Source organism: Ochrobactrum sp. AP1BH01-1, from assembly GCF_018066705.1.
Lineage (GTDB): Bacteria > Pseudomonadota > Alphaproteobacteria > Rhizobiales > Rhizobiaceae > Brucella.
Genome location: NZ_JAGPOU010000004.1, coordinates 573,974 through 626,425, shown reverse-complemented (window position 1 = coordinate 626,425; position 52,452 = coordinate 573,974). Strand labels below are relative to the sequence as shown.

Genomic DNA, 52,452 nt, shown 5'->3' with positions numbered 1-52,452 from the left:
AGTTCATTGCAACAGTCCGATCTCTCGGACCATCCGCAGACAATGCCGCCCACGTTTCTCTTTCTTCTGTATAAAATTGTCAAAGAACAGACAGTCTCTAAACCGTCAAAAATCTCAATCCGCTCACCAAGTCCGCTGCCAACCACCCAACCCGAAGGTCAAATCCCTGTCAGCGCCTCGTCTGCGGTGCCGGGCTTCTAGATCAGTCAGACCAACCTGTCAACCACTTTTTTCAAAGAAAATCACAAACTTACAAGCTGCTCTTTCCTTCCAACATCAACAGGACTTCCGCCCCACCAACGCCGCCGGTCTAATCAAATCAGACATCACTGTCCAACCCGCTCAACCAACCCAAGGGACGCATCAGTCTGCCGCTAGCAGCGTCGCCGCCCTCGTTGTGGCGCCATATAGACCCCACCTAACAAAACTGTCAACGCAGTTTCTCAAAAAATCAGGAATTTTCTTTCCACAGCCAATATGGTCCTTTTTAACCAAATTTCAACCGTGAAAAACGGGCGATTCGAACAGTTGCGACGATTCCGTGACGGTTGGCATGACAATTGGATGAATGAGCATGAAGCCTATGCCTTATATTCTGGCGGTCGACGGCGGCGGCACCGGGTGCCGGGCGCTTCTCGCCGACCGCAACGGCGCTGCCATCGGCCGGGGAACGAGCGGCCCTGCCAATATCGGCGCCGACCCGTCAACGGCGCTGGATAATATCATGTGCGCAGCGAAACAGGCCGCGCATGATGCGGGGCTGGACCACTCCATATTGGGCGAGACCTGCGCTGTATTGGGGCTCGCGGGCGCAAATTCGCTTGCCGACAAGGACAGCGTTGAACGCCAGTTCCCCTTCGGCAAGGTGAAGATTGTTTCAGACGCGGTTACCGCCCTGCAAGGCGCACTCGGTGAAGATGACGGGGCCATTGTCATTCTCGGCACCGGTTCCGTCTTCGTGAGAAGAAAGCGAGATGCATTCGAGATTGTCGGCGGGCGCGGCTTCATGCTGAGCGACCATGCGGGCGGCGCACGGCTGGGCCGGGAGCTTCTTGAAGAGACGCTGCTTGTGCTGGATGGCATGGCGGAGCGTACGGCGCTTGCCAATGCCGTGCTGACACAGTTCGGCGGCGAGCTTCGCCAAATCATCGCCTTCTCACGCACGGCGACGGCTGCCGACTACGCCGCATTCGCTCCCCTCGTTTTCGACTATACACATAAGCGCGATGCGCTCGGCCTTTCGATCCTGCAACGCGCCTGCTCCTATATTGCACGAGGTCTGGGCCGGCTCGACGTCGAGACGCTTGGCCGGTTCAGCCTGACGGGAGGTCTAGCCTCATCCTATGCTGCGCTGCCCTTCCTGCCGCATCGGGGACTCTATCGGCCTGCGCTTGGCGACGCATTGCAGGGCGCATTATCGCTCGCCTTGCGGGAGAACGGACGAGATTGAAGCTATCGAACCCGCGCATCGTGCTATCCGGAAATCGATTGCGGCTAACGGAGCGAAGCTGCGGCGGCAAAAAGACTTGTCGCAGCCGGGTTTAGCGCCTAACTTCCGGTGGACGGGTTTTGGCCTGATGTTGCGAACGGCGCCAGTTCTGCTGGCGGCGTGTGTTGCGTATTCTTTTCGTGCATTTCCGGACGAAGGCGGCTTCGATTCTTCGAGGAAATGCCCCACAGGGGTGGCATGCTGACTAAAAAGGGCAAATACGGCCTGAAAGCCATGGTGCATCTGGCGGGTGTTACCGATGGACAACTGGTTTCCGCGAGCGAGATCGCCGAAAGACACCATATACCCCGCAAGTTTCTCGACAATATTTTCACCGAGCTTCGCAATGCCGGGTTTGTCCTGAGCCGCAAGGGCAAGGGCGGCGGCTTCTGCCTTGCCCGCCCGGCCAACGAGATTGCCATCGGCAACATCATCCGCGCGCTCGACGGCGCGCTTGCGCCCATCGCCTGCGCCAGCAAGACGGACTATCGCCCGTGCGACGATTGCGACGAGGACGAATGCGAGGTGCGCCAGATGATGCTCGATGTGCGCGAAGCCATCGCCAGCGTTCTGGATCACCGAACGCTGGCCGACAGCAGGGCCATGGATATAGCCTCACTGTCGGAATAGGCTTCAGGCTGGCGACCAGTTCGGAAACGGATCGTTCAGGCCCGACCAGCGCTCCGGCACGAAGTCTTCTTCCTCAAGGAGACACTGGTCCAGCTCATCGACAAGCGCATCTTCCTGCATCGGATCGACGCCGATGAAAACGATTTCCTGACGCCGGTCGCCCCAGACCTTATGAAAATACGGCTCCATGGCGCGTTGCCATTCGGGCTCCGCCGGCCAGTATTGCTTCGGCACGGATGACCACCAGCGCCCTCTTTTACCGGTGCGCACCAAGGCACCCGCCTGGCTGATCTCTCCAACAAAATCGGGCCTTGTCGCCAGCCAGAAGAAGCCCTTCGCCCGCACGACGCCCGGCCAGCCCTTGTCGATGAACGACTGGAACCGCTCGGGATCGAAAGGGCGCCGCGCGCGATAGACGAAGGATCGAACGCCATATTCCTCGGTCTCCGGCGTGTGCGCGGCAAAGCCGTGCAGCTCCTTGTACCAGAGCGGATGTTCATGCGCCTTGTTGAAGTCGAACAGCTTCGTGTCCAATAGGGCGTCGAGCGGCACCTGGCCGAAATCGGCCTCCTCAATGCGGGCATCGGGATTGAGCGAGCGGATGACCTTGTGGGCCAGATCGCGCTCTTCCCGGGAAGCAGTCGATATCTTGTTCAACACGACGACGTCGGCAAATTCGATCTGCTCGACCAGAAGATCGACAAGCGTGCGCTCATCTTCTTCGCCCAGCGATTCGCCGCGATCGCGCAGAAAATCATTCGACGCATAGTCCTTCAGCAGATTGGAGGCATCGACAACCGTCACCATCGTATCGAGCCGCGCGACATCGGAAAGGCTGTTGCCCTTCTCGTCGCGAAACTCGAACGTCGCGGCGACCGGCAAGGGCTCGGCTATGCCGGTCGATTCGATCAGCAGATAATCGAAGCGCCCTTGTGCCGCCAGTTGCGAAACTTCCTTCAGGAGATCGTCGCGCAATGTGCAGCAGATACAGCCATTGGTCATTTCGACCAGTTGCTCATCCGTCCGGGAGAGATTGGCGCCGCCCTCACGAACGAGGGCGGCGTCGATATTCACTTCGCTCATATCATTGACGATCACCGCAACGCGGCGGTTCTCGCGATTATTGAGCACGTGGTTGAGCAGTGTCGTCTTTCCGGCTCCGAGAAAACCGGACAGGACCGTAACGGGCAGTCTCTTTCTCATGGCTCCATTCCTTGTTTGAACCGGATGGGATCAGTCGTGGTGATGGTGATCGAGATTGAAGGTCAGCGTCGTGAAATAGCTGAGCTTGTCGGCTTCCTTTGAATCCGAAAGCGGGCTGGAATAGGCAGCTCCAACGACATTGAGACCCGCATTGCGAATCTTGATTTTGGCAATGCCCTCCGCGTCGGTCCTCGCCGGCGCCGCGTGGCTGTCATTGACATAATCCGCCACGACCTCCACGCCTTCGACCGGCTTTCCGTCAACCAGAACCTGCACGGGCAGTTCGTTGCCCGCCTCCAAAATTGTCGGGTCCATCAGCGGCACGATTTCAAACGGCAATCCCTGCGGTTCAGGCTTCCTGCGCAGATGGTCCAGAATGGCGACGGCAAACTTCCGGCTCTGGCTGGACTGCTTGGCGCCCGGCACCTCGGATTTCGGCTTGTTGACCCACTTGCCGTCCGGACCCTCGGCCCAGAAGCCATTGTCGAGCATGCCGCTGACCACAACCGCATTTCCGGGCACGCCGAGCAGGGCATGATCTTCCTGCCGCTTGATCTCGACGGCAACTTCCTTGCCGTCCACGTCCTTCGCCGTCACTGTCTTCAGCTTCTTCGGATCATAGGCTTCGTCGCTTGCGCCATGACCGTAAACAACGGCCTGCGTCCCATGACGCTCGGCAATCCAGATGCCATGCGCACCCGCGACCGCGGGCGCAAGAAAAGCCAAAACGGCACCAGTCTGAAGTGCCCTGACAAAGCTACGCATTCTCTTCTCCTTAATGTTATATCATAACAATCGTGTTGATAAAAATGGGCGGTTGAAGCCGCCCGTGAAGTGTCCCGGTAATTCCGCAAAATGCTTTGCGCTTGACGCGCCTTGAAGCGAAGGACGAAGCCTGTTCCGCTTACTTCGGTTCTGGAGTGCCGGGCTGCCGGCAAATTAAAGCAGGTTGCAGCCCGGCACATTTGCAGCCGCGTTCTGAATGCGCAGGCATCCAGCGAAGGGAAGCGGCTGCGGCTGTTATTTCGACAGGCAGGTTTTCAGGGAATCCGCCAGATTGCGGATAAGCTGCGGGTAGAGATCCGGCCCGTCCTTCAATTCCGCCCCTAGCGGATCGAGAACGCCGGTTTTGGCGTCCGTCCCGTCGATAACCGTCTTCACCAGCCTCGGCTCGAACTGCGGTTCGGAAAACACGCAGGCTGCCCCAAGCGATTTGATCTTGTCGTGGATTTCCTTGATACGCGCTGCACCCGGCGCCTTTTCAGGGCTGACCGTGATCGACCCGGCGGCCTTCACCCCGAAGCGATTTTCAAAATACTGGTAAGCGTCATGGAAGACGATAAACGGCTTGTCCTTGACCGGCTCGAGTTCGCTCGCGATTTCCCTGGTCAGCGCGTCGATCTTCTCGCCATAGTCCCTGGCGTTCTTTTCATATTGCGCGGCATGTTCCGGGTCGCTTGCGCTCAGCGTCTTCGCAATATCCGTTGCCAGAACCTTTCCGTTCTGCGGGTCCAGCCAGAAATGCAGATCATATTCATCGTGACTATGGTCATGCCCGGCTTCGGAAGCTTCAGCGGCATGATCGTGCTTCTTGTCATCATGGGCATGGTCGTGACCTTCTTCATGCCCATGGTCATGCGCTTCGAACGGCCCGCCTTCCCGGAACTTCAGCCTGGTCAGGCCATCTGCCTCGCCAAGCGCGACGACCTTGGCGCCCTCACCCAGCGTATCGATAGGCTTGTCGAGAAAGGTTTCCATCGACGGCCCCGCCCAGAAAATCACCTTGGCGTGTTCGATCGCCTCGGCGTCGGAAGGCTTGAGGCTGTAGACATGCTCCGAACCCGCTCCCTGTACGATCAGCTTCGGCTCGCCCACGCCCTGCATGACCGCCGACACAATGGAATGGAGCGGCTTGATCGACACGACGACGCCTTCGCGCTCTGCGGCAAGCGAGATATTCGTCGCACCGGCCAGAAAAGCCGAGGCGAGGAGGAGGGAGCGGAGATGTTTCATGGTCTCTCTCTTGTGCGGTTGGGAAGGGACATTATATTCAAGTGATATGTTATTTTATAACGTCTGTTGCGTTATGCTATAACGTCTGCCATAAGGTGAGGCAACCCCCAATTTGCAAAAATTGCAGCCGGGGTGGTGCAACGGCAATGACACTCAGAAAAGCCCGGACAGATGAGCAGGAAGACCGCCCTCCCCGCCCAAAAGGCGCGGGAAACATTGATCGAACTGAAGGATGCCGGCGTCTGGCGCGACGGGCGCTGGCTCGTGCGCAATGTCGACCTGAGCGTCGAGCGCGGCGAGATCGTGACCCTGATCGGACCGAATGGCGCGGGCAAGAGCACCGCCGCCAAGATGGCGCTGCGCATCCTGAAGCCCGATGAGGGCAGCGTGATCCATGCGCCGAGCCTGCGCATTGGCTATATGCCGCAGAAGATCAATATCGACCGCACTTTGCCGCTTTCAGTCGAGCGTCTGATGACCCTGACCGGCCCCCTCCCGCGCAAGGAGATCGAGGTGGCCCTGGAAGTGGTCGGCATTCCGCACCTCGCCAAAGCTGAGATCGCCAACCTGTCGGGCGGCGAGTTCCAGCGGGCGCTGATGGCGCGGGCGCTTGCCCGCAAGCCCGACCTCATGGTGCTGGACGAGCCGGTGCAGGGCGTCGATTTTTCCGGCGAGGCCGCACTCTACGAGCTGATCGCGAAACTGCGCGACGATACGGGTTGCGGCGTGCTGCTGATCTCGCACGACCTGCATCTGGTCATGGCGGCGACCGACCGCGTGATCTGCCTCAATGGTCATGTATGCTGCAGCGGTACCCCCCGCGACGTGACGGCGAGCCCCGAATATATGCGGCTGTTCGGCAGCCGGGCTGTCGGGCCGCTTGCCGTTTATGAACATCACCACGATCACACCCATCTGCCCGACGGGCGCGTGCTGCATGCCGACGGTTCCGTGACCGATCATTGCCATGCCGATGACGGTCATCATCATGAACATGATCATGCGCATGACCACCATCATCACGAAGGGAGCGCGCCCCGTGCTTGACGATTTCTTCACCCGCGCCCTCATTGCCGGTGTCGGACTGGCGCTCACGACCGGGCCGCTCGGCTGCTTCATCGTGTGGCGGCGCATGGCCTATTTCGGGGATACAATGGCGCATTCGGCCCTGCTCGGCGTGGCGCTGGCGCTCGTTTTCGACATCAATATGATGATCGGCGTGTTTGTCGTTGCCGTGGCGATTTCCGCCATTCTGCTGCTCCTGCAGCGCCGCCATACATTGTCGGCGGATTCGCTCCTCGGCATCCTGTCCCATGCCACGCTGTCGCTCGGCCTCGTGCTCGTCGCCTTCATGACATGGGTGCGTGTTGACCTCCTGTCCTTCCTGTTCGGCGATATTCTGGCCGTCTCGCGCATGGATATCGCCTTCATCTATGGCGGCGGAATATTCGTGCTGGCCGTTCTGGCCTGGCTGTGGCGCCCCTTCCTCGCCGCCACCGTCAGCGAGGATATTGCGCGTGCCGAAGGCATGAACCCGGCCCTGTCGCGCATTGTCTTCATGCTGTTGCTCGCCATCGTCATCGCCATCGCGATGAAGATCGTCGGCATCCTGTTGATAACCTCGCTGCTGATCATTCCGGCGGCAACCGCGCGCCGCTTTGCCGCCACGCCCGAACAGATGGCCATCCTCGCCTCACTGATCGGAGCCGCAGGCGTCATCGGCGGACTTTATGGTTCCATCCATTTCGACACGCCCTCCGGCCCGTCCATCGTGGTCGCGGCGCTTGCCATTTTCATTTTGAGCCTGTTACCCCTACATAAGAGGGAACAAGCATCACCGAAACGGATCGCTGGACAATGAGCACCCATCACCATCATCACGCCCCGCAGGACCTGACCCGCAATCAGACACTGGTTTTCGACGTGCTGTCCAAGGCGGAAGGCCCGCTCAGCGCCTACACGATCCTCGATCAGCTGCGCGACGACGGTTTCCGCGCGCCATTGCAAGTCTATCGCGCCTTGGAAAAGCTGCTCGACTACGGGCTGATCCATCGCCTCGAAAGCCTCAATGCCTTCGTTGCCTGCGCGCATCCGCAATGCCATCAGCAGGGCCTCGTGGCTTTCGCGATTTGCGAGAAATGCGGTCAGGTGACGGAGTTTTCCGACGCGGCAATCGAAAATCTGGTCAGCGCCTGGAGCCTGCAGAACGGCTTCAAGTCGCGCAAGACGACGCTGGAGCTGCGCGGCCTCTGCGAAGCCTGCGGTGAACACTGACACACAGGAACCTGTTCAAGGTAACCATGTCCGAAAGTTCCCGATTTAAAAAGTAACGTATCGGCAATCGAAACCTGCTAGACTGGGGAGAGGGAACAGCAGGTAAGATTTTGATATGGCACGGGTTAAGCCATCCCATGAACGTCGCAGGGAAGAGAGACAGCGCACGAGGCTGCGCTCCGGCAAGATCGTGGGCCTCGACGGCCGGTTTATCATCGAATGCCAGTTCAGCGATATCGCCCCCCATGGCGCCAAGCTCAGAACCGTGGAAGTCCCCACTCTGCCCGAGCGTTTCTGGCTGTTCGACGATTATTACGGCCGCGCGCTTCTGGCCCGTGTCGCCTGGCGCAATGGCCGTGAAATGGGTGTGGAGCTCGTATCCGACCCGGCAGTCACGCCGCTCGACGAAGAACGCCTCGCCCAGCTTGCAGGAAAATACTATTCGCTATGACTGGCAGACCCGGCGTCTGCCTGCTTTGCCGGTTGCTGCTTTGCGGAGGCCGTCGGCGTGCCGCGCATGTTCATGGCGCGGATTTCTTCCGCTGAAATATAGTTGAACTGCTCGACCAGAAGGTCCTTGATGACCGGCTCGGGGAAGCGCGCATTCAGATCGGTGATGATCGAGGCGCGCACATCCTCGAAGCTCACCTTCTCGACCTCTTTGGTATCCGAATAGCTGCCGTAGAACTTGCGGAAGATTTCATCGCTAATGAAGAATTCGAGCGGCACGCTCAGCTTCTTGCGGACGTTCGAATCGACCGTATAGACAAGCTGCGTCACCACATAACCGGCAACGCCGCCGTTCGAGATGATCGGCACGCTCATCACATCCGTCTTCACATAATCCACGCCGCCAAACCCGCCCACCGCAGCCTGCGCCTCACCCGAGGATGAGGCGTTCTGGCGAACCGCGAAGAAAAGCGAGCCGAAAGCGACGGCGCAGATCCACAGGCCGATGGCAATGATGCGGATCATCGTGCGTGACCGAGCCTCGCGCTCTGCATGGAATATGTGCCGTCGGCTTCCTGCGTTTCCAGCGCACCGCGAATGAGGTCCGCCAGTTCGCCGACCGCCCGCAGATGCAACTGCAACGCTTCGCAGTTTTTCTCAAGCTTCTGCTTCAGGCTGTCGAGCAGCGGCTGAAGCAGCTTCATCGTCGCCGGTTCGGCAGCGGTGGCCGCTTTCTTGATCGCCTTGTTGAAATCGTAGAGCCCGCGGCTCTTGCGGGAGTTGATTTCCGCGAGGTCCGGATTGCCGCCTTCCAGCAGAAGGCGCGTCTCCGTATCGATGACGTCTTCCAGACGCTGGATCGCCCGCACGACCGGCTTCAATGTAGGGTTCTCGGCCGGTTCCTCTGCCAGCGCCTGACCGGGCTCGCTCGTCATGGCGACGATCAGCGAATCCTCTGGCAGGCTGTTTTCAGAGCTTGTCTCGGTCATTTCGGGGTCCTCAATTATGACGCTTGGTCGTTACGGGCCAATCAGCCGCGCGCGCTGTCCGTGTCGCTGTTGTCTATCTTTTCATTTTGCCGCATGTCCTTATCCCGAAACCGGTTCCCACTTTCGGGAGGCATGCTCCAGCTGCTTTTGAATGAGCTTGCGTTCGAAACCATGCACGATGTCCTTCGAAACAGCATTTTCGCTCATCTGGTCTCCCAGATTGTTGATCACGTCTCCCAAGGCCACCGTCGTCGGTACGTCTGCCCGCCCCTTGCGCGCCGCCTGTTCCTCAAGCAACCTGGCAATGCCGACACCGCCGCCATCCGCCATCTTGTTTGCCATGGCTTCCGCCATCATGGACTTCCAGTATTCACCGGCAATCCCCTTCCCGAAGGTCGCCGTCGTGTCACTGGTGAACATCGACTGCACGAAGGATTGCAGCATGAATGCCTCGAACTTGCGATAAGCCGGATTGACCGCGTTCTGAGCATCCGGCCTCACGCTGACCCCAGCCGCGAGGCTGTCGGAAAAGCTGGCGAAATTATCCCGCGTCAGTCCACCGGCAGCCGATGCCACCATGGTTCCCGATGCGGACGGCGCTTTCAACCGTTCCGCCGCCATGCGATAGGCTTGCGGATCGGCGGCGCGCGCCACGTCCATCACCAGATCTGACGGCGGGTTGATCGCCATGCATCATTTCCTTTGTTTAGAGCGCGTTTCGATCTGATTGCATCGGATCGGTGCTCTAACGTTTCGCTTTTACGCATCTTGTCCAAAAACCGCTTCGCACTTTTTGGGATGCGTTCTGATCTTCCTTGCGCGCATCTTACCCAAAACCGCTTCGCACTTTTTGGGATGCGCTTTGTTAATTGCACCATAATAGGTCAAACTTGACTGAAACTTGTGCGTGCGTTCAGCCTCGTTTTTGCGCTCAATCAGGGCCTTGCGACGAATTTGTCGTTTTCCGGCTAATGAACTCTTCGATCAAATTGGCAAGCTCGCGCCGCTCGCGATCGCTTTTGGCATCCGCCAAACGGTCTTCCAGCAATTCAACCCGCCTCTGTTCCTGCAAAAGCGCCTTGCGCTGCGTATCGAGGCGCTGTTCCAGCTGTTGCGATTCGGCGGCATTGCTGCCGAGGCGCCTGATAAGCAGCGACGGATCGATATTGAGCGCATCGCCATCATAGCGGCGGTCCTGCATGGCGATGAGCGCCTCGCGCTCCTCATCCAGCGCGCCCTTGCGCGCATTGGCGGCTGCAAGCGCCTGTTCCAGCCGGGCGCTGCCGAGCTTTTGCAGTTCAATCAGTTTCTTGAGATTGCGCGGATCGGTCATCGTGGCCCTCAGAACAATTCACGCAGCTGCGTCGCAGTTTCGTTGGTGAAGAAACGCAACAGTTCCGGCAGGATGAAATAGACCACAAGCAATCCTCCCCCCAACACGAACGGCATCGATACGAAGTAGACCGGTATTGTCGGCGTCAGCTTGTTCACCAGACCGATGGCGAAATTGACGAGAATCGCAAAGACGATGAACGGTGCTGCGATACGCAGTGTCGCCAGAAAAGCCGCTGAAAGCGCATCGGTGAAATCGATCATCGCCGCGTCGGGCCGGAACTGCCCGTCCACCGGAATGGCCACATAGGAATTGAGCAGCGCCCGGAAGATTTCCAGATGCATGTCGGTGATGAAGAACAGGAACAGCGCGCTGAAGGTGACGATTGTGGCCATCGTCGCCTGCGGTTCGCTTTCCGTGATGGCATCGGCGGGGGAGCCGGAATAGCCGATGGAAACCGCCATCGTGCTGGCCATGAATTGCAGCGCCCAGAAATAGATATGCGCCAGAATGCCGATGACCGCGCCGACGAACATTTCGCTCGCCATCAGGCGGAAAAGGGTCCACGGCTGCCCGGCATCGACAACGGTGACGATGCGCTGCAGCACGAGCGGCAGCACCGCGAATGAACAGGCCAGCGCGATGTAGAGCCTGACTTGCAACGGAATGCGCGCGCTCGAAAGCCCCGGCATCAGCATCAGGCACGCGCCGATGCGGCAGAACGCCAGAACGGCGGCCAGGATGATTTCGTTGAGCGGCAGTTGCGCGACAGGCACCGGGGGCCCTTTCATCGTATGAAGCAATAATTACTCCCCTCGTCCTTCGAGACGCCAAGCCTCGACAAGCTCGGCATGGCTCCTCAGGATGAGGGGCGTGGGCGCAGTATTTTTCCCTGATCCTTCGCGACGGTTCCCTTCGCTCCGCTCAGGGCACCTCCTCAGGATGAGGGGTGGTGGTGATAGTCTTCCCTCATCTTTCGGCATGGCGCTTTAAGGTGAGGGCGTAAGCCCGTGTTCCCTTCCCTCTGAGTCACACACACATTCAGCCCGGATCGAGGGGCATCGCCAAATCCCCCCTCACCTCGCGGATGCGTCCCCCTGAACACTGGCACAGAGGCATCTCCAGTCCGCTCTCCCCTCATCCTGAGGAGGTGCCCTGAGCGCAGCGAAGGGGACCGTCTCGAAGGAGCGAAGGAGCGAGGGGCGATCGGTCGTTGACTATGAAATCGCGCCAAGTGACTTCACCTCCACGCCACGGGCGATTTCAACGTGCGACAGAACGGGCAAGGTGGCGAACAGGCGCTCGATGATCATGCGGATGTAGGGCCGCGCTTCCGGCGAGGACACCAGCACGAAACGTTCGCCATTGTCGAAATGCTTGCGAATGACGGTGGAAGCTTCCGTGCCGAACTGTTCCAGCAGACGCGGATCGATGTCGAATTCGACGATTTCGCCCTTGGCGTCACGCTTGAGGCTCTGGTGGAAAACCAGATCCCACCGATTGCCGAGGCGCAGCACATTCAGCACGCCATTGTCGGCAAGATCGCCGCAAATCTGCTGCGCCATGCGCATGCGGACATGCTCCACGATCATTTCCGGGCGGCGGACGAGCGGCGCGATTTCCGCGATGGCTTCGAGAATCAGGTGCAGGTTGCGAATGGAAATGCGCTCGGCGAGCAGCAGTTTCAGCACCGCCTGCAGGCCCGAATAGGAAATATGCGACGGGCAGATATCTTCCAGAAGCTTGCGATATTCAGGCCCCAGTCGGTCCAGCAGAATGCGCATATCCTTGTAGGAAAGAAGCTGGGCCAGATTATTGCGGACGATTTCGCTCAAATGCGTCAGCAGAACCGAGAGATTGTCCACGGTCATGTATCCATCGCGGCGCAGATCGGACGCAAAGGTTTCCGGCACGGAATAGGCGCGCATGCCGAAGGCCGGCTCGCGCACTTCTTCGCCGGGGATGGACGGAATCGGGCGCTCGCCCAGCACGACGAGCGTTTCGCCGACGCGCAGCTCGTGGCTGGCGACAGCCGTGCCGTGTATCTTGATGCGGTAGCTTTTCGGCGGAAGCGCAATGTCGTCCGTCACCTTGATCTCGGGAATGACGAAACCATATTCCTGCGCGAACTTGCGGCGCATCTTGTTGACGCGGTGCGCCAGTTCCTGTTGCGAGGCGATCAGCCGGGCGGAAACCTGCTTGCCGAGGCAAAGCTCGATCTGGTTGGTTTCAAGCGACGCCTTGACGGAGTTGCGCTCCTGCTCTTCCGCCTCGCGCTGCTTCTTGCCGGCTTCGTTCGCTTCCGCCTCGCGCTGGCGCGCCTGACGGCGCGGCACGGCAATGCCGATGAAAGCCATTGCGCCGCCCAGCATGAAGAAGGGGAAAGCTGGCAGGCCCGGCATGACACCGAGGACAAAGAGCAGCATTGCCGCCACCAGAAGCGCCTTCGGATAGGCGCCAAGCTGGCCGAAGATCGCCTGATCGGCGGAGCCGCGGGTGCCGCCCTTCGACACCAGAAGACCGGCGGCGAGCGAGACGATCAGCGCCGGGATCTGCGTGACCAGACCGTCGCCGACCGACAGTTTGGTGAAGACGTCCGCCGCGTGCGCAATGTCCATGTCGTGGCGCGTGGCGCCGATGATGATGCCGCCGAAAATATTGACGGCAGTGATGATAAGCCCCGCAATCGCATCGCCGCGCACGAATTTCGACGCACCGTCCATCGAGCCGAAGAAAGAGCTTTCCTCTTCCAGTTCGCGGCGGCGGCGCTGCGCTTCCTTTTCATCGATCAGGCCGGATGAGAGATCGGCATCGATGGCCATCTGCTTGCCGGGAATGGCGTCGAGCGTGAAGCGCGCGCCCACTTCCGCGATACGCGTCGCGCCCTTGGTGATGACGAGGAAGTTGACGATGATCAGGATGCAGAAAACCACCAGGCCGATGACGAAATCGCCGCCCATCACGAATTGCGAGAAGCCGTGGATCACATGGCCGGCGGCGAGATAGCCTTCGTTGCCATGGGTCAGGATCACGCGCGTCGTCGCGATGTTCAGCGACAATCGCATCATGGTGGCGATCAGCAGCACCGTCGGAAAGGCGGAAAAGTCGAGCGGGCGCTGAATCCACAGCGCCACCATCAGGATCAGGACGGAGAAGGCGATGGAGAAGGCCAGCCCGATATCCAGCACGACCGCCGGAACAGGCAGGAAAAGCACCGTCAGGATGATGATGATGCCAACCGCCAGACCCATGTCGCTGCCGGTCAGAAATCCGCTTTTCATGAAGGGTTTAGCCGCTGCCTGCTGCACATCCGTCTCCTGTTTGCGGACGGACACTAGCCTGCGAAGCTTGCGCGAAGGCTACCAAGGCGCATCCCGAAAAGTGTGAAGCGGTTCTGCGTCGGATGATGCGCAAAAACTAGAACGGCTCCAACAATTCAGTATTAACCGGAACAACACCAGGCCTTACCGCAACACTATTATCTCTTTCTCGTACATTTACATTGTATTCGCCCTAATATTTTGTTTTTCATTTAAACATTTATCAGAAAAACCAGATCATATTATATATTACTAATTATAGATTTTATAACAATAAATTATGTATTTTTCCTTTATATAAATGTATTGAGTCTTTATAAAACTACGTATAAATAAGATTAACTTTGCTTGGCTTTATGCGGCTAGGACGGGGCGATTTTAGCAAATATAAAATAAAGAATTGGCTTATATTATTCAGAAACTTCTAATGTATTTTGGGAATTTCGCTCATTGTACACTCGATAGTTCTGCTTTCGGAGTTGAGATATGCATAAAAAAATATCGGGCACGGTTTTTTCGCGTACCGGGCTTCTTTCGGGGGTGTCTGTTGCTGCGCTGCTTTGTGTAGCGCCTGCCGTGGCCGATGAGGTCATAGACGGAAACTCGACTATATCAGTGCCCGGGGATCACGCCTCGCCATGGGATACCGGAGGCAAGCTTATCGTCGGAGATATGGGCGACGGCCATCTGTATATCGGGGCTGGCGGTATTGTCAGGAGTACGGATGGTACCCTTGGTGCGACCTCTTCCTCCGAGGGTACCGTTACGATTGATGGCGCTGGCTCCACATGGACAACGGACGGTGTTGTCAACATCGGTGATGCTGGAAGTGGCAAGCTGATAATCCGGAATGGCGGCAAATACGATTCGTTGAACACCGACTCCCCCGTCTATCTGGAAATCGGCCTGCAAGCGACAGGCAAGGGAGTGGTCGAAGTTAGCGGCGTCGATACCGGCACCGGTGAGCGGTCTCAGCTGATTACCAACAACCAACTCCATATAGGCAATGCCGGTGAGGGATTGGTCAGCATCACGGATGGCGGTTTGGTTTCGGCTGAATATTCGTCGTCGGTCGGGAGACTGGCTGGCAGCAGTGGTATCCTCAATGTAAGCGGTGTCAATGCTCCGACAGATCAGCGCTCCACATTCAGGGTTGTGCACAACCAGTTCTGGGTCGGCGATGAAGGAGTAGGAATCGTAAATGTCACCGATGGCGGGCTTGTTCAGGTTGAGCAGACGATTGGCATTGGCTGGGGTGCTGAAAGTGTAGGGCAGATAACGGTCTCTGGTATAAATCAGGCATCTGGCCATCATTCATTGGTTGAATCGGGACAAGTGCGGGTTGGATTTGGCGGCAACGGTAGACTTGTCATTTCGGATGGCGGTCTCGTTTCCGATATTGACGCGAGTGTTGGTTTTTATGCGGGATCCGCAGGTACAGCCGTTGTTGAAGGGGCTGGCTCAAAATGGACAAATGTCGGTGAGTTTACCGTTGGCCATGATGGGGAGGGTGAACTGGTCATCAAGGATGGCGGTGCGGTTTCCGATTATTATGGCTTCATTGGTCGCGGTATTGGCTCCACCGGAAAGGTCACGGTGGATGGCGCAGGTTCGGTCTGGACGAATGAGGGGAGCTTGAGCGTCGGCCTTAACGGCAACGGCTCTCTGGAAATTATCAATGGCGGTGCGGTTTCCAGTTACAATGGCAGCATCGGCAGCAAGGCTGGCTCTAACGGAACCGTCAGGGTTGATGGTGCAGGTTCGATATGGAAGACCACGCACCATCTGGAAGTAGGTGCAATCGGCACCGGTACGCTGATCATCAGTAATGGTGGCACCGTTACTGGCGATCACGGCATGATCGGCATCCAGGGCGGCGTCGGTACTGTCATAGTTGAGGGACCTGGCTCGTCATGGATGAACACAAATTCAGTGCAAGTTGGAGCGGGTGGCGCAGGTACACTGATTATCCGCGACGGTGGCAAGGTTTCTGACCAATCGGGAGGTGTAGGATGGAACAGCGCATCGCCTAGTAGCTTGGCCATAGTTGATGGAGCGGGTTCAACATGGACGACCTCCAATTTATTCGGAGTTGGCGGTTCTGCGAATGGCACATTGACTATTAGTAACGGCGGTGCCGTAGTTGCCCGAATAGTTTATCTGAATCTAACTAGCGAGATTAATATTGGTGCGGCAGCGGGAGCTGCTGCGGTGGCACCGGGAATAATTGCTGCAAATGAGTTCAGATTCGATTATGGCAAAGATTCCCATTTGGTCTTCAACCATACTGACATGAGTGGAAATTATGAGTTCTCCCCGGCGATAACGGGAGGTTATGTCGATAGCGCGGTAGACGTCTATAGCGGTAATACGGTTCTGACCGCCGTTGGCAGTGACTATTCGGCGGCGACCAATATTTATGGCGGCATTCTCTCGGCAGGCGATGCTGGTGTATTTAGCGCGAACTCCAAGTTCACCGTTGATGCTGGCGGCGCACTGGATATGCGTGGCCACGATCAGACACTCCTAAGCCTTGCCAATAGCGGCATCGTCAATTTCGGCGGTTCGGGTGGCACGGTTCTGACCGTTACCGGAAATTATACCGGCAATGGCGGCACCCTGGCGATCAACACCGTGCTTGGTGGCGATGATTCCCTGACCGACATGCTGCGTGTGAATGGCGACACTTCCGGATCAAGCAAACTCCATGTAAACAACGTTGGCGGCGAAGGCGACGTGACCGTTAATGGTATCAAGGTTGTCGAGGTTGGTGGTCAGTCGAATGGCAGTTTCGCGCTCGCCAATGGCTATACGACCAAGGATGGTAAGCAGGCGGTTGTGGGCGGGGCCTATGCCTATACGTTGCAGCAGGGCGGTGCGAATACACCAGACGACGGCGACTGGTATCTCACCAGCCAGATCAGGCCTTGCGATGAGACTGAGATCTGTCCTTCACCGGTGACGCCTGCAACCCGTTATAGTGCTGGCGTTCCGGTCTATGAAGGCTATCTGCAGAACATGCGGGCGCTTAACAAATTGCCGACCTTGCAGGAACGTGTTGGCGAACGCTACTGGACCGGAAAGAATGGCGACGGCCAGACCAATGGCGCGGCTGTCGATGACAGGGGCATATGGGCCCGTATCGAAGGCGCACATAACCGCCTCGAGCCCGATACCTCGCTGACCCGCATGAAGCAGGACATCAACACCTTCATCATGCAGGCCGGTGTCGATGGCCAGTTCTATGAAGGTGAGACCGGCAAGCTGATCGCCGGCATCACCGGCCAATATGGCCATGCCAAGGGCGATATCACCTCCTTCCATGGCGACGGTGCCATCAGCACCGATGGCTGGAGCCTTGGCGCCACCGCAACCTGGTATGGCAATTCCGGCTTTTATGTCGACGGTCAGGCGCAGGTGACGTGGTTCGACAGCGACCTGAACTCGGATACGGCCAATACCGGCCTTGCCGATGGTCGCAAGGCAACCGGTTATGCGCTGAGCATCGAAGCCGGCCAGCGGATCGCCATCGACCAGAACTGGTCGCTGACCCCGCAGGCACAGCTCATCTATTCCTCGATCAATGCCAATGGCTTCAACGATGTATGGGACAGCCATGTCAGCCTGCATGATGGCGACAGCCTGATCGGGCGGATCGGGATTGCGGCCAACTATGCCAATGCCTGGAAGGGTGAGGACGGCCTGATGGTCAACACCACCGTCTACGGCATTGCCAATCTCTATCAGGAGATGCTGGGCGGCTCATCGGTCAATGTGGCGGGTGTCGATTTCGACACCGACAATGACCGGACCTGGGGCGGCATCGGTGCCGGCGGCACCTATGCCTGGGCGGGCAACAAATATGCCGTCTATGGCGAAGGCTCGATCAATACCGGTCTCAACCACTTCGCCGACAGCTACAGCCTCAAGGGCACTGTCGGCTTCAAGGTGAAGTGGTAAGGCGCAAACCCGGCCTTCCAAAAAACAAAGCCCCGGTTCCAGCTGGGGCTTTTTATCACCACGGCCCAGAGCGGTTCCTGTTTTAACGGAATCGTTGGAACCGCTCAAAAACCCTTCTCTATACGCGAGTAAGCCAGCAGCGTGAACGAATTGATCTGCGCGCCGACGAAGGGCGCGGTGAGCGCCAGCACGACGAAAATGACGATGATCTTCGGCACGAAGGTCAGGGTCATTTCCTGTATCTGCGTCAGCGCCTGAAAGAGCGCGATGCCGATGCCCGCAAGCATGGCGGCAAGCACCGCCGGGCCGCTTGCCATCAGCACGGTCCAGATTGCCGAATTGACAATATCGAGCGCGTCGGCCTCGTTCACCGCACCATGTCCTAGCTGATCTTGACGCCGGCGCCGATCATCAGCGTCTTGCCGTCTTCCAGTTCGGCCAGCATGCCGTTGGACTGGATGGTGACGGACTTCACGACGCCCGATATGCTGCCATCGGCGTTGGTCAGCGTGCGGCCGATCCAGCCTTCGGCCTGCGTCAGCGATGTGTTGGCGATCAGCGTTTCAAGTTTGCTGTTCATCTGCACGGCCTGTTCGACATTGGAGAAGGTCGCAAGCTGCGAGACATATTGCGTCGCGTCCATGGGCTGCGTCGGGTCCTGGTTCTGCATCTGCGTCACCAGCAGCTTGAGGAAGGAATTATAGTCGACGCTCGCCTTGTTGGCTGCGGAATTGCTGTTCGACGTATTGGGGTTGTTCGTCGTGTTCGTGCCGACCGGCGGTGTCGTGGTCATGGGTTTGCCTCTGCAGTTTTCCGGGTGGCAGCCACGGTCAGGGCCGGGGCTTCGAGGCCCATCAGTTCGGCCTCGCGTGGATATTGCGCGCGAATTGTCTTCAGTGCCTCGAAAATGCGCCCGTTATGGACCAGCTCATCGACCAGCTTCAGCGCATTCAGGATTTCGGCATCCTTGAACGTCGAGAACATGCCTTTCAGCATCTGCGCGAAAGTGGCCTGGGCCTGCTCGCGCATGGCGGGTTCGATCAGCATCATCTGCGCGGCGAAATAAAGCTGGCGCAGCGGCGTGGTCGTATCTTCCGGCTGGAGAACGTGGTTTTCCAGAAGGAATGTCGCGTCGTTCAGAAGTTCGAGCGAGACCTTGCGGTCAGCCCTCAGCACTGCACCGTTGATGAAAATCCTCTCGCCCGCGCGCAGCGAAAGACGAATGGCGGGTTTTCCGTTGGGAGCCATCTCAAAGCCCATCCCGGATCGACTGGGTGATCTCGATCAGCGTGGCGTAATCGTTGCTTTCACCCTGGCGGATGCGCTCGATTTCCTTCAGCACGAAAATGCCGACGGAAATGATGGCCGCCTTCAGTTCCTTCGGCAGCACGTTTTCTTCCGATCCGAGGTCGTCGATGATCGTGGTCCACAGCTTCGTGGTGAAATAGGCCGCGTCGATCCCCTCGCGCGAGCCGCTGCCGTTTTCCCTCGCCAGTTCGAGCATTGCGATGGAACGGTCGAACAGCGCCCGCTCCCGTTCCCTGGCGCTCGCCATGTCGTCATTCATGACATCTTCGTAGCGCATCTGATACATGGTGTCTCCGTCTATCAGTTCGGACGGGCTCGCATCATGCTGCCGCCCCTCCCCTTAACTATCTAAGATAGTTGAGCAGGCTCATATTCTGCAGCTGAACCGTCAGCGAATAGGAAGTCTCGATCTGCGTCTTCAACGCGTTGACGCGCGTCGCCGCTTCATAAGGATCGACTTCCTCAAGATTGAGCACCGACTGGTTCAGTATCTTCTGCTGCGCCACGATACGCGTCGTTGCAGCCTGCGTGCGCGATTGCGCCAGACCGAGCGTCGTCTGTTCCGAGGTCGTTTCGGTGATGGCAGTCGTGGTGGTCTGCATGGCCTTTTCAGTCAGGGCTTCGAAAGCCTGGCTGTTGAGGCCGATGGTTGCGAATTCGGCCACCATGACCGCCGACATGATCGTCTTGCGAAAACCGGCGGCATTGGCCGAGATCGACGTATCGGCGGTTTCGGTTGGCGAGATGCGGCTCTTGATGACCGTATCCGATGCATCGGACCAGTTCGCGGCCCAGTTTGCATCGTTGAACTCCTGGGCGAAGTCGCCGTCGAGAAAGGCCGTCATTTCGTCGCCGGTGATGTTCGCCACCTGCGGATCGTCGATGGCGAAGCCGAAATGGTTCTGGAATGCCTGGCGCACCGCCGTCTGCGCGGCGCTGCCTTCGGTATAGTCGGCGACCGGCTTCACATCGGTGTTCACGCCGGCGAAGATATATTCGCCATTATAGCTGGTGTTGAGCAGGCCGGTGACGGAATTGAGAATGGACTTTGCCGATTTCGCAATCGTGGCGGCGCTTTCGGCGGTGTTGTTGGCGCCCGTCAGGTCGCCCAGAAAGTTCTGCGTGTTCTCGATGATCGTGCCGGCAGCGGACTGCGTCGTATTCATGCGCTGCTGCACCAGCTTGTTCATGTCGGTCAGCACGCTCAGCCGGTCATATTCCTTGCGCAAGGACACGGTCTGCCCGGATTTCGAGCCGAGCGACAGCCCGACATCGAACACGGTTCCCGTGGTCGCTTCCTGCTGGGCTTTCAACATCTCGGCCTTGTTCTTCGCGACCAGTGCCCGGAGGGCTGACGTTGCGCCGTAGGTGGAAATCGATTGCGCTTTCATTGGCCTCACACCGCGTTGAGAAGATCGTCGAGCATTGCGCTGATCGTGGTCAGCACCCGGCTCGATGCCTGATAGGAATGTTCAAGATCGAGAAGCAGCGCCATTTCGGTGTCCATATCGACGCCGTTGGCGTTGGAGAGGGCTGCATCTGCCTGAGTGGCAACCGTCGCATTGTAGGAGAATTCGCTATTGGCCTTCTGGCGCTTGCCTTCGAGCCAGCTGATCGATGACGCGCTGTAGTCGATCAGGCTGGAATTCGCGGCCAGACCCGCTGCCGGATCGAACGCCATCGGCTCGGAAAATGCCTCATTGAGCGCCCGCAGACGATCACTGAAACCGGCAGCGCCGCCGGGGTTGAATTGACCGTTGACCCCATCGCGCAGCTTTGTCGGACTGCCGCCCTCCGACGTTACGTAGCTCGATGAAACCCGGATCGTCCCGGCATTTTTCGGCCCGGCAGGGTCGGACCAGACAAGAAGTCCATCGTCGCCTTCCGCAAAGATCGACACCAGATTGCGCGCAATCTCGTCAAGCTGCATCTGGTATTGCGGCGCGATCTGGTCACGCAGTTGCAGCAAGCCGCTGAGCCGTCCCGTTCCATAAGGCTGGTCGAACGTCTCGTGGTTGAGCGGAACGCCGTCCACCAGCACCGCCTTGCCGGAAATGCCCGGCGCCAGCACCGTCGACTGCTCGAAGCTCACCTTGCGCGCCGTCGTCTCGAAGAGCGTCACGCCGTTTTCGGCAAAAATGACCATGTCATTGTCGCCGCGCATCATGGTGGTGATGCCGATCTCGCCCGAAAGCTGCTTCAGGATCGCATCGCGCTGATCCATATAGTCGGACACATCGCGATTGGCCCGCGTGCCGCCGACGATCTCCTGATTGACCTTTTCAAACTTGGCGAGAAGGTCATTGATGTTGGCGACGGAATCCGCGATTTCCCGGTCCGCATCGTTGCGCAGCGACTGGACCTGCTTGGTTCCGGCATTGAGCGCATTGGCGAGCGACTGCGCTACCGAAACCACGCTGTCGCCGAGCGCGCTGTTGGAAGGCGATGCCGCGTAGGTCTGGAGCGCATCGCGCAGATCGGCGATCAGCGATGCGGGCGAGCCGGAATAATTGTCAGCCGAATAAAGCGACGAAAGGCGGTCGAGCCCGCCTGCGAGAATGGAAGAAGAGGAAGCCGTGCTGTTGGACTGGATGAACTTGTTGAACAACGCCTCATCCGCCGACCGGCTGATACCCACGTAGAGCGACCCGTAAGGCCCCGATACGAGAGAAGCCGTGCGCCGGGAATAATCCGGATCGTTGGCACCCGCAATATTGCGAGAGACAACGGAGGTCTGCTTGGACGTTGCCGCAAGCGAACTTTTGGCCGTCAGAAGAGCAGAACTAAGCGACATCTTACCCCATCCTACAAGTGCATTCCCGATAGGCGCGATGCGGTCTCGCGTCCGGAAATGCGGCTAAAACAAACACCTGGAAAGCCACTGATAATTCCGCTGCTATCGGAACTGCCCCATCGTGCGTGGACCGTGCCCGTTGCCCGAACGGTCCTTATTCTCAATATGCTGGTGGTCTGATTCCGACATTTGCGCTCCTCGGATAGAGGTCCCGAGCAAACGTCAAATTCAATCCACCAGTTCCGGGAAAGGCTTTTCACCCCTCCCCGGAACGGTCCGGTTTATCGTTTCAGGTTGACCAGCACGTCCATCAGTTCGGAGCCGGTCTGGAAGACTTTCGAATTGGCCGTATAGCTGCGCTGCGCCTCGATCATGTCGGTCAGCTCCTGCGCGATATCGGCATTGGATTCCTCCAGCGTGCCGGACATGACCTTGCCCATGCCTTCGCTCTGCGGGAAACCGAGGCGGACATCGCCCGATTCAGCGCTCGGCAGGAACACGTTGCCGCTCACCACCGTCATGCGGTCCGGGCTTGCGACATTGGCGAGCGGAATGCGCGCCAGAACCTTCTGCGTGCCGTTCTCGTAGATGGCGACGACCGAACCGTCATTGGCCACATCCACACCCTTGACCGCGGACGGCGCCTGACCGTTGATCTGCGCCTGCGAGATCGTGTAGTCGCCGGCGCGCTGGGTCGAAGCGCCGAGATTGAGGCTGAGGCTCTGGCCGCCATAAGGCCCGAGATCGACCGTGACGTCGCCCGCAGACGTCATCGCGCCCGTCGTCGGATCGAAGGTCAGCGTCGTCGGGCCGCCGACCACTTGATTGTCGGCTGCGTTCTTGACCGTGACGCTCCATTCGTCCGCGCCGGTCTTGCTGAAATAGACGTCGAGCGTGATCTTCTCGCCCTTGTCGTTATAGGAGATCAGCGAGGTCTTGTGGTTGAACTCGCCGTTAGCCGGAACCTGATCGCTAGACGGCAAATTAACGGTGAAGGTGCCCGACGTGCTGCCTTCCGGCGGAAGGGCCGCGCTGTTGACATTGATGATGTTCAGGCCGGGGATCGTCAGCGCGCCGGCGGGATCGTTCGGGCCAGCGCCCAGGAGATAATAGCCGGCTGAATTGACCAGATTGCCATTCTTGTCTGGAACGAACGAACCGGCGCGGGTCAGGAAGGTGGAGCCGTCTGCGCCCTGCACCACGAAATAGCCGTTGCCATCGATGGCAAGGTCGGTGGTGGAGGATGTGGACCGAATGCCGCCCTGATCGGAAATGCCGTAGCGAACATTGGTCAGCACGCTGCCGGAATTATACTGTCCGCCGGTGCTGGGCAGAACCAGCGACGAAAACTGGGTTTCGGCGCGCTTGTAACCGACGGTGCTTGCATTCGCGATGTTGTCAGCGACCGCCGACAGGCGGTTCGCCTGCGCGTTCATTCCTGAAACACCGGTCCGCATCATACCGTAGAGGCTCATTGGCAGCTCCTGATTGGTTGTAGCACCATTGTTTGTATAACCGGCCAAAATCCGAGAGTTCGGGGCCGGAATCCGTAAAATCCAGCGATGGAATCGGCGAACCGACCCACCCATCCGCGGTAAAGCTAATGGACCACGCTTGCGTGAAACTGTAGCCTCGGGATTTTTTACGCTTTTACTGAAGGGATTACTGAAGAGACTGGCGCGGTTTCGGAAATCCGTAGCTGGCTCGAAAGCGCGATACTGGGGAAAGTGGAAGACGCAGCAATATCATTCCATATTGATGCAGTAACCTAGGAAGCGCTTGGAATCGATGGGATCGAAACCCAGCTGCTCCCGCAGCTTCTTGCGCAGCTTGCTGATATGGCTTTCAACGACGTTTTCTTCGACTTCGCTGTCGAAGATGCCGTAGATCGCGCTGAAAATCTGCGCCTTGTTGAGACGGCGGCCGCGATTGGCAATCAGATATTCCAGGATGCGGCGCTCGCGGCGGGGCAGCGGAAAATCGACGCCATTGATCTGCGGATCGCGGCCATCGGAAAATACACGGATCGGGCCAAGCTCGGTGCCGCTGTCGTTGGAAGCGGCGGACGCGCCTGCGCGGCGGCGGATCGCATTGATGCGTGCAAGGATTTCACGCACGTGCACCGGCTTGCGAACGACATCGTCAACGCCTGATTGAAACAGCTCAAGCGTATGTTCCAGAGACGGGCGGTCGTTGACGGCGATCACGGGCGCCTTGCAGCGTTCACGAATCCGGGCCGGGAGGCGATGCTGATCGGCACATTCGCCGATCAGGAAGGCTTCGACAGCCATGATGTCCTGTTGTGGAACGCTCTCCACCCACTCATCGAAATCGGTAGGGGTAAAACCTGTTGTCGTGATGCCTTCGCGACCGAACCAGGAGGAGTATCCTTCAGTCACAATATCTCTGTCGTCTACGACAACGATCATCGGCCCGCCTTCCGAATCAATATGTTAGCCCAAGCACGCTAGCAATAACTGGCGGGAGGAATCAGCAACAATGGCAATAAGTTGCCCGCAATAAATTGGGAGGCATTTTAGTATATGCTAAATTAATGGGAATCGCATTGATTGCAACGCGCCTCTCCTCATACGCGTTCAAACCTTAACCGGAGGTTAACGGCTCACGAACTTTAACGATTCTTTACAAGGGCTTAAAATTCGGGCCGCTGTAACAGGTTCCGAAAGGCTGCACAACCCTTGATTGAGCGCCCACATCATGCGTGCACCCGTCCACCTGTTACAACCTGTAAATTTTCCCGGCTTGCAGTTCAGCCGGAGCAGAAGCTTCGCGCCTGCGGCGTCCAGTTTCCGAAGCCGGTGGCGACCATATTCGTCATCACGCGGCAGACGTAACGCTTCTGGGCGGGGTCGTTATTCGGCCCTGCATGATAGCGCGCGACGGCCATCGTCCAGTTGCCTTCGCGCTGCCGAAGCTGCTTGAGAAAACGTGCCGCATAGTCGACATTGAGGCTCGGCATTAGCATCGCGGCGACCGATGGAAATTCCTTGCCGTGATAATGATAGTTGATCTGCATGCAGCCGAGGTCGATCAGCTTCGCGCCTTCGGCCCGAACCTCGTCGAAACGCCGCACCGCCGCCATCTGCGACGGCATGAATTCGGCGCGTCCTTCGATGTTCATCGCATAGGGTTGCAGGGAATTCTTGCGGCCTGTCTCCGTCAGCCCGACCGCGTAGAGAATGCCGAGCGGAACATCGTAGCGGGCGGATGCCCGGTGCATCTCACGTTCGCAGACGTTTTCGGCGCGAGCCGGGCGGCTATCAGACAACCAGGCCGCGGTTGCGGTCGTTATTGCGAGAAACGCCGTTCCCGCCATCCTGCGCCGCTTGCCTGTCCGAACGCTCGCGTCCTGCCTGACCGGATTCGTCATTCCGCCTGCCCTCGCCGCCCATGAGACCCGCCTGCGTCTCGCTCCCGTTTCGTCCGTCAAAACCCTGCTGCATGCTGAAAGCCTGCTGCTGGCCCGATTGTTGGCCATGTTGCTGGCCGCTCGCCTGCTGCTGGCCGGCATTATGCGATGCCTGCGCCTGCTGCACCGCGCCCGCCGCGTTGCGGTCGGTGACGGTCACGGAAATTTTCGCATCGTCCGCGACCCCAGCCGCTTTCAGGGCTTTCTCGATCATCGAGCGGTCGGCGGCGAGCGCTTCCGCCGCATGGGTCTTTTCAGCGACGAGATGCACCTCGACCCCCTCCGACGCCACGCGGATGCGCGCCGTCACCGCCCCGAGTTCTGCGGGATCGAGCCTGATCTGCAAGGTCTTGACCGGGCCGAAGCTGCGTTCGGAAACCACCTGAATGTCGGCGATCCGCGCCGCGCCCTGCGATGGCGTGGTGGCTGCCTTGACGTCTGCGGGTGCATTACCCTTCGCTGTCGGCTGCTGCGGCTGGATATCCGTTCTGTCGGCCACCGAGGACTGCTGCTGCGACGGCTTTCCCCTGTTCGTATTCAAAGGACTGGCGAGATCGTCGGCGGCATTTTCGCTCCGATTGCCGCCGGTCGCCTTCGATGCGTCAGGAGCGATAAACTGCTCCGCCTTGGCGCTGGCCGAAGGCGTCGCCGGGGCTTGCCCCTTCTTCGGCTCAAGCTGTGCAGTCGGCAGTTCGCGAGCCTGCTTCTCGCCCCCTTCCGGGTCTGCTTCCTTGATTAAGGCAGAAAGCGGATCGGGAGCGTTTTTGTCGTTTTTCGCGATATTTCCTGTGGCAAAATTGTGATTTGGCCCCTTCAAATCCGGCGAAGAACCGGCCAAAGAAAGGAGATTTTGTGGCAAAGCGAAAATGGCGACCGGTTTTGGCGCTGCCTCATCCTTCGCTTCAGTCTCGTCCGCGCTGGACCCGGCTTCGTTTTCATCCTGCTTTTCGACCTTGCCTTGCGGCCTTTCGAGAAGCGAGCTGAACACGCTTGCCGGTTCGGCAGGCTCCTGCTCCGAGCCCGCCGCCTTTGACTGCGACGGACCGGAATTTCGGGCGAGCGAAGCCAGCCGGCTGGTGGAATTCAGCAAAATATCAACGCTCATTGAACGGTCTTTCCTAGCAAGGCATCGATTTCGGCAAGCTTGCGCCGCGCATCTTCCATCGTTTTCTGCAAATCACCTTCGGGAAGGTTTTTGACGGGCTTCAAGTTGACGGCCATCGGGGCTGGCGCGGGGTTCGCAACCGGCTTTTCCGCCCGGTTTTCCTGCGAATTCGCTACTGCCATCGGCGGCACGTCTTGTTCGGTGAGAGCCGATTTTGCGGGTGGCGATGCATCCGGCGTGCGGGTGACGAGCGTACCGACCGCTTCGGCGGCCTTCAGCAATTTGCGGTCCGGCTCCTGCAGCTTGTCGGGCGAAATCTGCGACAGTTCCCGCAGCGCGCTGCCAGCTGAATCCGACGCCACATCGCTTGCCGCCGCATAGAGATTTGCGCGGGTCGGGTCGGTTTTCAGCCTGTCGGCAAGCTTTTTCGCCTCTGCCGACATAAAACGCGCCCGCTCCGTCTGGCCATCGACAAGCGCTCCGCGCGCGATCTGCAGATAAAGCGAATATTGCATCACCGGATCAGCCGAGCCGATCAGCTTCGCCAGTTCCGCATTGCCGATACGGTCGTTGAGTTTCAGCGCCGCACCGACAAATTGCGCCATGAAATCACGCATATAGGGCGAACGCGGAAAGCGCTGGAGATAGTTGCGCGCCAGAAGCCTGATCTTGTCGACATCGCCGAGCTTCGCCGCAATCGGCATCGACCGGCGGATCGCCGCTTCCTCGAACAAGGTGCCCGGCGCATCGAGCCGCACCTGATCGAGCCGCATCAAGGCAGTCGCCGGATCGAAGGCGGTCATCTGGCTTGCGGTGACGAGTATGATGGATGCCTTCAGTTCCGCCGGAACATCAGGCGACAGCGGAACCGAGAAAAGCTTCACCACTTCAATCGTCTGGCCGGAAGCATAGGCCAATGCGCCCTTGACCAGTTCCGGCGGCACGGCATCGGTCTTGAGGTCGGCAAGAACCTTGCGCACCGCTTCCGGATTGCCCCCGTTGAAGAGATAGATGATCGCCGCATAGACGTTTTGAGGATCGTTCCAGACGTCGTCAGGCGCTCGCCCCATATCCGCGCTGACGAAGCCCAGAAGCTTGTTGAGCATGACGACTGCTTCCGGCTTTCCGGCAACAACCTGATCCTGCAACATGCGCAGCGAACGCACGAGCTTGTAAGGCTCCAGCACCGGCAGCGTACGGGTCCCGGCGGGTGCCTGCGTTTGCGCAGAAGCCGGATACGCCGCTCCCATCAGGGAAAGGCCTGCGACACACGCCAGAAGTGAGCGCCTCACAAGCTGCCTCATGGTGCGGACTTGAGGAAAATATCGATGCGGCGGTTTTCAGCCGCATTCGGATCGCTGGTGTTCTTGGGCTGGCGGTCGGCATAGCCTTCCACGCGCAGCACGCGCTTTTCGTCAAGCCCGCCGCGAACCAGCATGTAATAGGCCATCTGCGCGCGCGCCGAAGAGAGACGCCAGTTGTCATAGGTCGCGCTCTTGAACGGACGCGCATCGGTATGCCCGCTGATGATGACTTCGCCGGGCTGGCGGGAAATCACCTGCGCGATGCGCTCCAGCATCTGCACCACGCGGGCGTCGGGTTTCGCCGAGCCGATGGTGAACATGCCATAGTCGATCTTGTCGGTAAGCTGGATCATCACGCCGCCATCGACGGGAACCACCGTCACGTCGGGCATCGGCTCGGCTTTCTTCGCCGCCGCACCTTCCTTCGCGGTTTCGCCTTCAGCCGCCTTTTTCAGATCGGCGATGAGCTGTTCCTGCGTTTCTGCTGGCGCTTCCGCAGGCTTTGCGGCCTCCTCCGGTTTTGGCTGGGTCGCTTCCGGCTTGGGCGGAGCCGCAGGTGCGGCATCGGGCGGTGTCAGGTCCCCGACAGCCTTGCTCGACCAATAGTCCGGGCTGAACGGATCGCGATAGGCTTCGCCGCCCTCGGCACCCGTTGCGGGACCGGATTGCGACGTGCCGCCATCGCCCTTGGCGGACTGGTTCTGCAGGACGCCTGTCTCGTGGGCAAGTTCCGAAAGGACGGCATAGGGTTCGCGGAAAAGCTGGCGCTCTTCCTGTTCGCTTGGCGGCGCGACGGTCGTATCGTTGATGACCTTGGTGCTGTTTTCGATCTGCTGGTCGCTTTCATAGCGAACCTTGCCGTCTTTTTCCTCGACATCCTGCACGCCCTTGGGACTGGAATGCCGGTCCATCAGCTTGACGGGATTGAAATAGCTGGCAACCGCCGCCTTGGTTTCCTCATTGGCGGCATTGATGAGCCACATGACGAGGAAGAAGGCCATCATCGCGGTCATGAAGTCGGCATAGGCGATCTTCCACACGCCGCCATGATGGCTGTCATGGTCGTCATGCCCGCCACGGCGCACAATGATGATCTCGCGTTTGGTTTCGGGATCGATGTTCATTGAACCGCAGCCTTCAATTCTTCAAGAAGCGGCGCGATGCGCGTTTCGAGCACCCGATCGCCAAAGGAAAAGGAAAGTTCGTCAGCGCCGGTTTCCGAAAACCGACAGCCGGAAGGCAGCAGGGCGGCGTGTTGACCGAGCGGCGCAATCAGCCGCGCGGGACCGGCGATTTCCGGTGCTTCGCCGTCAAGCGCCAACGCCGCGATGCGCCGCGCAAATTCGGCGACCGCCTCGCGTTCCATCTTTTCCGCCAGCAATGGCATCAGGATATCGGCGATCTGGCCCGAAAGATTGCGCTCCAGCGCGGTCAAAGCCTCGGTCAAGCTCCCCGCCAGGAGCAGGGCCTGCTCACGCGAGAATGCGGCGCGCAGCGTTTCGATCTCGGACTCATGCTCACGCAGAAGCCGCACCTTCTCGGCTTCGTAGAGTGTCTGGGCTTCCTTGTGACCATCCTCTCGCCCTGCTTCAAACGCAGCGCGCTTTTCTTCCTCAACGGCGATAATGGCGGCAACTTCCGCCTGCTGGGCCTGAACAGGCTTCTCAACGGGGGCCGTACGCTTCGGCGTTTCGCTCACGGCTGGCGACGCAGGCGTTTCCTTCAGCGGTTTCGGCGGCAGAGGCGCGGCAATGATCTCCACCGCCTCATCACCGATATGATGGGTCGAAAAATCGGGAAGATAACGGCTGAGGGAAAGCGCGCTCATCGTCAGGCCGCCTCAAGCTCCGGCATGACCGAAGCCTTTGCGGCCGGCTCCCTCAACGGTTGGGCCTCGCGGCTGGCGGCGGTTTCGTGAATCCACTGCTTGAGAACTGCGGCGACACGCTCCTCGTCCATGTCGATCATCTGTTCAAGGCGCAGCTTGGCGGGCATGCGCATGCGCTGGCGAAGATCGCTCAGGCTGGTCTTCATCTGGTCGGCATAGGCTTCCGGCCCGCCGATGACGGCCTGTACGCCTTCACCTGCCGCCTGAGCGCCGACGAAATTCGGCGTCGCCACTTCACCCGTCTCGCGGATAGCGACTTCCGTTCCGGTCGGGTTGGCGTTCTGGTCACGCAGCAGCGGACGCAGGCCAAACCAGATCAGCAGACCGACAGCGGCAAGAATGGCGAGCGCATTGACATAGGAACCGCTCTGGCGGAGCACCGTATCGGTCCACGGCGTGGAAACCGGCTCCATGTCGGCACCGGCGGGATCGAGGAAGTTCACCGCCGTCACGTTGATGACGTCGCCGCGATCCGCGTTGAGGCCGGCGGCGGTTGCCACGAGGTCGCGGATCTTCGCGATCTGCTGGTCCACGAAATTGGCGGGCGGCGGCGTGGTGCCGGCGGTTTCCAGAAGCCGCGCCTGATCGATGACCACGGCGATGGACAGGCGCTTGACGGTATAGCCGTCGCTGACGGTGGAAACCGTCTTGCTGTTCATTTCATAATTGGTCAGTTCCTCACGGCGGTCGGTCTTTTCGGTCGAGCTTTCGCCGTTGCGGTTCTGGATTTCTTCCTGCGGAATGTTCTGTTCGACGCCGGTTGCGTGGTCGTTGCGGTTGTTGCGGGAATCGCCGCTCTCCCGGACAACGCGCACCGAACGCTCGACACGGGATTCCGGATCGAAGATGGTTTCGTTGGTCTGGCGGCGGTCCGTATCGAGCACGGCCTGAACGCTGGTCTGGAAATGACCCATGCCAAGATAGGGCGCCAGCGCCTTGCGGATGCTGTCGTCCACATTGCCTGCGACCTGCTGTTCCAGCGAGGCGGTCATGAGCGCGGCACCATTGGCGGCTTCGCCAGCCGATGCCAGCAGGCGGCCATTGGTGTCGAGGACGGTCACGGCGGAAGCATCGAGCGAAGGAACGGCGGCGGCGACCAGCTGGCGGATGGACTGGGCGGATTCGGCGGCGAAGCCGCCTTCAGCGCGGATGACGACCGAGGCCGACGGCTTCTGGTCGCCGCGACGGAATGAACCCTTTTCGGCCAGAACGATGTGGACGCGGGCGGCCTTCACGCCGCGAATGGCCTGAATGGTGCGGGCGATTTCGCCTTCGAGCGCGCGCACGCGGGTGATTTCCTGCATGAACGAGGTGAGGCCGAGCGAGCCCATATTGTCGAACAGCTCGTAACCGGCATTGTTCGATGTCGGCAGGCCCTTTTCGGCCAGATACATGCGGGCATTTTCCGCCTTGCCGATGGGGACGAGAATGGACGAGCCGTCGGCCTTCACATCGAACGGGATGCCTGCCTCGCCGAGCGCAAGGCCCATGCGGTTCACATCGTCACGCGAAAGGCCGACATAAAGCGTTTCATAGGACGGACGGCCCAGATAGATGCTTGTGTAGAGGATCGCGGCCATGAGCGCCGCGCCCACAAGTCCGAGCGCCACGAGTTTTCGCGCGCCGAGCTTGCCAAGCGTAGCCTTGAGCTGTTCGATCAATTGCTGGAAATTCTGCTGCATCCACACCACCGCCATAATGATGGACGCAACCTAGCCCGCGAAGCTTGCGCGAAAGTGGCGGCTGATGAAAGCAGGCGCTTTCAGAGACAGCGAAAAGAATTGGGGCGCGGAATGAATCCCGCGCCCCGTTTTCCGCCCAAAGACATCCGATCCGATCAGGTCGGTTCGGATGCGAACCCCTGATTTGCCTGAGAACTCGCGAACGCCGGCAACCCGGCGCCCGTTGCAGAAGCGCGTCTCATTTCGGGACGCGCTCCCATGCTAGCTCAGTTATCGATTAGCCGCGGAACAGCGACAGGATCGACTGGCTCGACGAGTTGGCGATCGACAGAGCCTGAACGCCGAGCTGCTGCTGAACCTGGAGAGCCGACAGACGTGCCGATTCCTTGTTCATGTCAGCGTCAACGAGCTGGCCAACGCCCTTTTCGATGGAGTCGGACAGGTTCGAGACAAAATCCTTCTGCATGTCGATGCGGGACTTTGCTGCGCCGAGTTCAGCTGCGCCGTTCGCCATCTTGCCCATTGCGGTTTCGATGGTGCCGAGGAAAGCTTCAATTGCGGCGTCGTCAGCTGCAGCCTTAACGTCGATTGCCATGACGTCAACCAGAACGCCGCCGGCGGTGCCGTCAGCCTTGGTCAGAACGAGATTGGACGTGTCGACGTCGATCTTGCCAACCGTGACGGTGCCGTCAGATGCACGGTCATAGGACGATACGACGCTGAAGCCGGCTGCCGCGCCAGCGGTGTCCGTTGCAAGCAGATTCGAACCGGCATAGTTCGCACCCTTGGCGGTGCTGCTCAACTGGTCGATCATGACCTTGATTTCGGACTGGATCTTTTCCTTGTCGGAAGCGCTCGAACCGATCGCGGAAACAACCTTTTCCTTGATCTTGTCGACGACTTCGATCGCCTTGTTCATGGCGGTGTAAGCCGTGTCGATCTTGCCGGCGCCGAGGCCCAGAGCGTCCTGAACGGCAGAGTTTGCCTTGTTGTCGGAACGCATCGTGGTCGCGATCGACCAGTAAGCAGCATTGTCGGCGGCTTCGCCAACGCGCAGACCGGTGGAAATACGGCCCTGAGTGGTTTCCAGCGCCCGGTTCGTCGAAGCGAGGTTCTGGAGAGCGGTCAGAGCGGAAGAATTAGTCAGAAGACTTGCCATAGTTTTTTGCCCCTTGGGAAAAACAATCTGAGGGACAGGCCGGGCTTTTGGATTACCGGCATGGTGGAGCGGCATCATGCCTGTTGCCGCGTAACGCGCGGAAACCCACCATGTGCATCCTCGTAAGCCCGAAATATTAAGAGATTACTAAATAATCCGCTCAAATTTTAATTAGAGCTTTCTTTTTCACCAAGCTGGCTCCTCGCAGATCGACGTCATCCACCCCAAACTTATCCTCATTCGCTGCGTTCGCTTTATGTTCCATAAGTGGCAACTAATGGAGGAAAGAGCATGCTTCGTTTTTCAATTCTGGCAGTTTCGCTGGTCTCCGCGTCAGCCGCGTTGGCTGACAACCAGATCACAGTGAACTGGATCAATAATGCGGGCAAATCCATCAATTATACGCAAGGCGCCTGCAATCCCGATGGAAAATGTACGCGACCGTCGACGATTGCGAATGGTGCAACAGGCATTCTCACACAAAAGGCAGAAGACGATACGTATCTGCGTTCAATGATTGCCCGGTACCGCTATTCCGACAACGGTGTTTATAAGTCGTGTCAATTGACGATATATGCAGAAGGACCAAGCTTCACCGACCCGGCGCCCGGATGCAAGGCTTCGGGCTATAGCCGGCATTTCATGAAATCTGACGGCACCGGTAGCAGCCCCACCTGCACTCTTGTGGCCGAAGAGGTCAATCATGACACCTGCGACTACAAGCTGACCGTCCGCATCAACAACTGAAGATAGTCACGAGCTGCGGTGTGTCAGCCCGTTCCAACTACGAGAAGGAACGGATCAGGCTTCCGACCAGAATATTCCAGCCGTCGATCAGCACGAAAAACAGAATCTTGAACGGCAGCGAAATCACGGTTGGCGGCAGCATCATCATGCCCATCGACATGGTGAGCGTCGCCACGACGAGATCGATCACCAGAAATGGCAGCACGATCAGGAAGCCGATTTCAAACCCGCGCCGCAGTTCCGAAATCATGAAGGCGGGAACCAGCACGCGGAAATCCACGACGCCATCGTCGCCGGTGCGGAAAGATGGATCGGCGAGATCTTCAAAGAGCCGCAGATCCTTGTCGCGCACCTGCCCCAACATGAATTCGCGGAAAGGCTGGGAGATTTCGGTAAATGCGGCCTGCTGCGTGATTTCATTGCGCATCAGGGGTTGCACGCCGTTGTTCCACGCCCGGTCGAAGGCAGGCGCCATGACATAAAACGTCATGAACAAAGCGAGCGAAATCATCACCATGCTGGCGGGCGCGGTCTGAAGACCGAGGCCGGAGCGCAGAAGCGAAAAGGCAATGGCGAAGCGCGTGAAGCTCGTCACCATGATGAGGATGCCCGGCGCGATGGAAAGCACCGTCAGAAGCCCGAACAATTGCACGATCTGGCCGCTCGCGGCGCCGCTCCCCGCCGGCAGCAGATTGTCGAGCGTCAGCGCCTGCTGCGCCTGCGCCGAGATGGTAAGAGCGAGCGTCAGGATGATGCCGAGGCCGAGAGATTTTTTCATTCCACCACCAGCGCCGAGATGAAGACGCGGTCGACCGCGCCTTCCGAACGCAGGCGCGCGCGTTCTTCCAGATCGGCGCGCAGATAGGCAAGCCCTGCCGCGCCCTGCAATTGCATGAGGTTGACGCTGCGCAGGAAGCTCAGAAAATCGTCGCCTACATTGGCAGCCGTCGCCGCCGGGATTTCATGGCCGGGCTTTGCCACCAGCGAGGCTTCGAGCCGCACCCAGGTGTTCTGCGGAATGCCGAGATTGGTGACGATGGGTTGCAGGGGGACGACCGCGCCGATGGAACGCGCTTCGAAATCCCCCAGCTTCGGCTTGTCTTCCTTCGCCGACTTGGCCGCGACCTGCCGGTCGGCGGAAATCATGCCGCCCAGATACCAGCCGCCGCCGCCAGCGATAGCGGTCAGGATGGCGACAGCCGCCAAAAGTCCCATGATGGAACCCTTCGCCTTGCCGTCCTTTTCCGTTGCCGTCGTGTCGCTCATATCCGGTATGCCTTAAAAGGGAGAAACCTGATCGAGAATCTGCTGGCCGTAAGGCGGCTGCTGGATTTCGCTCAGACGACCGCGCCCGCCATAGGAAATGCGGGCTTCGGCGATCTTGTCGTAGGAAATCGTGTTGTTGCCGGAAATATCGCGCGGACGCACGACGCCAGCCACGTTCAGCACCCGCAACTCGTTGTTCACACGCACTTCCTGCGACCCGCGGATAATCATGTTTCCGTTGGGCAGCGTATCGGTGACGATGGCGGCAACCTGCAGGCGGATATCCTCGCTGCGCTCGATGGTGCCCTTGCCTTTCGACTTGCTGTCGGAATGCGTATTGACCGAAGCATCCATGTCGCCGCCAGCGCCGGCACCCGTGCTGCTGCTCGTGGCGAACGAGCCGCCAGCGCCATAGATGCCCTTCGACACGCGCTCGCGATCCGTCTTGTTGTCGAGATTGGCGCGGTCGTTGATGGAAATGATGACGGTGAGCACGTCGCCCGGCGTTGCGGCCCGCGGGTCCTTGAAGAAATTGGTCGAACGCTGGTCCCAAAGCGAATAGGACGCCTTGCTCGGGCGTACCGGATAGCCGCTGAGTTGCGGATTGTTTTCCATGCCGAGATGGGCCGCAACCGGGGAGAGGTCAGGCGCCCGGCCGATTTCCTCCGGCTTGGTCGCGCAACCGGCCAAAAGGATGAGGGTCGCTGCGGCAAGGATCGCTTTGTTCATGCTGTTCTTCATTGCACCGTATTCCCGGTCTGCGCCGCGGCGCGCTGGTCGCTGGCAGGCTGCGGCGCGGTCGAGGTGCGCTGCGCACCCACGATGACGCGCGCGAGCTTCGCCGCCTTTTCCGGCGGCATTTCATTGAGGATGATGCTGGAAACGCGCGGATTGAGCTTGAGGATCAGGGCGGCTGCCGCCTCGTCGCCGATCAGCGCCATCTGCGCCGCCGCCGCATCGGGTTTCATCTTCGAGATGATGTCGACCAGCGAATCCTGCGCTTTGCTGACAAACTCGTCGCGGCGTTTTAGCCACATTTCATATTCGCGGCGCTTTTCCTCAAGCGCCCGCATCCGCTCCTCGACATCGGCCTTCAGCTCGGTCAATTGCTTTGCTTGCAGCGCGTAGCGGGCATCCGCCGCCTGATCGTCGATATTGCCGCAGAACTTGCGGATTTCATCGAGATTGCCGAGTGCGGGCGGATCGGCAAAAGCGGGAACAGACGCCGCGAGAAACAGCGCCACCGCCCAACCGTACCGGATCATTTTACGAGCCATGGTCATTGCACCACCAGTTCCGCATGAAGCGCGCCGGACGTCTTGATGGCCTGCAATATCGCGATGATACCGGTCGGCTTCACGCCGATCTGGTTGAGGCCCTTCACCAGATTTTCAAGGTTCGCGCCAGTCAGGATGCCGATCTTCGCGTTCTGCTGGTTGACGGCGATATCGGTGTTGGGCTCAACCGCCGTCACGCCGTCGCTGAACGGTTCCGGCTGGACGACCATCGGCGTTTCCGTCACGCGGACCGTCAGGCTGCCATGGCTGATAGCGACTTTGGAAATGCGAACCTTCTCGCCGATGACGACGGTTCCGGTGCGCTCATCCACCACCACACGCGCCACTTCGTCGGTCGTGATCGGCAGACCCTCAAGCTCGGCCAGAAAACGCGCCGCAGGCACATTCTTCGGGCGCGACAGGCGGATCGTCTTGGCATCGCGCGCAATGGCCACGCCGCGACCGTAACGGCGCTTGGCGAAGACATTGATCGTATCGGCGGCGCGCACGGCCGTGGTGAAGTCGGGATCGCGCAGCTCGACGATCATTTCACTTTCCTTGCCGAAATTCCCGGCCACTTCGCGCTCGACCAGCGCGCCGTTCGGGATGCGGCCTGAAGTCGGCACGCCCTGCGTCACGCTTGCGGCTTCGCCTTCCGCCGAAAAGCCGGACACGATCATGTTGCCCTGCGCCACGGCATAAATCTGGTTGTCGGCACCCATAAGCTGGGTCATGACCAGCGTGCCGCCTTGCAGCGACGTCGCATCGCCAAGCGACGATACCGTCACATCGATACGCGAACCGGCACCGGCAAAGGCGGGCAGGTTGGCGGTTACGATGACCGCAGCCGTGTTTTTCGAGCGGGTGGAATTGCGCGGCGCGCTGATGCCGAGATTGTCCAGCATGGCGCGCATGGACTGTTCGGTGAACGGCGAATTGCGCAGGCTGTCGCCCGTACCCTTGAGGCCGATGACGAGACCATAGCCCACAAGCTGGTTTTCGCGCACGCCCTGAATGGTGGCAATGTCCTTCAGGCGCGCAACCGCGCTGCCCCGGCCAAGCTCCGCATAGGCCATTTTCGACGGATCGCCGCCGGAGCCAAGCCAGTCAGCATCGGCATCCACTGCAGAACCGAACTCCCGCGCATTCTTGGACGACTCGTCCGCCAAGCCTGCGGCTGGCTGGAACAGGAGTGCGAAAGCGGTGATAAGGGCGGCGCAAGTCTTCTTCACTGCATCCCCACTTGAATACGACCATTTGCGAGCACTGTGCCGGACACGATGATGCCGCTGTCAACGTTGCGGACCTTGATGAAATCGCCAGCCGCACCGGATTCGAGCGGTGTGCCCATGGCGGTTATGGTCAGCGTGCCGGCGGTGAAGACCAAAGGTGCCGGAACGCCCCGCGTGACCAGAGACGGCTCGCCCAATGCGGAGACGAGGATCGGCTTGCCGGGAAGCAGCGTCTTGCGCGCCACCTTGCCCGCGGCCTGATCGGGCGACAGCACATATTGGGCCGCTGCCGGTGCATTGATGAAGAACTGCTTTTCCAGAAGCGCCGTGTCGCTCACGATCTGGCCGGGATAGACAGTGGCCGAAGGCACGACAAAAGCGATGCGGTCGGCAGCGTTCGCCGTCGATGCGAGCAGCAACCCGCCTGCAAGCGTCAGTCCTGTTTTCCGTAAGATTGCTTTCGCCAGACCCATCGTCATCACCGTCAGCGCAGGTTCTTCGACACGGTTGCCGCCATTTCGTCAGCCGCCTGAATGACTTTCGAGTTCATTTCATAGGCGCGCTGGGCGGTGATGAGATCGGTGATTTCCTTCACCGGATCGACATTCGATGCTTCGAGATAGCCCTGCTTGATCGAGCCGTAGCCGGGATCGCCCGGAACGCCGACCAGCGGACCGCCCGAAGCTTCCGTCTCGCGGTAGAGATTGCCGCCGAGCGGTTCCAGGCCCGCTTCATTGGTGAAATTGGCAAGCGTGAGCTGACCGAGATCGACCTGATTGACTTGATCCTGCAGCTTGGCGAAAACCTGCCCCGTATCGGTGATCGTCACCTCAATGGCATCCGGCGGAATGGTGATTGCCGGTTCAACCGGGTTGCCGTCGAGCGTCACGAGCTGGCCGTCGGCATTCTTGTTGAACGCGCCGGCGCGGGTATAGAGCGTTTCGCCCGTCGGGCTCTGGATCTGGAACCAGCCGCGCCCGGTCAGCGCCACGTCATAGGGATTGCCGGTCTGGTTGAAGCTGCCCTGAATGTGGAGATTGCGCACCGCCGCCGTCTGCACGCCAAGGCCGACCAGCGCGCCCTCCGGCACAATGGCCTGGTTCGCCTGATTGGGCACGCCTGCGGTCCGCTCCGACTGATAGAGCAGATCGGTAAACTCAGCACGCGCGCGCTTGAAGCCGGTCGTGTTGATATTGGCGATATTGTTGGCAATCACTTCCAGATTGAGCTGCTGGGCGTTCATGCCTGTTGCGGCAATCGTCAGGGCTTTCATGGCACGTCCTTAGTCTTTGTCTGGACACAAGTCTGAATCACAAGTCGCCATGCGGGTTGCAAACGGCGACTTTCGGATCAGACGCTAGATCGGCATGCGGCTGATTTCGAGATAGGCCTGCACGATCTTATCGCGGATCGCGATGGCGGTCTGAAGCGACTGCTCGGCTTCCATGACGGAACTGACCACATCGCGCACCGGCGCATCGCCCTTGATGCCCTGAATGGAGGTTGCCTCTGCTGCCTGCAATTTCTGGCCGACGGAATCCGTCATCTGCGACAGGACCTCGCCGAACGAAGCGCCGGGCGCCGCCGGAACGGCCTGCGGGGCGGAAGTGGACCCCACGCCCTTTTCAGCGACAGTCTCGGAAAGGCGCGACAGGGCATTGCGCGCAGAAATGCTCATGATCGAGTCGTACATTATGTGCTCCTCAGGAGATCGATGGTCATGGAGATCAGCTCACGGGCTTGTTTCACGACCTGCAAATTGGCTTCATAGGAACGATTGGCTTCGCGCATGTCCGCCATTTCGACAACCATGTTGACGTTGGGGTAGCGGACATAGCCACGCTCGTCGGCTGCGGGATGGCTCGGCTCGTATTGTTCGACGAAGGGCGAGGTATCCTTGCCGACTTCGGCGATGCGGACTTCGGCGGCTCCGGTGCCCTGTTCCAGCTCGGTGCGGAACGAAACCGTCTTGCGGCGATAGGGATCGGCATCGGCGGTCTTGGCGGTCGACTGCGCATTGGCGATATTTTCGGAAACGATGCGCAGACGCGTCGATTGGGCCGAAAGGCCCGACGCTGCGATCTTCAATGTGCTTTGCAAGGCATCGGAAGACATGGCTATCCCTTCGCAACCGAAAGCATCATGCGGTGAAACGCCTTCACGATGCTTGTGTTGAGCGAATATTCGCGGGCGATCTCACCGGCCTTCATCATTTCCTGTTCGACATCGACCGTATTGCCGGAATGGGTCTGCTCGGTAATGTCGTCGGGGCGCAGGCGCGTGGCCGCGATCCCGTCCGCCTCGGCTTCCAGATGCAGGGCGCTGGTGGCAGCCATGGTGAGCTGCGTCTTGTCCAGCACATCCGCAAAGGGCTGCACGTCGCGCGCCCGGAAATCCGGCGTATTCGCATTGGCGACATTGCCCGCGACGGTGGCCTGCCTTACCGACAGCCACTGCGCCTGCCTTGCGGCCAGATCGAAGAGATGAATGGAGCTCATGGAGTTTCCCGCCTTTACAGTTCGTTAACTTAAAGGCCGGAACTTGCGTCAAGCTTGCGGGTTAAGGCAGTAGGGCTGTGAAGGATATGGACGGCGCGGCCATCCGCAATCCAAACATACTCCCCTATTCCCCTATCCCTTAACATACTGCCTTATTGCCCTACTGCCCTACTGCCCTTATACTAGGTATTACCTTTTACTATCGGAGATAGCGCCATGGCATCGCCTACGTCGCTCAAGCTTGATGAGGAACTGAAGGACCGTATTCAGCAACTTGCTGAAACGCGTCGCCGATCATCCCACTGGATCATGCGCGAAGCAATTACCCAATATGTCGAGCGCGAAGAGAAGCGGGAAGCTCTGCGGCAGGACACGCTCAAGGCTTGGGACGATTTTGAAGCAAATGGCCTGCATGCAACCGCCGATGAAGTCAAAAAGTGGTTATCCAGTTGGGGGACGGAAGAGGAACTTCCTGCACCTGAATGCCACAAGTGATTTTCGCACAAGCGGCAATTCGTGATCTCGAGAGACTCCGTGCATTTCTTCGCACCAAGAATCCAGATGCCGCGAAGCGCGCAGCGACGGCTATTATTCAAGGCGTAGAAGTCCTCGGTAAATATCCTCGCATGGGACGTCTTATAGAGGATTTACCCGAACAATACCGGGAATGGCTGATCGATTTCGGGAATAGCGGCTATATCGCCCGTTATCATATCCGTGACGATGCGATCACAGTGCTGACCATCCGGCATCAGAAGGAAGCAGAATAAGGCGATCACAAACATACTCCCTTATCGCCGCATCTCCACAACATCGCCCGATGACGTCGTAAGCTGCCATGTTCCCGCACCACGGCCAATGGAAACGAGGCGGCTGCCATCCGGCAACAGCGAGCCTTTTTCGACGAACCAGTAGCCGGACGTGTCCTCGATCATCGCCATGCCGCCGACAACCTCGCGCAATGCGAAAACCGGCTTGGGCATGGCCTGCCCGTCGCCGCCATTGCCATCGCCGCCGCCAGCGCCCGTTCCCGGAAGACCCTTGCCGTTCGACATGACGGAACCCGTCATCGTATCGTCCACATCCGCATTCGGCGCGACCTGTTCGGACGGACGGAAGGATGGAAAGCGACGCACCGTCTTCTGTTCGGAACGGTCGAGCGGATCGATGATCTTGCGCTCGGCCTTTTCCGGCGCGCCCAGATCGGCGCGCTGAAGATAGGTGATGAAGGGCAGCATCGCACTTCCGGCAGCAAGCGTGATTGCCGCGATCTTCAGATAGCGGTCCACCTTGTTCTGTGGCTTCTTCATGCCCTCCTGCCGTGCGGCAGCTTCCACCTCCGCCGTAAGCTGGGCGAGGTTCTTGTCTTCCTTCGTCTTGCGAAAACCGGTCATCATGCGTGTTGCGCCTGTCTGTCGCCGCGCAGAGCCGCGGCAAGGTCGTTATAGGGATCGTCCGATAGGCCGGTTTCCGGCGATTGCTGCAAGGCGTCGTAAATGCGCGGCACAAGATCGACCGCCTGATCCAGAAGCCCGTCATGGCCTTTCTGGTAGGCGCCGATGGCCCTGAGATCGCGCGTTTCCTCGAAGCGGGCGACCATGCCCCGCAGCTGGCCGACCAGCTTGCGCTGCTCCGGCGTCCAGTTGTGTCTTGCAAGGCGCGAGACCGAGGCCGGAATATCGACCGCCGGAAAGCGCCCTTGCGCCGCAATTGACCGGTCAAGCACGATATGGCCATCCAGCGTGCCGCGAATGGTGTCGGAAACCGGATCGTTATGATCGTCGCCGTCGACTAGCACCGAATAGATGCCGGTGATGCTGCCGCCAGCTTCCGTGATGCCCGGCCCGGCGCGTTCCAGAAGACGCGGCAACTGGCTGAAGACACTTGGCGGATAACCACGCGAAACCGGTGGCTCTTCCGCCGCAATCGCCACTTCGCGCGCGGCATGAGCAAAGCGCGTGACGGAATCGACGATCAGCAGCACATTCTGGCCCAAGTCGCGGAAATATTCGGCAATCGCGGTTGCCGTATTGGGTGCAAGGCGGCGCATCATCGGACTTTCATCGCCCGTCGCGACCACCGTTATGGTCTTGTCGAGATGCCCCGCCATGGTCTCTTCCAGCATCTCGCGCACTTCGCGTCCGCGCTCGCCGGTCAGCGCCAGCACCACCGTGTCGAAATCCGCCGCGCGTGTCATCATGGCAAGCAGCGTCGACTTGCCGACGCCCGAGCCCGCAAAGATGCCGATACGCTGGCCGAAGCAAAGCGGCGTGAAAATATCGATGACATTGACGCCGGTGCGTAAACCCCGATCCACCCGTGCGCGGCGCAAGGCGGCGGGTGCAAGGCTCTCGGAAGCCATGGGCCGGGTTCCGGGCTGCAATGCGCCCTTGCCGTCAATAGCCTGCCCCAGCGCATTGATGACGCGCCCGCGCCATTCCGGCGCCGGGCGGATATTGAGCGGCCCTTCCTCGAAAACCGCCGCGCCAAGCGAGGGAATGATGCGGTCGTCGAAGGGTTTCACCAGCACCTGCGCGTCCGCCACCCGGATGATCTCGGCAAGGCTCTGGCCGGTTTGCGTGTGGATTGCCACCGCATCGCCCAGCCGCGCATCCCGCGAAAGCCCGCGCACGGCAATCGCCGAGCGCGACACGTCGCTCACCGTTCCGCCGATACCGGTGAGCGGCTTGGGCGCTACCGATTGCTGACGGGCAAAGGCGGCGAGACGGGCGAGCGGCAGATCAGGCGTCATCCGTTTCTGGAGCCCAGGGTCTTGATGGCTTCAGAAACGGTGCTTTCCTGCTGCGACAGCAGGTTGTTGACCTGCTCGAAGGCGCGGCTGACGCTGATGAGCCGCGTCATCTCCGTCATGGCATCGACATTCGATCCCTCGATCATGCCCTGCACGACGCCGACGCTGTTGTCATCGGCCACCGGCTGGGCAGGCTTGTTCGGGATCACGCCCGACGTACCCGCATAAGTCAGGTCCGCGTCGGCGGGAATGGTGAAGAGGCCGATGGCCCCAATCTGCGCGCCGTTCTGGTAGATCGCGCCATCGCTTGAAATCTTCGGCGCGCCGCCAGCAGGATTGAGCACGATCGGCGCGCCGCCGACATCGAGAACCGGATGGCCGGTGACGGAAACGAGATCACCCGTCGGCAGCATGTTCATGCGCCCGTCCCGCGTATAGATCTGGCCCTGCGGCGTGGAGATCGACATCCAGACATCGCCTTTGACCGCGACATCCAGCGGATTGTCGGTCTTGATCATCGGGCCCGCCTCGGTGCGGATGAAGCTCTTGCCTGCGGTGGCAAAACTCACATCGTCGCTGGCCTTGTCCGAAACAATCGAGCTGAACTTGGTGCCCTCGCCCCGGAAGCCGACCGTGGAGACATTGGCAACGTTATGGGCAATCGCATCCATCCGCCGTTCCAGCGTGATGAGCGACGAAAGCCCGACATAGATCGAATTATTCTGCATCGCCTAGCGCCCGCCCGGCTTGAAGTTCTGCAAGGTGCTCAGAATATCCATCGAAATGCCGACGGAAGAAGTGCCGCCCAGAAGCAGGGACGCAATCGACGCCGGGCTGCTCGCGGTCGGGTTGTTCATCTCATACATGGCGGTAAAGCGGGAAATGAGCTTCGAGACATAATCGGGATCGGACATTTTGGTGAAGTCGATCTTGTCCTCGATCATCTTCGCCTGCTTGTCGATATCGGCGTTGGATATGGTGGATGGCCAGCCGAAGGTCGTCTGGATCATCGACACCAGCGCCTTGTCGCCAAGGATTTCATAGGCATTGGTCAGCGTCGGGGCTTTGCGCTGGAAATAGAGCGCGAGCCGCACGCCTTCGTTCTGGCTTCCGGCTTCCGTCTCCAGCGTCTGGCGGAGATATTTGTCGACCACGCCCTGCTGCGCCGCAGTGCTCCCTGTCGCTTCCGCGCCCTTGCCTGCAAAATCGAAGACGGTCGCAAATTCCTTGTACCGCTTGTCTGTCAGCTTGTTGGCCATGGCATCGTCGCTCTTGATGCCTTCGGTCAATATCTTGCGGACAAACGCCTTGGCGAAGGCCATGTCTTCCAGACCGAACGCCTTCATCGCATAATTATAAAGGCGGCTATCGGCCATGAAATCATCGATGGATTTCACCTTGCCGATATTCTCCTTGTAGTAGGCGGTTTCCCGCTCCACCATCGGTTCCTTTGAAACACGCTGCAACGACCGCGCCATATCCGACGCGATCAGGCGATAGCTTGTCATCGTATCGACCATGCGCATGACCCCCTTCCGGTATTTCGATCCTTTATGAAAGACCAAGCTTGTCCGAAGCTGTTTTTCTTGGCGCATTGCCGACAAGGTTCGCGCAAGCCGCGATCCATAAGGTGCGATGAAAGAACTTGTACGCGGGAGTCTTAAGCTTTGGGCATTATTGTCGGTCTTGTCATCACACTGGGCTGTATGCTGGGCGGCTTTATCGCCATGGGCGGACATGTCAGCGTGCTCATCCAGCCGTGGGAGTTCGTCATCATTCTGGGTGCCGCACTCGGCACCTTCTTCATCGCCAACCCCTTTTCGCTGGTGAAGGACACGGGCCGCGCCTGCATGGAGGCATTCAGCAATGCCGTTCCAAAGCAGCGTGACTATCTGGACGTTCTGGGCGTGCTCTACAGCCTGATGCGCGAGCTGCGCGCCAAGTCGCGCAATGAAGTGGAAGTGCATATCGACAATCCGAAGGAATCGCCGATCTTTCAGGCTTATCCCAGCGTCTTGAAGAAAGAGGACCTCACCAATTTCATCTGCGATTATTGCCGCCTCATCATCGTCGGCAATGTGCGCTCGCATGAAATCGAGGCGCTGATGGACGAGGAAATCCACACCATTGCCCGCGACAAGCTCAAGCCCTATCACGCCATGGTCAGCATTTCCGAAGCGCTTCCGGCACTCGGCATCGTTGCCGCCGTGCTTGGCGTCATCAAGGCGATGGGCGCGCTGGACCAGTCGCCGGAAGTGCTGGGCCATCTGATCGGCGCAGCCCTTGTCGGCACCTTCGCCGGTATCTTCTTCTCCTACGGCGTGGTCGGCCCGATCGCAGCCAAGATCAAATCGACCCGCGAAAAGAACAATCGTCTTTATATCGTCGTGAAGCAGACGCTTCTCGCCTACATGAATGGCTCCCTGCCGCAGATCGCCGTGGAATATGGCCGCAAGACCATCTCCGCCTATGATCGCCCGACCATCGATGTGGTGGAGCAGGAAACCATGGCGAGCGCGCCGACCCAGCAGGCAGCATAAGATGACGTCGCCTGAAACAGCCACATTGGGGCAAAACCGCAAAACCGATGTTCTGGCCGAGAATGTGCTGCGCGCGGCGGGCCTTTCGGGCGATGACCTGAAATCGCTTGCCCATGTGTTCAAGGATGCCTCGACGCATTTCTGCGACCGGCTGAAACATGGATGCGCTGCCGCTTTCGACATTGAGGCGGGCCAGGTGGAAGGCACCGACGATGCTGCCTTTGCCGATATTCTCGACAAGGCTGCGATCATCGCGCCGCTGAAGGCCGAACGCTGGGGCTGCACGCTTTATCTCACCGCCGATGCAACCCTCGTCTTCTCCGTGATTGAAGCGATGTTTGGCGCGCAAGGCAATGTCGGTTCCGTCGATGAGGACCGTCCCTTCGGCATGCTGGAACAGAAGATTTCCGCGCTTCTGGCCGGTCATCTGGCCAGTTCGCTCGACCAGGTTTTTGCAGGCAACGGACAGGCGCTTTTTGCTGCCGGTGAATGCATCGATACCGCCGAATTCGACCGTGAGAATTTCGAGCGCTCGCGCCTTTTCGCCTGCCGCATCGATGTAACGGCTGCGGGCAAGACCGGGCGAGTGCACCTGCTTCTGCCGCGCAGCACGCACAAGCCGATGCAGGATGCGGTGGCGGCCTTTCTGCGCCGTCCGATGAACCAGGCCGATCCGAGCTGGGCGAAGAAGATGCGTCAGGAGGTCAGCCGCGCGCTCATCGAACTCGAAGCTTTCATCCAGCAGGGGTCGATGACGCTGGACGCTTTGTCGTTGCTGGAAGTCGGGCAGGTTCTCAAACTCCCCGCCAACGCCATGGAGCAGGTACGCCTGCGCGCCGGAAATCAGCAGCTTTTCAAGTGCACGCTCGGCAAATCGGGCATTCATTTCACAGTCAAGGTCGGCGACCCGGTCAATCAGGAAGAGGATTTCATCGATGAGCTTGTTGCTGGCTAACGTGCTTTCCACATTGATGGCTCTTGCCTCGCTTGCAGCCCTTATCGTGGTTGGCCGCAAGGCCAATGAGACCATCAAGCTCGGCAAGGTGCTGGCGCTGCGCGTTGCAGCCGCCTCCAACGGGCTGGAGCGCGCCGTCAAGGCGATCCAGAGCGAACGCACTGACCTGACCGACGAGAACACCAAACTCGAGGCCCGCCTTGCCGAAACGCAGCGTGTGCGCCGCGAAATGGAAGAGGCAATCGAGGAATTGAACCGGCTGCGCAAGGCGCTGACGCGCGACATCCGCCATGCGCGCAACGTCGCCGACAACACGCGCCGCGCCGAAGACAAGATCGCGACCGCCACCGAACAATCGCTCCCGAAGCAAAAGAACGCGCTGCCGGTTTTCGTCCGCCGCGCGGTCCGTAAAGCTACCGTTGATCTCGCAGGCCAGGCATGAGCGAAGAAACCAAGGAAAAGAACATGCAGCAGGAACTGGACGAAGCCATCGAGGAACTGCGCGAGGAAAAGCCGCGTAGCGCGCAAAAGGGTCCATCCAAGCCCAATCTCGAACTCATCATGGGCATTCCCGTCGATGTGCAGGTGGTTCTTGGCGGCACGACCATGCCGGTTGCCAATCTCATGAAGCTTGGTCGCGGCGCGGTCATCACCCTCGACAAGCAGATCGGCGATCCGGTCGATATCGTGGTCAATGGCCGTGTCATCGCGCGCGGCGAGGTGATCGTTTTGGAAGATGATTCCTCGCGTTTCGGTGTCAGCCTCACCGAAATCATCGGCAAGTAACGGACGTGACCATGGCCGACAATGAACAGCAAGCGCTTGCGGAAGACATCGAAGGCGGCGCGACCGGCCTCGTCGATACGCTGACCGGCCCGCAAAAGGCGGCGGCGATCCTCGTTGCCATCGGTCGCCCTGCCGCCGCGCGCCTTCTCAAGCATTTCAATGCCGAGGACCTGCGCAAGCTTGCCGGCCATGCCCGCACGCTGGAGCCGATTTCACCGCTCGACTTCGAACATCTCGTCAAGCAATTCGAGGATTCCTTTGCCGAAGGCGCGCCGGTTTCGGAAGCCGCCCAGCGGTTTGAAGGCCTGCTGCGCGAAACGCTGCCGCAGGAAGAAGTCGACGCGGTTCTGGAAGACCGTGTCCAGCCGCAGCTCGTTCAGGAATCGGTCTGGGTGCAGCTCGCACGCCTGCCGATAGAAAGCCTGCAAGCCTATCTGACCGACCAGCATCCGCAGATCATCGCCTATATCGTGTCGAAGCTGCCGTCCGACCTCGCAGCCCGGCTCTTCGTCGTCCTGCCGCCGCAATTGCGCAATGCCGTCGTGCAGCGCTCGCTCCATATTGGCAATGTGGCGCCAGCGGCGGCGGAACTTCTTGAAGACGTGCTGCGCCGCGATCTTCTGGGCCGCAGCGATTCCGGTCCGGTCAAGGCCCATCACGGCCAGATCGCCAACATCTTCAACCAGCTCGACAGAAGCGAGATGGAAGAACTGATGGCGAGCCTTGAAGACCTCAACCGCGACGATCTCAACCGCATCAAGGCCAAGCTCTTCACCTTTGAAGACATCGAGCGCCTGTCGCAGCGCGCGCGCCTGCTGCTCTTCGATGAAGTGCAGACGGAACAGATCGCAACGGCGCTACGCGGAGCGGACACAAGGCTTCAGGAACTCGTTCTTTCCTCGCTCTCGACCCGTGGCCGCCGCATGGTGGAAACCGAACTGGGCGCGGAACAGGGCAACATCACCGCGCAGAACATTGCCGATGCCCGGCGCACGATAGCCCGTATCGCCATCGATCTTTCCGAGCGTGGCATCATCACCCTCGATGCCAGCGAAACCGCTGCTTAATGCCAGGGTGACGCATGGCCGATGATGCCGACAAGGAAAGCAAAACAGAAGAAGCGACCGAGCAGAAGATCCGCGACGCCTTGGAAAAGGGCAATATGCCCTTCTCCCGCGAAACGCCGATCCTCGCCGGTATCGCTTCCTTTCTGATTATCGCGGTCTTTGTCGCAGCACCTGCCACCACGAAGCTGGCCGTCTTCCTGCGAGAGCTGATCGACCGCCCCGAGGACTGGCTTTTGAACAGCGCAGAGGATGCGAGCCGCCTGTTCGGCGTGCTGGCGCTCGCCGTCGGTGCGGCTTTGGTGCCGGTGTTCATCATCATTCCGCTTGCCGGCATTGCCGCCTCCGCGTTCCAGAACGCACCGCGCTTCGTCGGCGAGCGCATCCGTCCGCAAGCGTCCCGCATATCCCCGCTCAAGGGATGGCAGCGGATTTTCGGGCGCGCCGGTCAGGTGGAATTTCTCAAGTCGCTGGCCAAGTTCCTGGCGGCGAGCGTCATCGTCTTCGTCGTCTTCTTCAGCGGCAACAGCCTTTTCACCGATGCCGTCGCTTCCGATCCGAGCGCCTTGCCGGAATTTCTGCGCGAGAACATGGTGCGCCTACTCGTCGCCAATGTGCTGGCCATTACCGCGATTGCCGGTTTCGACCTTGCCTGGTCACGCATTCATTGGCGGCAGGAACTGCGCATGACGCGGCAGGAAGTGAAGGACGAGCTGAAGCAGTCGGAAGGCGATCCGCTGGTCAAATCGCGCCTGCGCTCGCTCGGCCGTGACCGTGCGCGCCGCCGCATGATCAACACCGTGCCGACGGCAACGCTCATCGTCGCAAATCCGACTCATTTTTCCGTAGCACTGCGCTACAAGCCTGATCAGGATGCAGCCCCTATCGTCGTGGCAAAGGGGCAGGATCTGATCGCTCTCAAGATAAGAGAGATCGCCGCACAGCATTCCATCCCGATATTCGAGGACGTTCCGCTGGCGCGCGCGCTCTACAAACAGGTCAATGTCGACCAGATGATCGCACCGGAATTCTACAAGGCCGTGGCCGAGCTTATCCGGATCATCAATACGCGGCATGCATTACATTGATGGATAACCATGATATTTATATGTTTCAGAACAGTGACAGCCTGTTCCCCAGATTGGCGGTGAGACCATGAAAAGCCTGCAATTCTCTAACGAGCGTGAGGCGATCATTGCCGGGAACCTGCGCGAAGTCGCAGCCGATCTTCGTCTGGTCGATCCGGCCGACTACATTGCCTTCATTCGCTGCGAGCTTTTTGCCAATATCGCCGATATCGTCAGTTCGGCGACGGAGCTTTATTTCTTCCCCGGCACGCTGGAACTCGGCCACGGCGGGGAATATCGCTGCGACTGGCAATCGCCGCCTGCTGTCGTGCTCGACATGGAGTTTCGCAATCAGGGCGTCTATGCCTATTTCCGCCTGACGCTGACCGACAAGACGGCGGGTGTGGAACTGAACCATATCGCATTCGAGGACGCCGACGAAGACCCGGCGAAGAACACGGCGAGGCTTGCCAACGCATTTGACGCCGCACGCCTGCCGCTCAGGAAAAGAGCCTGAAGCACCTCGCCTGGAAGCGGGGAGCCGCCTTGAGAGGAAAGAGACGGAATAAATGCTGCAAAATACCGGATGCGTGAAACATCCGGTATTTTTGTCTCCATAAGAGCATTGCCTTCAATCGCACTCAGGCACACGCTTTAAGTGTTTGTTTTTAAGCATGTCCTGAGCGGAAAACTGGTTCCCAATTTTCCGCGACATGCTCTAGGACCGGTAACGTCAGCTCAGATGGTGGACTTCCGGCATTTCGATGATGCCAAGCGACAGCGCCGTCGCAACAGCCGACGTACGGTTGGAGCAGTTGAGCTTGATCTTGGCGTTCTGGAGATAAGTCACCACCGTCCAACGTGCGATGCTCAGAATTTCCGCGATCTCTCCGTCGGTCTTGCCATTTGCCGCCCAGCGCAGGCAGTCCACCTCGCGCGGGGTCAGAAGGCTTGCGACCGTCGCGACATCCTTGCAGCCGCACAGGGCGGAATGAATGATGCCCGACAGGCTCAACAGGCGTGGGCGAAGCTTGGCCACAAACTGCTCGCGGTCCTCATCCGGACTGATCTCGAAGCTGAACAGGGAACAGCCAGGCGCACCTTTCTGGCTGCGGGCGGAAACGGCAATGAAAATATTGCCCAATCCATGCTTTTCCGCATCCTGCAGCATTTCGGCGATAGCCGGGCACTGGTTGGCGTCCTCCTGAAGATCGCGGACGATCCCACTGACGTCCTCTTTGAAATAGGGCGCGTCTTCCTGAAAGATCGGATCGATAACGAAGTAGTTCTTGGTTGAGTAGCGTGCCGCCCAGTTGGATGGGATGGTCATCACAACGGTGAGGTCAGAGGCGTTGGCTTTCGTGCAATCGCCCATGCGCCCCTTATAGGTGTGTATGATGTGGCGGCAACCGACCTCGTCGCGAATTCGTGTCAGCAGAGCCAGCGTATCGCTCTGGAATGACGTGCCAAAAAATGTCTTTTTAAAATTCGGAAAGTGAATCAGATCGAGTGTCATTATTATAATGTCCTTGATGCTGGCGGGCGATTTATTACCTAGTTTGAAACGTTGGCGAATCGGCGCCTGAAGCCCATTCAATCTTGTGTATTAGTGACATAAAAAAACGGGCTTTTGACAACCCACAATTAATCTATGGCAATGAATTGCACACAAGAGCGCCGCCGAATTAAGGCTCAATTAAGGACTTATTTAGCTTTCCGGTAAAGTTTTGTTGATGCGGGAATAATTGTCCGCCCATCTGTTCTATTTCAGAACACCTTCCTCATTGCCATAGGCGCGATAGAAAAAGTCGACTGCAAATTCGACGTTTCTGCGAATCATTTCCTCCGAAGGCGGCTCCGCAATCGCACCGAACAGGCGCGGCCGATACAGGCCCGAAAGAAAGAGATCGGAAAGCTGATAAGCCATCCGGTCGGCATCGAAGGGCTTGAGCTTGCCGTTCCGGATCATCTGATTGAGATATTCAGCCATTACCACGAGGCTGCGCTTCGGGCCGCGTTCGTAAAACCGTGCGGCGAGCTCCGGCTTGCGCTCGCTCACGCCCAGCACGATTCGCTGGGCACGGATAGCGGTCGACGAGGTGATGAGCGTCACCAGCGCCATGCCGAAGTCTATCAGCTCCTGGCGGTTATCGAAGCCCTTGTCGAGCTTATCGATCAGTTCGCTGAACATTGTGTGGCGATAATGCTCGCACAATGCGACGAAGAGATCTTCCTTGCTGTTGAAATAGACGTAGATAGTGCCTTTCGACACGCCCGCTTCGCGCGTGATGTCGTTCATGCTGGCGGCGTCGAAGCCCATGCGCAGGAAAACGCTCTGCGCGCCTTCCAGTATCTGGCGGCGCTTCGCCGGATCTTGCCCCGCGCCGAGCCGCGTGCGGCCGCATTCCGTATCCTGACCGCAAATAGTGGCCTTGTCTCCGGAAGACCGATCACCGTCAGGCCAGCCGATAGCGCTCTCATCGTGCCGGTTGCGATCATCCATCTTCTCTTCCACTGGTCCTCTTTTCTTGCGATCCGGTTTCATTTTAGCGACTCGTAACTTTTTTCGAACCAAACGGTTCGATATACTCTTGATATGAGCCTCTCATTGATCTATGTCAACATCGAACCAAACGGTTCAGTCCGCAGGATATATAGAAAGCTTCCCTATGTCCGCCCCGAAATCTGTTGACCAGGCCGATATTCGACCTTTTCCAAATGCCCGAAACCTTGCCTCGACCGGCCAGCCGGCGACGAATGAGGCGCCGCTGAGCGAGAGATCGCAGCCCCATACGGTGCCGAACCCGCAGGAAGCCGAACCCAGGGAAACCGGGGGAACAGCCAAGGGCGGCAAGAAGAAAGGCTTCGGCAAACGTGTCCTGCTTCCCGGCATTCTGACGGTCGCGGTAGCGGGTGGTCTCTGGTTCGCCTATGACTGGTGGACGGTCGGACGGTTCATGGTTTCGACCGACGACGCCTATGTGCAGGGCGACATCGCCTCCATCGCGCCGAAAGTGACCGGCTATATCGAAAACATCCCGGTGGTCGCCAACCAGCAGGTCAAGGCTGGCGATGTGATCTTCCAGCTCGATGCCGGCGACTACCAGATCGCACTCGACGAAGCCGAGGCAAAACTCGCGACACAAAAGGAAACGCTGGCGCGCATCCAGGCCCAGGCTGACGCCGCGAAAGCAGCGCTTCTCCAGGCCAATGCCGACAAGCAGGCCGCAACGGCTGTCCTGACCAACGCGCAGAACACCATTGCCCGCGTGCAAAAGCTGCACGAGACCCGTTTCGTCGCCCAGGCCGAACTCGACAATGCCCAGTCCTCGCTGGATCAGGCGCGGGCCAAGCTGGCCGGTGCGGACGCGCAGATTGCTTCCGCCAAGGCAAATGTCGCCGTATTGGAAGCTCAGTATAGTGAAGCGGCAAGCTCCACGAAATCGCTTGAACTTGCTCGCGATAAAGCTGCGCGTGATCTTTCCTTCACCACGCTGCGCGCGCCGTTCGATGGGGTGATCGGCAATCTGTCCGGCAAGAAGGGCGATCTCGTTTCGCCGGGCCAGAAGATTGCCGCACTTGTTCCGGTCAACGAGCTTTATATCGATGCCAACTTCAAGGAAACGCAGCTCGCAAGCATCAAGACCGGCGAAACGGCGCATATCTATGTCGACGCCATCGACGGCACGAAGTTCGACGGCAAGGTTGCCTCCATCGCCCCGGCTTCCGGGGCCGTGTTCTCGCTGTTGCCGCCGGAAAATGCGACCGGCAACTTCACCAAGATCGTGCAGCGGGTTCCTGTCCGCATCATGATCCCGAAGGAAGCACTCGAATCCGGCAAGATCCGCGCGGGTCTCAGCGTCGTGGTCGATATCGATACGCGTACGGCCCCCGAGCAAAAGGCCGACTGATCGAGCCCTTTGGGCTAGAGCATTTC

At 59.2% G+C, this 52,452-nt stretch carries 58 protein-coding genes and 1 pseudogene; 19 read left to right on the top strand and 40 right to left on the bottom strand.

Going from position 1 to position 52,452, the window contains the following annotated elements; genetic code table 11:
• The 3 genes and pseudogenes from J9800_RS17845 to J9800_RS17835 form a co-directional block, all read left to right on the top strand.
• Window positions 1-201: pseudogene (locus J9800_RS17845) on the top strand (hypothetical protein); the annotation flags it as partial.
• A 367-nt stretch (window positions 202-568) separates the two neighbouring features.
• Window positions 569-1,450, top strand: coding sequence for a glucosamine kinase nucleotide-binding domain-containing protein (locus tag J9800_RS17840; RefSeq protein WP_114217424.1), 882 nt, complete (start codon window positions 569-571; stop codon window positions 1,448-1,450).
• A gap of 237 nt (window positions 1,451-1,687) precedes the next feature.
• Window positions 1,688-2,119, top strand: a complete 432-nt coding sequence (locus J9800_RS17835; RefSeq protein ID WP_114217425.1) for an RrF2 family transcriptional regulator — start codon at window positions 1,688-1,690, stop codon at window positions 2,117-2,119.
• A 3-nt stretch (window positions 2,120-2,122) separates the two neighbouring features.
• Here J9800_RS17835 and zigA read toward each other — a convergent pair whose 3' ends face one another.
• The 3 genes from zigA to znuA all read right to left on the bottom strand — a co-directional run bounded on the left by zigA (window position 2,123) and on the right by znuA (window position 5,335).
• A complete protein-coding gene (gene zigA / locus J9800_RS17830) occupies window positions 2,123-3,322 on the bottom strand; it encodes a zinc metallochaperone GTPase ZigA (protein WP_114217426.1) in 1,200 nt (399 codons plus the stop codon).
• Window positions 3,323-3,352: 30 nt separating this feature from the next.
• On the bottom strand, window positions 3,353-4,087 hold the full coding sequence (locus J9800_RS17825) for a DUF4198 domain-containing protein (protein WP_114217427.1): 735 nt from the start codon (window positions 4,085-4,087) through the stop codon (window positions 3,353-3,355).
• Window positions 4,088-4,342: 255 nt separating this feature from the next.
• Window positions 4,343-5,335 carry a zinc ABC transporter substrate-binding protein ZnuA gene (gene znuA, locus J9800_RS17820; protein ID WP_114217428.1) on the bottom strand — a complete coding sequence of 331 codons (993 nt, stop codon included), beginning with the start codon at window positions 5,333-5,335 and terminating at the stop codon, window positions 4,343-4,345.
• A 171-nt stretch (window positions 5,336-5,506) separates the two neighbouring features.
• On the opposite strand from znuA, the gene J9800_RS17815 reads away from it, so the two are divergent.
• From J9800_RS17815 to J9800_RS17800, 4 genes are all read left to right on the top strand, one after another.
• A complete protein-coding gene (locus J9800_RS17815; RefSeq protein WP_210845899.1) occupies window positions 5,507-6,382 on the top strand; it encodes an ATP-binding cassette domain-containing protein in 876 nt (291 codons plus the stop codon).
• Window positions 6,336-7,196, top strand: a complete 861-nt coding sequence (gene znuB / locus J9800_RS17810; protein ID WP_114217430.1) for a zinc ABC transporter permease subunit ZnuB — start codon at window positions 6,336-6,338, stop codon at window positions 7,194-7,196. Before J9800_RS17815 ends, znuB begins: the two co-directional genes overlap by 47 nt.
• Window positions 7,193-7,609: a Fur family transcriptional regulator gene (locus tag J9800_RS17805; protein ID WP_109988808.1), complete on the top strand. Its 417-nt coding sequence runs from the start codon at window positions 7,193-7,195 to the stop codon at window positions 7,607-7,609. The genes znuB and J9800_RS17805 overlap by 4 nt, the downstream gene beginning before the upstream one ends.
• A gap of 115 nt (window positions 7,610-7,724) precedes the next feature.
• Window positions 7,725-8,060, top strand: coding sequence for a PilZ domain-containing protein (locus J9800_RS17800; protein WP_114217431.1), 336 nt, complete (start codon window positions 7,725-7,727; stop codon window positions 8,058-8,060).
• Here J9800_RS17800 and J9800_RS17795 read toward each other — a convergent pair.
• The 6 genes from J9800_RS17795 to flhA form a co-directional block, all read right to left on the bottom strand.
• A complete protein-coding gene (locus tag J9800_RS17795; RefSeq protein ID WP_112592023.1) occupies window positions 8,048-8,584 on the bottom strand; it encodes a hypothetical protein in 537 nt (178 codons plus the stop codon). The two genes, J9800_RS17800 and J9800_RS17795, sit on opposite strands and share 13 nt — an antisense overlap.
• Window positions 8,581-9,048 carry a flagellar protein FlgN gene (locus J9800_RS17790; protein WP_114217432.1) on the bottom strand — a complete coding sequence of 156 codons (468 nt, stop codon included), beginning with the start codon at window positions 9,046-9,048 and terminating at the stop codon, window positions 8,581-8,583. The genes J9800_RS17795 and J9800_RS17790 overlap by 4 nt, the downstream gene beginning before the upstream one ends.
• A gap of 99 nt (window positions 9,049-9,147) precedes the next feature.
• Window positions 9,148-9,738 carry a rod-binding protein gene (locus J9800_RS17785; protein WP_114217433.1) on the bottom strand — a complete coding sequence of 197 codons (591 nt, stop codon included), beginning with the start codon at window positions 9,736-9,738 and terminating at the stop codon, window positions 9,148-9,150.
• 241 nt (window positions 9,739-9,979) lie between these two features.
• Window positions 9,980-10,381, bottom strand: a complete 402-nt coding sequence (locus tag J9800_RS17780) for a hypothetical protein (RefSeq protein WP_114217434.1) — start codon at window positions 10,379-10,381, stop codon at window positions 9,980-9,982.
• Between the two features lie 8 nt (window positions 10,382-10,389).
• Window positions 10,390-11,157, bottom strand: a complete 768-nt coding sequence (gene fliR / locus J9800_RS17775) for a flagellar biosynthetic protein FliR (RefSeq protein ID WP_114217437.1) — start codon at window positions 11,155-11,157, stop codon at window positions 10,390-10,392.
• 441 nt (window positions 11,158-11,598) lie between these two features.
• Window positions 11,599-13,716 carry a flagellar biosynthesis protein FlhA gene (gene flhA, locus J9800_RS17770; protein WP_205316006.1) on the bottom strand — a complete coding sequence of 706 codons (2,118 nt, stop codon included), beginning with the start codon at window positions 13,714-13,716 and terminating at the stop codon, window positions 11,599-11,601.
• Between the two features lie 471 nt (window positions 13,717-14,187).
• Here flhA and J9800_RS17765 point away from each other — a divergent pair, with 471 nt between their 5' ends.
• The gene (locus J9800_RS17765) at window positions 14,188-17,661 is read left to right on the top strand and encodes an autotransporter outer membrane beta-barrel domain-containing protein (protein WP_210845898.1); all 3,474 of its coding nucleotides are present in this window, start codon (window positions 14,188-14,190) and stop codon (window positions 17,659-17,661) included.
• Window positions 17,662-17,765: 104 nt separating this feature from the next.
• Here J9800_RS17765 and fliQ read toward each other — a convergent pair whose 3' ends face one another.
• The 15 genes from fliQ to J9800_RS17690 form a co-directional block, all read right to left on the bottom strand.
• The gene (gene fliQ, locus J9800_RS17760; protein ID WP_006469393.1) at window positions 17,766-18,032 is read right to left on the bottom strand and encodes a flagellar biosynthesis protein FliQ; all 267 of its coding nucleotides are present in this window, start codon (window positions 18,030-18,032) and stop codon (window positions 17,766-17,768) included.
• Between the two features lie 11 nt (window positions 18,033-18,043).
• Window positions 18,044-18,454: a flagellar hook assembly protein FlgD gene (gene flgD / locus J9800_RS17755; RefSeq protein WP_114216396.1), complete on the bottom strand. Its 411-nt coding sequence runs from the start codon at window positions 18,452-18,454 to the stop codon at window positions 18,044-18,046.
• Window positions 18,451-18,909 (bottom strand): flagellar biosynthesis repressor FlbT, encoded by a 459-nt coding sequence (flbT, locus tag J9800_RS17750; RefSeq protein ID WP_114216397.1) that lies wholly within the window; start codon window positions 18,907-18,909, stop codon window positions 18,451-18,453. The genes flgD and flbT overlap by 4 nt, the downstream gene beginning before the upstream one ends.
• A 1-nt stretch (window position 18,910) precedes the next feature.
• Window positions 18,911-19,255 carry a flagellar biosynthesis regulator FlaF gene (flaF, locus tag J9800_RS17745; protein WP_112592011.1) on the bottom strand — a complete coding sequence of 115 codons (345 nt, stop codon included), beginning with the start codon at window positions 19,253-19,255 and terminating at the stop codon, window positions 18,911-18,913.
• Between the two features lie 58 nt (window positions 19,256-19,313).
• Window positions 19,314-20,360 carry a flagellar hook-associated family protein gene (locus J9800_RS17740; protein WP_112592009.1) on the bottom strand — a complete coding sequence of 349 codons (1,047 nt, stop codon included), beginning with the start codon at window positions 20,358-20,360 and terminating at the stop codon, window positions 19,314-19,316.
• A gap of 5 nt (window positions 20,361-20,365) precedes the next feature.
• Entirely contained in the window at window positions 20,366-21,763 is a 1,398-nt protein-coding gene (flgK, locus tag J9800_RS17735; protein WP_114216398.1) for a flagellar hook-associated protein FlgK, read from the bottom strand.
• A 281-nt stretch (window positions 21,764-22,044) separates the two neighbouring features.
• The gene (locus tag J9800_RS17730) at window positions 22,045-23,238 is read right to left on the bottom strand and encodes a flagellar hook protein FlgE (RefSeq protein ID WP_112592006.1); all 1,194 of its coding nucleotides are present in this window, start codon (window positions 23,236-23,238) and stop codon (window positions 22,045-22,047) included.
• A 270-nt stretch (window positions 23,239-23,508) separates the two neighbouring features.
• Window positions 23,509-24,192 carry a flagellar transcriptional regulator FtcR gene (gene ftcR, locus J9800_RS17725; RefSeq protein ID WP_114216399.1) on the bottom strand — a complete coding sequence of 228 codons (684 nt, stop codon included), beginning with the start codon at window positions 24,190-24,192 and terminating at the stop codon, window positions 23,509-23,511.
• Between the two features lie 341 nt (window positions 24,193-24,533).
• Window positions 24,534-25,100, bottom strand: a complete 567-nt coding sequence (locus J9800_RS17720; RefSeq protein ID WP_114216400.1) for a transglycosylase SLT domain-containing protein — start codon at window positions 25,098-25,100, stop codon at window positions 24,534-24,536.
• Window positions 25,045-26,298, bottom strand: coding sequence for a flagellar hook-length control protein FliK (gene fliK / locus J9800_RS17715; RefSeq protein ID WP_114216401.1), 1,254 nt, complete (start codon window positions 26,296-26,298; stop codon window positions 25,045-25,047). Before fliK ends, J9800_RS17720 begins: the two co-directional genes overlap by 56 nt.
• Complete coding sequence (locus tag J9800_RS17710) at window positions 26,295-27,602, bottom strand: chemotaxis protein (RefSeq protein ID WP_114216402.1); 1,308 nt, start codon at window positions 27,600-27,602, stop codon at window positions 26,295-26,297. The genes fliK and J9800_RS17710 overlap by 4 nt, the downstream gene beginning before the upstream one ends.
• On the bottom strand, window positions 27,599-28,726 hold the full coding sequence (locus tag J9800_RS17705) for a flagellar motor protein MotB (protein ID WP_114216403.1): 1,128 nt from the start codon (window positions 28,724-28,726) through the stop codon (window positions 27,599-27,601). Before J9800_RS17705 ends, J9800_RS17710 begins: the two co-directional genes overlap by 4 nt.
• Window positions 28,723-29,430: a hypothetical protein gene (locus tag J9800_RS17700; RefSeq protein WP_114216404.1), complete on the bottom strand. Its 708-nt coding sequence runs from the start codon at window positions 29,428-29,430 to the stop codon at window positions 28,723-28,725. Before J9800_RS17700 ends, J9800_RS17705 begins: the two co-directional genes overlap by 4 nt.
• A gap of 2 nt (window positions 29,431-29,432) precedes the next feature.
• Window positions 29,433-31,187, bottom strand: a complete 1,755-nt coding sequence (gene fliF / locus J9800_RS17695; protein WP_114216405.1) for a flagellar basal-body MS-ring/collar protein FliF — start codon at window positions 31,185-31,187, stop codon at window positions 29,433-29,435.
• Window positions 31,188-31,449: 262 nt separating this feature from the next.
• Complete coding sequence (locus J9800_RS17690; protein ID WP_114216406.1) at window positions 31,450-32,331, bottom strand: flagellin N-terminal helical domain-containing protein; 882 nt, start codon at window positions 32,329-32,331, stop codon at window positions 31,450-31,452.
• Window positions 32,332-32,622: 291 nt separating this feature from the next.
• On the opposite strand from J9800_RS17690, the gene J9800_RS17685 reads away from it, so the two are divergent.
• Window positions 32,623-33,078, top strand: a complete 456-nt coding sequence (locus tag J9800_RS17685; RefSeq protein WP_114216407.1) for a hypothetical protein — start codon at window positions 32,623-32,625, stop codon at window positions 33,076-33,078.
• Between the two features lie 37 nt (window positions 33,079-33,115).
• Here the strand turns inward: J9800_RS17685 and fliP are convergent, their stop codons facing one another.
• From fliP to flgB, 10 genes are all read right to left on the bottom strand, one after another.
• Complete coding sequence (gene fliP / locus J9800_RS17680; protein WP_112591992.1) at window positions 33,116-33,856, bottom strand: flagellar type III secretion system pore protein FliP; 741 nt, start codon at window positions 33,854-33,856, stop codon at window positions 33,116-33,118.
• Window positions 33,853-34,344, bottom strand: a complete 492-nt coding sequence (locus J9800_RS17675) for a flagellar basal body-associated FliL family protein (RefSeq protein WP_114216408.1) — start codon at window positions 34,342-34,344, stop codon at window positions 33,853-33,855. The genes fliP and J9800_RS17675 overlap by 4 nt, the downstream gene beginning before the upstream one ends.
• 12 nt (window positions 34,345-34,356) lie before the next feature.
• Window positions 34,357-35,085 carry a flagellar basal body L-ring protein FlgH gene (flgH, locus tag J9800_RS17670; protein WP_112591989.1) on the bottom strand — a complete coding sequence of 243 codons (729 nt, stop codon included), beginning with the start codon at window positions 35,083-35,085 and terminating at the stop codon, window positions 34,357-34,359.
• Window positions 35,082-35,627, bottom strand: a complete 546-nt coding sequence (locus tag J9800_RS17665; RefSeq protein WP_114216409.1) for a MotE family protein — start codon at window positions 35,625-35,627, stop codon at window positions 35,082-35,084. The genes flgH and J9800_RS17665 overlap by 4 nt, the downstream gene beginning before the upstream one ends.
• Window positions 35,624-36,853 carry a flagellar basal body P-ring protein FlgI gene (locus tag J9800_RS17660; RefSeq protein ID WP_114216410.1) on the bottom strand — a complete coding sequence of 410 codons (1,230 nt, stop codon included), beginning with the start codon at window positions 36,851-36,853 and terminating at the stop codon, window positions 35,624-35,626. The genes J9800_RS17665 and J9800_RS17660 overlap by 4 nt, the downstream gene beginning before the upstream one ends.
• Window positions 36,850-37,326 (bottom strand): flagellar basal body P-ring formation chaperone FlgA, encoded by a 477-nt coding sequence (gene flgA, locus J9800_RS17655; protein WP_114216599.1) that lies wholly within the window; start codon window positions 37,324-37,326, stop codon window positions 36,850-36,852. The genes J9800_RS17660 and flgA overlap by 4 nt, the downstream gene beginning before the upstream one ends.
• A gap of 11 nt (window positions 37,327-37,337) precedes the next feature.
• Window positions 37,338-38,126 (bottom strand): flagellar basal-body rod protein FlgG, encoded by a 789-nt coding sequence (gene flgG / locus J9800_RS17650; protein WP_112591984.1) that lies wholly within the window; start codon window positions 38,124-38,126, stop codon window positions 37,338-37,340.
• Between the two features lie 84 nt (window positions 38,127-38,210).
• Complete coding sequence (gene fliE, locus J9800_RS17645; RefSeq protein WP_114216411.1) at window positions 38,211-38,546, bottom strand: flagellar hook-basal body complex protein FliE; 336 nt, start codon at window positions 38,544-38,546, stop codon at window positions 38,211-38,213.
• The gene (gene flgC, locus J9800_RS17640; RefSeq protein ID WP_112591981.1) at window positions 38,546-38,968 is read right to left on the bottom strand and encodes a flagellar basal body rod protein FlgC; all 423 of its coding nucleotides are present in this window, start codon (window positions 38,966-38,968) and stop codon (window positions 38,546-38,548) included. Before flgC ends, fliE begins: the two co-directional genes overlap by 1 nt.
• Window positions 38,969-38,970: 2 nt before the next feature.
• Window positions 38,971-39,351 carry a flagellar basal body rod protein FlgB gene (gene flgB, locus J9800_RS17635; protein WP_114216412.1) on the bottom strand — a complete coding sequence of 127 codons (381 nt, stop codon included), beginning with the start codon at window positions 39,349-39,351 and terminating at the stop codon, window positions 38,971-38,973.
• A gap of 216 nt (window positions 39,352-39,567) precedes the next feature.
• Between flgB and J9800_RS17630 the strand changes: the two genes are divergently transcribed.
• Window positions 39,568-39,846: a CopG family ribbon-helix-helix protein gene (locus tag J9800_RS17630; protein ID WP_114216413.1), complete on the top strand. Its 279-nt coding sequence runs from the start codon at window positions 39,568-39,570 to the stop codon at window positions 39,844-39,846.
• Window positions 39,834-40,121, top strand: a complete 288-nt coding sequence (locus J9800_RS17625) for a type II toxin-antitoxin system RelE/ParE family toxin (RefSeq protein ID WP_114216414.1) — start codon at window positions 39,834-39,836, stop codon at window positions 40,119-40,121. The genes J9800_RS17630 and J9800_RS17625 overlap by 13 nt, the downstream gene beginning before the upstream one ends.
• A gap of 21 nt (window positions 40,122-40,142) precedes the next feature.
• Here the strand turns inward: J9800_RS17625 and J9800_RS17620 are convergent, their stop codons facing one another.
• The 4 genes from J9800_RS17620 to J9800_RS17605 are packed head-to-tail and all read right to left on the bottom strand — an operon-like array spanning window position 40,143 to window position 43,623.
• Complete coding sequence (locus tag J9800_RS17620; protein ID WP_114216415.1) at window positions 40,143-40,748, bottom strand: hypothetical protein; 606 nt, start codon at window positions 40,746-40,748, stop codon at window positions 40,143-40,145.
• On the bottom strand, window positions 40,745-42,103 hold the full coding sequence (gene fliI / locus J9800_RS17615; RefSeq protein ID WP_114216416.1) for a flagellar protein export ATPase FliI: 1,359 nt from the start codon (window positions 42,101-42,103) through the stop codon (window positions 40,745-40,747). The genes J9800_RS17620 and fliI overlap by 4 nt, the downstream gene beginning before the upstream one ends.
• Window positions 42,100-42,831, bottom strand: a complete 732-nt coding sequence (flgF, locus tag J9800_RS17610; protein WP_114216417.1) for a flagellar basal-body rod protein FlgF — start codon at window positions 42,829-42,831, stop codon at window positions 42,100-42,102. Before flgF ends, fliI begins: the two co-directional genes overlap by 4 nt.
• A gap of 3 nt (window positions 42,832-42,834) precedes the next feature.
• Window positions 42,835-43,623: a DUF1217 domain-containing protein gene (locus J9800_RS17605; RefSeq protein ID WP_114216600.1), complete on the bottom strand. Its 789-nt coding sequence runs from the start codon at window positions 43,621-43,623 to the stop codon at window positions 42,835-42,837.
• 147 nt (window positions 43,624-43,770) lie between these two features.
• Here J9800_RS17605 and motA point away from each other — a divergent pair, with 147 nt between their 5' ends.
• From motA to J9800_RS17570, 7 genes are all read left to right on the top strand, one after another.
• Window positions 43,771-44,643, top strand: a complete 873-nt coding sequence (gene motA, locus J9800_RS17600) for a flagellar motor stator protein MotA (protein WP_021585290.1) — start codon at window positions 43,771-43,773, stop codon at window positions 44,641-44,643.
• Window position 44,644: 1 nt separating this feature from the next.
• Complete coding sequence (locus J9800_RS17595) at window positions 44,645-45,598, top strand: FliM/FliN family flagellar motor switch protein (RefSeq protein WP_114216418.1); 954 nt, start codon at window positions 44,645-44,647, stop codon at window positions 45,596-45,598.
• A complete protein-coding gene (locus tag J9800_RS17590; protein WP_114216419.1) occupies window positions 45,579-46,040 on the top strand; it encodes a BAB2_0123 family type IV secretion system effector in 462 nt (153 codons plus the stop codon). The genes J9800_RS17595 and J9800_RS17590 overlap by 20 nt, the downstream gene beginning before the upstream one ends.
• Entirely contained in the window at window positions 46,037-46,384 is a 348-nt protein-coding gene (gene fliN / locus J9800_RS17585) for a flagellar motor switch protein FliN (protein WP_112591968.1), read from the top strand. Before J9800_RS17590 ends, fliN begins: the two co-directional genes overlap by 4 nt.
• A gap of 11 nt (window positions 46,385-46,395) precedes the next feature.
• Window positions 46,396-47,451 (top strand): flagellar motor switch protein FliG, encoded by a 1,056-nt coding sequence (locus tag J9800_RS17580; RefSeq protein WP_114216420.1) that lies wholly within the window; start codon window positions 46,396-46,398, stop codon window positions 47,449-47,451.
• Window positions 47,452-47,465: 14 nt separating this feature from the next.
• Complete coding sequence (gene flhB, locus J9800_RS17575) at window positions 47,466-48,536, top strand: flagellar type III secretion system protein FlhB (RefSeq protein ID WP_112591964.1); 1,071 nt, start codon at window positions 47,466-47,468, stop codon at window positions 48,534-48,536.
• A gap of 67 nt (window positions 48,537-48,603) precedes the next feature.
• Entirely contained in the window at window positions 48,604-49,032 is a 429-nt protein-coding gene (locus J9800_RS17570) for a BspJ family T4SS effector nucleomodulin (protein WP_114216421.1), read from the top strand.
• A 216-nt stretch (window positions 49,033-49,248) separates the two neighbouring features.
• Here J9800_RS17570 and J9800_RS17565 read toward each other — a convergent pair whose 3' ends face one another.
• A complete protein-coding gene (locus J9800_RS17565; protein WP_112591961.1) occupies window positions 49,249-50,031 on the bottom strand; it encodes a helix-turn-helix transcriptional regulator in 783 nt (260 codons plus the stop codon).
• Window positions 50,032-50,277: 246 nt separating this feature from the next.
• Window positions 50,278-51,018, bottom strand: coding sequence for a TetR/AcrR family transcriptional regulator (locus J9800_RS17560; RefSeq protein WP_114216422.1), 741 nt, complete (start codon window positions 51,016-51,018; stop codon window positions 50,278-50,280).
• A 166-nt stretch (window positions 51,019-51,184) separates the two neighbouring features.
• Here J9800_RS17560 and J9800_RS17555 point away from each other — a divergent pair, with 166 nt between their 5' ends.
• The gene (locus tag J9800_RS17555; RefSeq protein WP_114216423.1) at window positions 51,185-52,426 is read left to right on the top strand and encodes an HlyD family secretion protein; all 1,242 of its coding nucleotides are present in this window, start codon (window positions 51,185-51,187) and stop codon (window positions 52,424-52,426) included.
• Window positions 52,427-52,452: the final 26 nt, after the last annotated feature.

Bases quoted from the DNA above. Each gene is read 5' to 3' on its own strand.
- flgC (WP_112591981.1), bottom strand. From the start codon at position 38,968: ATGTCTTCCGATGCCTTGCAAAGCACATTGAAGATCGCAGCGTCGGGC.
- fliP (WP_112591992.1), bottom strand. From the start codon at position 33,856: ATGAAAAAATCTCTCGGCCTCGGCATCATCCTGACGCTCGCTCTTACC.
- J9800_RS17620 (WP_114216415.1), bottom strand. From the start codon at position 40,748: ATGATGACCGGTTTTCGCAAGACGAAGGAAGACAAGAACCTCGCCCAG.
- J9800_RS17800 (WP_114217431.1), top strand. From the start codon at position 7,725: ATGGCACGGGTTAAGCCATCCCATGAACGTCGCAGGGAAGAGAGACAG.
- J9800_RS17825 (WP_114217427.1), bottom strand. From the start codon at position 4,087: ATGCGTAGCTTTGTCAGGGCACTTCAGACTGGTGCCGTTTTGGCTTTT.
- flaF (WP_112592011.1), bottom strand. From the start codon at position 19,255: ATGTATCAGATGCGCTACGAAGATGTCATGAATGACGACATGGCGAGC.
- flgK (WP_114216398.1), bottom strand. From the start codon at position 21,763: ATGTCGCTTAGTTCTGCTCTTCTGACGGCCAAAAGTTCGCTTGCGGCA.
- J9800_RS17560 (WP_114216422.1), bottom strand. From the start codon at position 51,018: ATGGATGATCGCAACCGGCACGATGAGAGCGCTATCGGCTGGCCTGAC.
- J9800_RS17685 (WP_114216407.1), top strand. From the start codon at position 32,623: ATGCTTCGTTTTTCAATTCTGGCAGTTTCGCTGGTCTCCGCGTCAGCC.
- J9800_RS17630 (WP_114216413.1), top strand. From the start codon at position 39,568: ATGGCATCGCCTACGTCGCTCAAGCTTGATGAGGAACTGAAGGACCGT.
- fliE (WP_114216411.1), bottom strand. From the start codon at position 38,546: ATGTACGACTCGATCATGAGCATTTCTGCGCGCAATGCCCTGTCGCGC.
- J9800_RS17765 (WP_210845898.1), top strand. From the start codon at position 14,188: ATGCATAAAAAAATATCGGGCACGGTTTTTTCGCGTACCGGGCTTCTT.
- J9800_RS17785 (WP_114217433.1), bottom strand. From the start codon at position 9,738: ATGGCGATCAACCCGCCGTCAGATCTGGTGATGGACGTGGCGCGCGCC.
- flgA (WP_114216599.1), bottom strand. From the start codon at position 37,326: ATGGGTCTGGCGAAAGCAATCTTACGGAAAACAGGACTGACGCTTGCA.
- fliF (WP_114216405.1), bottom strand. From the start codon at position 31,187: ATGGCGGTGGTGTGGATGCAGCAGAATTTCCAGCAATTGATCGAACAG.
- J9800_RS17720 (WP_114216400.1), bottom strand. From the start codon at position 25,100: ATGGCGGGAACGGCGTTTCTCGCAATAACGACCGCAACCGCGGCCTGG.
- znuA (WP_114217428.1), bottom strand. From the start codon at position 5,335: ATGAAACATCTCCGCTCCCTCCTCCTCGCCTCGGCTTTTCTGGCCGGT.
- J9800_RS17740 (WP_112592009.1), bottom strand. From the start codon at position 20,360: ATGAAAGCGCAATCGATTTCCACCTACGGCGCAACGTCAGCCCTCCGG.
- J9800_RS17795 (WP_112592023.1), bottom strand. From the start codon at position 8,584: ATGATCCGCATCATTGCCATCGGCCTGTGGATCTGCGCCGTCGCTTTC.
- J9800_RS17605 (WP_114216600.1), bottom strand. From the start codon at position 43,623: ATGGTCGATACGATGACAAGCTATCGCCTGATCGCGTCGGATATGGCG.
- J9800_RS17555 (WP_114216423.1), top strand. From the start codon at position 51,185: ATGTCCGCCCCGAAATCTGTTGACCAGGCCGATATTCGACCTTTTCCA.
- J9800_RS17590 (WP_114216419.1), top strand. From the start codon at position 45,579: ATGAGCTTGTTGCTGGCTAACGTGCTTTCCACATTGATGGCTCTTGCC.
- J9800_RS17805 (WP_109988808.1), top strand. From the start codon at position 7,193: ATGAGCACCCATCACCATCATCACGCCCCGCAGGACCTGACCCGCAAT.
- J9800_RS17675 (WP_114216408.1), bottom strand. From the start codon at position 34,344: ATGAGCGACACGACGGCAACGGAAAAGGACGGCAAGGCGAAGGGTTCC.
- flhB (WP_112591964.1), top strand. From the start codon at position 47,466: ATGGCCGATGATGCCGACAAGGAAAGCAAAACAGAAGAAGCGACCGAG.
- fliN (WP_112591968.1), top strand. From the start codon at position 46,037: ATGAGCGAAGAAACCAAGGAAAAGAACATGCAGCAGGAACTGGACGAA.
- flgF (WP_114216417.1), bottom strand. From the start codon at position 42,831: ATGCAGAATAATTCGATCTATGTCGGGCTTTCGTCGCTCATCACGCTG.
- zigA (WP_114217426.1), bottom strand. From the start codon at position 3,322: ATGAGAAAGAGACTGCCCGTTACGGTCCTGTCCGGTTTTCTCGGAGCC.
- J9800_RS17570 (WP_114216421.1), top strand. From the start codon at position 48,604: ATGAAAAGCCTGCAATTCTCTAACGAGCGTGAGGCGATCATTGCCGGG.
- J9800_RS17730 (WP_112592006.1), bottom strand. From the start codon at position 23,238: ATGAGCCTCTACGGTATGATGCGGACCGGTGTTTCAGGAATGAACGCG.
- J9800_RS17625 (WP_114216414.1), top strand. From the start codon at position 39,834: ATGCCACAAGTGATTTTCGCACAAGCGGCAATTCGTGATCTCGAGAGA.
- flgG (WP_112591984.1), bottom strand. From the start codon at position 38,126: ATGAAAGCCCTGACGATTGCCGCAACAGGCATGAACGCCCAGCAGCTC.
- J9800_RS17665 (WP_114216409.1), bottom strand. From the start codon at position 35,627: ATGACCATGGCTCGTAAAATGATCCGGTACGGTTGGGCGGTGGCGCTG.
- J9800_RS17710 (WP_114216402.1), bottom strand. From the start codon at position 27,602: ATGAGGCAGCTTGTGAGGCGCTCACTTCTGGCGTGTGTCGCAGGCCTT.
- J9800_RS17815 (WP_210845899.1), top strand. From the start codon at position 5,507: ATGAGCAGGAAGACCGCCCTCCCCGCCCAAAAGGCGCGGGAAACATTG.
- J9800_RS17780 (WP_114217434.1), bottom strand. From the start codon at position 10,381: ATGACCGATCCGCGCAATCTCAAGAAACTGATTGAACTGCAAAAGCTC.
- znuB (WP_114217430.1), top strand. From the start codon at position 6,336: ATGCGCATGACCACCATCATCACGAAGGGAGCGCGCCCCGTGCTTGAC.
- J9800_RS17700 (WP_114216404.1), bottom strand. From the start codon at position 29,430: ATGAGCGCGCTTTCCCTCAGCCGTTATCTTCCCGATTTTTCGACCCAT.
- flgD (WP_114216396.1), bottom strand. From the start codon at position 18,454: ATGACCACGACACCGCCGGTCGGCACGAACACGACGAACAACCCCAAT.
- flbT (WP_114216397.1), bottom strand. From the start codon at position 18,909: ATGGCTCCCAACGGAAAACCCGCCATTCGTCTTTCGCTGCGCGCGGGC.
- J9800_RS17790 (WP_114217432.1), bottom strand. From the start codon at position 9,048: ATGACCGAGACAAGCTCTGAAAACAGCCTGCCAGAGGATTCGCTGATC.
- J9800_RS17595 (WP_114216418.1), top strand. From the start codon at position 44,645: ATGACGTCGCCTGAAACAGCCACATTGGGGCAAAACCGCAAAACCGAT.
- fliK (WP_114216401.1), bottom strand. From the start codon at position 26,298: ATGAGCGTTGATATTTTGCTGAATTCCACCAGCCGGCTGGCTTCGCTC.
- J9800_RS17835 (WP_114217425.1), top strand. From the start codon at position 1,688: ATGCTGACTAAAAAGGGCAAATACGGCCTGAAAGCCATGGTGCATCTG.
- J9800_RS17565 (WP_112591961.1), bottom strand. From the start codon at position 50,031: ATGACACTCGATCTGATTCACTTTCCGAATTTTAAAAAGACATTTTTT.
- J9800_RS17690 (WP_114216406.1), bottom strand. From the start codon at position 32,331: ATGGCAAGTCTTCTGACTAATTCTTCCGCTCTGACCGCTCTCCAGAAC.
- J9800_RS17840 (WP_114217424.1), top strand. From the start codon at position 569: ATGAGCATGAAGCCTATGCCTTATATTCTGGCGGTCGACGGCGGCGGC.
- flgB (WP_114216412.1), bottom strand. From the start codon at position 39,351: ATGAGCTCCATTCATCTCTTCGATCTGGCCGCAAGGCAGGCGCAGTGG.
- J9800_RS17580 (WP_114216420.1), top strand. From the start codon at position 46,396: ATGGCCGACAATGAACAGCAAGCGCTTGCGGAAGACATCGAAGGCGGC.
- ftcR (WP_114216399.1), bottom strand. From the start codon at position 24,192: ATGATCGTTGTCGTAGACGACAGAGATATTGTGACTGAAGGATACTCC.
- flgH (WP_112591989.1), bottom strand. From the start codon at position 35,085: ATGAAGAACAGCATGAACAAAGCGATCCTTGCCGCAGCGACCCTCATC.
- J9800_RS17705 (WP_114216403.1), bottom strand. From the start codon at position 28,726: ATGAACATCGATCCCGAAACCAAACGCGAGATCATCATTGTGCGCCGT.
- fliI (WP_114216416.1), bottom strand. From the start codon at position 42,103: ATGACGCCTGATCTGCCGCTCGCCCGTCTCGCCGCCTTTGCCCGTCAG.